The organism is Luteimonas sp. Soil_C_5 (assembly GCF_057656615.1).
The window spans coordinates 1-55,535 of the sequence record NZ_JBDGKA010000006.1 but is presented as its reverse complement, the minus strand read 5'-3'; the positions used below and the strand labels follow the sequence as shown (position 1 = coordinate 55,535).

Annotated in this window: 53 protein-coding genes and 1 pseudogene; 28 read left to right on the top strand and 26 right to left on the bottom strand. The window is 67.6% G+C overall.

The window, feature by feature from the left end; translation table 11 throughout:
• Positions 1-122: 122 nt before the first annotated feature.
• On the top strand, positions 123-2,135 hold the full coding sequence (gene betT / locus AC3A5K_RS15785) for a choline BCCT transporter BetT (protein WP_487618509.1): 2,013 nt from the start codon (positions 123-125) through the stop codon (positions 2,133-2,135).
• 515 nt (positions 2,136-2,650) lie between these two features.
• Here the strand turns inward: betT and AC3A5K_RS15780 are convergent.
• From AC3A5K_RS15780 to AC3A5K_RS15760, 5 genes are all read right to left on the bottom strand, one after another.
• Positions 2,651-3,127: a hypothetical protein gene (locus AC3A5K_RS15780; RefSeq protein ID WP_487618508.1), complete on the bottom strand. Its 477-nt coding sequence runs from the start codon at positions 3,125-3,127 to the stop codon at positions 2,651-2,653.
• 12 nt (positions 3,128-3,139) lie between these two features.
• Entirely contained in the window at positions 3,140-3,703 is a 564-nt protein-coding gene (locus AC3A5K_RS15775) for a DUF3016 domain-containing protein (protein ID WP_487618507.1), read from the bottom strand.
• A gap of 100 nt (positions 3,704-3,803) precedes the next feature.
• The gene (locus AC3A5K_RS15770) at positions 3,804-5,150 is read right to left on the bottom strand and encodes a hypothetical protein (protein WP_487618506.1); all 1,347 of its coding nucleotides are present in this window, start codon (positions 5,148-5,150) and stop codon (positions 3,804-3,806) included.
• 92 nt (positions 5,151-5,242) lie between these two features.
• Positions 5,243-6,154, bottom strand: coding sequence for an ABC transporter ATP-binding protein (locus tag AC3A5K_RS15765; RefSeq protein WP_487618505.1), 912 nt, complete (start codon positions 6,152-6,154; stop codon positions 5,243-5,245).
• A complete protein-coding gene (locus tag AC3A5K_RS15760) occupies positions 6,151-6,540 on the bottom strand; it encodes a GntR family transcriptional regulator (protein WP_487618504.1) in 390 nt (129 codons plus the stop codon). The genes AC3A5K_RS15765 and AC3A5K_RS15760 overlap by 4 nt, the downstream gene beginning before the upstream one ends.
• 114 nt (positions 6,541-6,654) lie before the next feature.
• Here AC3A5K_RS15760 and AC3A5K_RS15755 point away from each other — a divergent pair, with 114 nt between their 5' ends.
• The 3 genes from AC3A5K_RS15755 to AC3A5K_RS15745 all read left to right on the top strand — a co-directional run bounded on the left by AC3A5K_RS15755 (position 6,655) and on the right by AC3A5K_RS15745 (position 9,162).
• Positions 6,655-7,317, top strand: a complete 663-nt coding sequence (locus AC3A5K_RS15755) for a murein L,D-transpeptidase catalytic domain family protein (protein ID WP_487618503.1) — start codon at positions 6,655-6,657, stop codon at positions 7,315-7,317.
• A gap of 129 nt (positions 7,318-7,446) precedes the next feature.
• Complete coding sequence (locus AC3A5K_RS15750) at positions 7,447-8,409, top strand: L,D-transpeptidase family protein (RefSeq protein ID WP_487618635.1); 963 nt, start codon at positions 7,447-7,449, stop codon at positions 8,407-8,409.
• Positions 8,410-8,412: 3 nt separating this feature from the next.
• The gene (locus AC3A5K_RS15745; RefSeq protein ID WP_487618502.1) at positions 8,413-9,162 is read left to right on the top strand and encodes a M23 family metallopeptidase; all 750 of its coding nucleotides are present in this window, start codon (positions 8,413-8,415) and stop codon (positions 9,160-9,162) included.
• Between the two features lie 93 nt (positions 9,163-9,255).
• Here the strand turns inward: AC3A5K_RS15745 and AC3A5K_RS15740 are convergent, their stop codons facing one another.
• Positions 9,256-9,825, bottom strand: coding sequence for a fasciclin domain-containing protein (locus AC3A5K_RS15740; RefSeq protein ID WP_487618634.1), 570 nt, complete (start codon positions 9,823-9,825; stop codon positions 9,256-9,258).
• Positions 9,826-10,056: 231 nt separating this feature from the next.
• The gene (locus AC3A5K_RS15735; protein ID WP_487618501.1) at positions 10,057-10,695 is read right to left on the bottom strand and encodes an arylesterase; all 639 of its coding nucleotides are present in this window, start codon (positions 10,693-10,695) and stop codon (positions 10,057-10,059) included.
• 97 nt (positions 10,696-10,792) lie between these two features.
• Between AC3A5K_RS15735 and AC3A5K_RS15730 the strand changes: the two genes are divergently transcribed.
• Together AC3A5K_RS15730 and AC3A5K_RS15725 are read left to right on the top strand one after the other, a co-directional pair.
• Entirely contained in the window at positions 10,793-11,509 is a 717-nt protein-coding gene (locus AC3A5K_RS15730) for an ABC transporter ATP-binding protein (RefSeq protein ID WP_487618500.1), read from the top strand.
• On the top strand, positions 11,506-14,034 hold the full coding sequence (locus tag AC3A5K_RS15725) for an ABC transporter permease (RefSeq protein WP_487618499.1): 2,529 nt from the start codon (positions 11,506-11,508) through the stop codon (positions 14,032-14,034). Before AC3A5K_RS15730 ends, AC3A5K_RS15725 begins: the two co-directional genes overlap by 4 nt.
• Positions 14,035-14,229: 195 nt before the next feature.
• Here the strand turns inward: AC3A5K_RS15725 and AC3A5K_RS15720 are convergent, their stop codons facing one another.
• Positions 14,230-14,490 (bottom strand): hypothetical protein, encoded by a 261-nt coding sequence (locus AC3A5K_RS15720; protein WP_487618498.1) that lies wholly within the window; start codon positions 14,488-14,490, stop codon positions 14,230-14,232.
• 198 nt (positions 14,491-14,688) lie between these two features.
• Here AC3A5K_RS15720 and AC3A5K_RS15715 point away from each other — a divergent pair, with 198 nt between their 5' ends.
• The 3 genes from AC3A5K_RS15715 to AC3A5K_RS15705 are packed head-to-tail and all read left to right on the top strand — an operon-like array spanning position 14,689 to position 17,152.
• Positions 14,689-15,756, top strand: a complete 1,068-nt coding sequence (locus AC3A5K_RS15715; RefSeq protein WP_487618497.1) for a class I SAM-dependent methyltransferase — start codon at positions 14,689-14,691, stop codon at positions 15,754-15,756.
• Entirely contained in the window at positions 15,753-16,463 is a 711-nt protein-coding gene (locus tag AC3A5K_RS15710) for a pseudouridine synthase (protein WP_487618496.1), read from the top strand. Before AC3A5K_RS15715 ends, AC3A5K_RS15710 begins: the two co-directional genes overlap by 4 nt.
• Complete coding sequence (locus tag AC3A5K_RS15705) at positions 16,460-17,152, top strand: HAD family hydrolase (protein WP_487618495.1); 693 nt, start codon at positions 16,460-16,462, stop codon at positions 17,150-17,152. The genes AC3A5K_RS15710 and AC3A5K_RS15705 overlap by 4 nt, the downstream gene beginning before the upstream one ends.
• A gap of 86 nt (positions 17,153-17,238) precedes the next feature.
• Here the strand turns inward: AC3A5K_RS15705 and AC3A5K_RS15700 are convergent, their stop codons facing one another.
• The 3 genes from AC3A5K_RS15700 to AC3A5K_RS15690 form a co-directional block, all read right to left on the bottom strand.
• Positions 17,239-17,637 (bottom strand): lysozyme inhibitor LprI family protein, encoded by a 399-nt coding sequence (locus AC3A5K_RS15700; protein WP_487618494.1) that lies wholly within the window; start codon positions 17,635-17,637, stop codon positions 17,239-17,241.
• 77 nt (positions 17,638-17,714) lie between these two features.
• Positions 17,715-18,011, bottom strand: a complete 297-nt coding sequence (locus AC3A5K_RS15695; protein WP_487618493.1) for an ArsR/SmtB family transcription factor — start codon at positions 18,009-18,011, stop codon at positions 17,715-17,717.
• Positions 18,008-19,054: a cation diffusion facilitator family transporter gene (locus AC3A5K_RS15690; protein WP_487618492.1), complete on the bottom strand. Its 1,047-nt coding sequence runs from the start codon at positions 19,052-19,054 to the stop codon at positions 18,008-18,010. Before AC3A5K_RS15690 ends, AC3A5K_RS15695 begins: the two co-directional genes overlap by 4 nt.
• Before the next feature lie 314 nt (positions 19,055-19,368).
• On the opposite strand from AC3A5K_RS15690, the gene AC3A5K_RS15685 reads away from it, so the two are divergent.
• Positions 19,369-19,515: a hypothetical protein gene (locus tag AC3A5K_RS15685; protein WP_487618491.1), complete on the top strand. Its 147-nt coding sequence runs from the start codon at positions 19,369-19,371 to the stop codon at positions 19,513-19,515.
• Here AC3A5K_RS15685 and AC3A5K_RS15680 read toward each other — a convergent pair.
• Complete coding sequence (locus AC3A5K_RS15680; protein ID WP_487618490.1) at positions 19,505-20,050, bottom strand: DUF1415 domain-containing protein; 546 nt, start codon at positions 20,048-20,050, stop codon at positions 19,505-19,507. The genes AC3A5K_RS15685 and AC3A5K_RS15680 overlap by 11 nt on opposite strands.
• 8 nt (positions 20,051-20,058) lie before the next feature.
• Positions 20,059-20,541 carry a YajQ family cyclic di-GMP-binding protein gene (locus tag AC3A5K_RS15675; RefSeq protein WP_487618489.1) on the bottom strand — a complete coding sequence of 161 codons (483 nt, stop codon included), beginning with the start codon at positions 20,539-20,541 and terminating at the stop codon, positions 20,059-20,061.
• Between the two features lie 68 nt (positions 20,542-20,609).
• Between AC3A5K_RS15675 and AC3A5K_RS15670 the strand changes: the two are divergent.
• Positions 20,610-20,816 (top strand): annotated as a pseudogene (locus tag AC3A5K_RS15670) (NAD(P)-dependent alcohol dehydrogenase); the annotation flags it as partial.
• A 67-nt stretch (positions 20,817-20,883) separates the two neighbouring features.
• Here the strand turns inward: AC3A5K_RS15670 and AC3A5K_RS15665 are convergent.
• Positions 20,884-23,019, bottom strand: coding sequence for a M48 family metallopeptidase (locus AC3A5K_RS15665; protein WP_487618488.1), 2,136 nt, complete (start codon positions 23,017-23,019; stop codon positions 20,884-20,886).
• Between the two features lie 157 nt (positions 23,020-23,176).
• Here AC3A5K_RS15665 and AC3A5K_RS15660 point away from each other — a divergent pair, with 157 nt between their 5' ends.
• Positions 23,177-24,106 carry a DMT family transporter gene (locus tag AC3A5K_RS15660; RefSeq protein WP_487618487.1) on the top strand — a complete coding sequence of 310 codons (930 nt, stop codon included), beginning with the start codon at positions 23,177-23,179 and terminating at the stop codon, positions 24,104-24,106.
• A gap of 40 nt (positions 24,107-24,146) precedes the next feature.
• Positions 24,147-24,722 carry a DUF1453 domain-containing protein gene (locus AC3A5K_RS15655; protein ID WP_487618486.1) on the top strand — a complete coding sequence of 192 codons (576 nt, stop codon included), beginning with the start codon at positions 24,147-24,149 and terminating at the stop codon, positions 24,720-24,722.
• Between the two features lie 289 nt (positions 24,723-25,011).
• On the opposite strand, the gene AC3A5K_RS15650 is transcribed toward AC3A5K_RS15655, so the two are convergent.
• Complete coding sequence (locus tag AC3A5K_RS15650) at positions 25,012-25,656, bottom strand: OmpW/AlkL family protein (RefSeq protein ID WP_487618485.1); 645 nt, start codon at positions 25,654-25,656, stop codon at positions 25,012-25,014.
• A gap of 483 nt (positions 25,657-26,139) precedes the next feature.
• On the opposite strand from AC3A5K_RS15650, the gene aceF reads away from it, so the two are divergent.
• The 3 genes from aceF to lpdA are packed head-to-tail and all read left to right on the top strand — an operon-like array spanning position 26,140 to position 31,320.
• Positions 26,140-27,858, top strand: coding sequence for a dihydrolipoyllysine-residue acetyltransferase (gene aceF, locus AC3A5K_RS15645; protein WP_487618484.1), 1,719 nt, complete (start codon positions 26,140-26,142; stop codon positions 27,856-27,858).
• Positions 27,859-27,874: 16 nt separating this feature from the next.
• Positions 27,875-29,494 carry a GNAT family N-acetyltransferase gene (locus AC3A5K_RS15640; protein WP_487618483.1) on the top strand — a complete coding sequence of 540 codons (1,620 nt, stop codon included), beginning with the start codon at positions 27,875-27,877 and terminating at the stop codon, positions 29,492-29,494.
• Positions 29,494-31,320, top strand: a complete 1,827-nt coding sequence (gene lpdA / locus AC3A5K_RS15635; RefSeq protein ID WP_487618482.1) for a dihydrolipoyl dehydrogenase — start codon at positions 29,494-29,496, stop codon at positions 31,318-31,320. Before AC3A5K_RS15640 ends, lpdA begins: the two co-directional genes overlap by 1 nt.
• Positions 31,321-31,420: 100 nt before the next feature.
• On the opposite strand, the gene AC3A5K_RS15630 is transcribed toward lpdA, so the two are convergent.
• Together AC3A5K_RS15630 and AC3A5K_RS15625 are read right to left on the bottom strand one after the other, a co-directional pair.
• Positions 31,421-32,341 (bottom strand): TonB-dependent receptor, encoded by a 921-nt coding sequence (locus AC3A5K_RS15630; RefSeq protein ID WP_487618481.1) that lies wholly within the window; start codon positions 32,339-32,341, stop codon positions 31,421-31,423.
• A 41-nt stretch (positions 32,342-32,382) separates the two neighbouring features.
• Positions 32,383-32,574: a hypothetical protein gene (locus tag AC3A5K_RS15625; protein ID WP_487618480.1), complete on the bottom strand. Its 192-nt coding sequence runs from the start codon at positions 32,572-32,574 to the stop codon at positions 32,383-32,385.
• A 193-nt stretch (positions 32,575-32,767) separates the two neighbouring features.
• Here AC3A5K_RS15625 and AC3A5K_RS15620 point away from each other — a divergent pair, with 193 nt between their 5' ends.
• From AC3A5K_RS15620 to AC3A5K_RS15575, 10 genes are all read left to right on the top strand, one after another.
• On the top strand, positions 32,768-33,148 hold the full coding sequence (locus AC3A5K_RS15620) for a hypothetical protein (protein ID WP_487618479.1): 381 nt from the start codon (positions 32,768-32,770) through the stop codon (positions 33,146-33,148).
• A gap of 19 nt (positions 33,149-33,167) precedes the next feature.
• Positions 33,168-33,965, top strand: coding sequence for a F0F1 ATP synthase subunit A (atpB, locus tag AC3A5K_RS15615; RefSeq protein WP_487618478.1), 798 nt, complete (start codon positions 33,168-33,170; stop codon positions 33,963-33,965).
• 76 nt (positions 33,966-34,041) lie between these two features.
• Entirely contained in the window at positions 34,042-34,332 is a 291-nt protein-coding gene (atpE, locus tag AC3A5K_RS15610) for a F0F1 ATP synthase subunit C (protein WP_394001880.1), read from the top strand.
• Positions 34,333-34,444: 112 nt separating this feature from the next.
• Positions 34,445-34,915, top strand: coding sequence for a F0F1 ATP synthase subunit B (locus tag AC3A5K_RS15605; RefSeq protein WP_487618477.1), 471 nt, complete (start codon positions 34,445-34,447; stop codon positions 34,913-34,915).
• A gap of 5 nt (positions 34,916-34,920) precedes the next feature.
• Positions 34,921-35,448, top strand: a complete 528-nt coding sequence (locus tag AC3A5K_RS15600; protein ID WP_487618476.1) for a F0F1 ATP synthase subunit delta — start codon at positions 34,921-34,923, stop codon at positions 35,446-35,448.
• Between the two features lie 51 nt (positions 35,449-35,499).
• The gene (atpA, locus tag AC3A5K_RS15595) at positions 35,500-37,050 is read left to right on the top strand and encodes a F0F1 ATP synthase subunit alpha (RefSeq protein ID WP_487618475.1); all 1,551 of its coding nucleotides are present in this window, start codon (positions 35,500-35,502) and stop codon (positions 37,048-37,050) included.
• Positions 37,051-37,135: 85 nt separating this feature from the next.
• Positions 37,136-37,996 carry a F0F1 ATP synthase subunit gamma gene (gene atpG / locus AC3A5K_RS15590; RefSeq protein ID WP_487618474.1) on the top strand — a complete coding sequence of 287 codons (861 nt, stop codon included), beginning with the start codon at positions 37,136-37,138 and terminating at the stop codon, positions 37,994-37,996.
• Positions 37,997-38,142: 146 nt separating this feature from the next.
• Positions 38,143-39,564, top strand: coding sequence for a F0F1 ATP synthase subunit beta (gene atpD / locus AC3A5K_RS15585; protein WP_487618473.1), 1,422 nt, complete (start codon positions 38,143-38,145; stop codon positions 39,562-39,564).
• A 26-nt stretch (positions 39,565-39,590) separates the two neighbouring features.
• Positions 39,591-40,016 carry a F0F1 ATP synthase subunit epsilon gene (locus AC3A5K_RS15580; RefSeq protein ID WP_487618472.1) on the top strand — a complete coding sequence of 142 codons (426 nt, stop codon included), beginning with the start codon at positions 39,591-39,593 and terminating at the stop codon, positions 40,014-40,016.
• A 100-nt stretch (positions 40,017-40,116) separates the two neighbouring features.
• Positions 40,117-42,318 carry a hypothetical protein gene (locus AC3A5K_RS15575; RefSeq protein ID WP_487618471.1) on the top strand — a complete coding sequence of 734 codons (2,202 nt, stop codon included), beginning with the start codon at positions 40,117-40,119 and terminating at the stop codon, positions 42,316-42,318.
• A gap of 117 nt (positions 42,319-42,435) precedes the next feature.
• On the opposite strand, the gene AC3A5K_RS15570 is transcribed toward AC3A5K_RS15575, so the two are convergent.
• Positions 42,436-42,819, bottom strand: a complete 384-nt coding sequence (locus AC3A5K_RS15570; RefSeq protein ID WP_487618470.1) for a GtrA family protein — start codon at positions 42,817-42,819, stop codon at positions 42,436-42,438.
• A gap of 239 nt (positions 42,820-43,058) precedes the next feature.
• On the opposite strand from AC3A5K_RS15570, the gene glmU reads away from it, so the two are divergent.
• Positions 43,059-44,423, top strand: a complete 1,365-nt coding sequence (gene glmU, locus AC3A5K_RS15565) for a bifunctional UDP-N-acetylglucosamine diphosphorylase/glucosamine-1-phosphate N-acetyltransferase GlmU (protein ID WP_487618469.1) — start codon at positions 43,059-43,061, stop codon at positions 44,421-44,423.
• 3 nt (positions 44,424-44,426) lie between these two features.
• On the opposite strand, the gene AC3A5K_RS15560 is transcribed toward glmU, so the two are convergent.
• The 8 genes from AC3A5K_RS15560 to AC3A5K_RS15525 form a co-directional block, all read right to left on the bottom strand.
• Positions 44,427-45,323, bottom strand: a complete 897-nt coding sequence (locus AC3A5K_RS15560) for a hypothetical protein (protein ID WP_487618468.1) — start codon at positions 45,321-45,323, stop codon at positions 44,427-44,429.
• Between the two features lie 65 nt (positions 45,324-45,388).
• Complete coding sequence (locus AC3A5K_RS15555) at positions 45,389-46,702, bottom strand: sensor histidine kinase (protein ID WP_487618467.1); 1,314 nt, start codon at positions 46,700-46,702, stop codon at positions 45,389-45,391.
• Position 46,703: 1 nt separating this feature from the next.
• Complete coding sequence (locus tag AC3A5K_RS15550; protein WP_487618466.1) at positions 46,704-48,044, bottom strand: sigma-54-dependent transcriptional regulator; 1,341 nt, start codon at positions 48,042-48,044, stop codon at positions 46,704-46,706.
• Between the two features lie 95 nt (positions 48,045-48,139).
• On the bottom strand, positions 48,140-49,363 hold the full coding sequence (locus AC3A5K_RS15545) for an ABC transporter permease (protein WP_487618465.1): 1,224 nt from the start codon (positions 49,361-49,363) through the stop codon (positions 48,140-48,142).
• 85 nt (positions 49,364-49,448) lie between these two features.
• Positions 49,449-50,750 carry an ABC transporter permease gene (locus AC3A5K_RS15540; RefSeq protein WP_487618464.1) on the bottom strand — a complete coding sequence of 434 codons (1,302 nt, stop codon included), beginning with the start codon at positions 50,748-50,750 and terminating at the stop codon, positions 49,449-49,451.
• Between the two features lie 11 nt (positions 50,751-50,761).
• Entirely contained in the window at positions 50,762-51,484 is a 723-nt protein-coding gene (locus AC3A5K_RS15535; protein ID WP_487618463.1) for an ABC transporter ATP-binding protein, read from the bottom strand.
• A 46-nt stretch (positions 51,485-51,530) separates the two neighbouring features.
• A complete protein-coding gene (locus AC3A5K_RS15530; protein ID WP_487618462.1) occupies positions 51,531-51,731 on the bottom strand; it encodes a hypothetical protein in 201 nt (66 codons plus the stop codon).
• Between the two features lie 2 nt (positions 51,732-51,733).
• Positions 51,734-53,047, bottom strand: coding sequence for an efflux RND transporter periplasmic adaptor subunit (locus tag AC3A5K_RS15525; RefSeq protein ID WP_487618461.1), 1,314 nt, complete (start codon positions 53,045-53,047; stop codon positions 51,734-51,736).
• Between the two features lie 463 nt (positions 53,048-53,510).
• Between AC3A5K_RS15525 and glmS the strand changes: the two genes are divergently transcribed.
• Entirely contained in the window at positions 53,511-55,343 is a 1,833-nt protein-coding gene (gene glmS / locus AC3A5K_RS15520; protein WP_487618460.1) for a glutamine--fructose-6-phosphate transaminase (isomerizing), read from the top strand.
• Positions 55,344-55,535: the final 192 nt, after the last annotated feature.

The window sequence follows — 55,535 nt, the reverse complement described above, 5'->3', positions numbered from 1 at the left end:
GCCCGGGCCCCTGCGGCCCGGGTCTGCGTTGCATCGCCGGCCTGCGGGCGGCGTTCACCTGGGCACGGCGGCATCTGGAGCAGGCTCCCGATCGCCGCCTCGCCCCGAAATGAGGACTCTCCATGAACGATCCCACCGTGCGTCCGGACGTCGATCCGGTCGCACCGCCATCCCGTTGGTACTCGCACATTCTCGGTCCGGTGTTCTATCCCTCGGCGCTGCTCGTGCTCGCGCTCGTGCTGCTGTCGTTCGTCGCGCCGCAGGCCATGGAGACGCTGTTCGGTCATGCCAAGGACTGGGTGGCGGAGGACGCGGGCTGGTTCACCGTGCTGGCCGTCGCCGGCTTCCTGGTCTTCATCGTCGGCATCGCGATCAGCAGCTTCGGCAAGCTGAAACTCGGTCCCGACCACAGCCGTCCCGACTACAGCTACATGACCTGGTTCGCGATGCTGTTCGCGGCCGGCATGGGCATCGGCCTGATGTTCTTCGGCGTGGCCGAGCCGATCATGCATTACGCGGATCCGCCGGTCGGTGACGCCGAAACGGTCAACGCGGCCCGCCAGGCGATGCGCATCACGTTCTTCCACTGGGGCATCCATGCCTGGGCGATCTATGCCGTGGTCGCGCTGTCGCTGGCGTACTTCGCGTACCGCCATGGTCTGCCGCTGCGCATCCGCTCGTCGCTGTATCCGCTGATCGGCAAGCGTATCCACGGCCCGATCGGCCACACCGTCGACACGTTCGCGGTGATCGGCACGATCTTCGGTCTGGCGACCTCGCTGGGTTTCGGCGTGATCCAGATCAACGCCGGCCTGAATTATCTCTTCGGCCTCACTGTAGGCACGACCACGCAGGTCATTCTGATCGCGGTGATCACCTTGATCGCAACCGGATCTGTGTTCAGCGGCTTGGATCGGGGCGTACGCCGGCTGTCAGAACTCAACATGATCCTTGCAGTTGCCTTGTTGGCTTTCGTGCTGGTCATGGGCCCGACGGTGTACCTGCTGCAGGCTTTCGTGCAGAACACCGGGATGTACATCTCGAATGTGTTCTCGATGACATTCAATCTGTATGCCTACGATCAGCGCGCCAGCTGGCTGGGCGGCTGGACGCTGTTCTATTGGGGCTGGTGGATCGCGTGGTCCCCGTTCGTCGGCATGTTCATCGCGCGCATCTCGCGCGGCCGCACGATCCGCGAGTTCGTCGTGGGCGTGCTTCTGGTGCCGCTGGGCTTCACCTTCCTGTGGATGACGATCTACGGAAACAGCGCGCTTTACTCGGTAATGGTGGACGGATCGTCAGCGCTGGTGGAGGCGGTCGCAGCCGACAGTTCGGTCGCGCTGTTCCAGTTCCTCGAAGGCCTTCCGATGTCGAACATCACCTCTGGGGTGGCGACGCTTCTGGTGGTGTTCTTCTTCGTCACATCGGCCGATTCAGGCGCGCTTGTCATCGACATGCTGTCTTCGAAAGGCGAAGAGGAATCGCCGATGTGGCAGCGGATCTTCTGGGCGTTGCTCGTCGGCGTGATCGCGATCGCATTGCTGATCGCCGGTGGGTTGGGCGCGCTGCAGGCCGCCACCATCGCCAGCGCCCTGCCGTTCACCATCGTCATGATCCTGATGTGCTGGGGCATGGTGCGGGCGATGCGCCTGGAAGTGGTCAAGCGCACCAGCATGCGCGACGCACGCATCGCGCCGGTCGGCGTGGGCGGTGGCGGCGACTGGAAGGTCCGCCTGCGCGCACTGGCGCACAACCCGCCGCAGAAGGAAGTGCTCGCGTTCCTGTCGGCGCAGGTGCGACCGGCGCTGGAAGACGTGGCCGCTGAACTGCGCGAGCAGAATCTCGTGGTGCGCGTCGAGGATGGCGAAGACGGCCGTGTGTGGGTCGAGGTCGGTCACGGCGAGGAGATGGACTTCTTCTACTCGGTCCGTCCGATCCCGTACGAGCCGCCGAGCTTCACGTTCGAGGACCCGCGCCGCAAGCGTCGCGATGACGACCGTTTCTACCGTGCCGAAGTGCATCTGCGCGAAGGCGGGCAGGACTACGACGTCATGGGCTGGCGCAAGGACGAGTTGATCCACGACGTGCTCGACCAGTACCAGCGCCACATGCACTTCCTCAGCGTCGTGCGCTGATTGCCGATGGCCTCCGGTGCGATGCATCGGAGGCTGTGGCTGACGTGGTGGGATCACGCGTCGTTTGCCCGATCGAAAAGGCCACGTGTTCGCACGTGGCTTTTTTTTTTGCCCGCTGCGGGCCGGTGTCGCTGCTCTCCCGCCATCCGCCAGATGCATTGTCTGCTTCTGGTCTGTGGTGGGCAGTTCGCTCTGGCTCTGGCTCTGGCTGTGGCTGTGGCTGTGGCTCTCGCTCTCGCTCTCGCTCTGGCTCTGGCTCTGGCTTTGGCTTTCAGATTTTGACGTATCGAGCCGTAAAGCGAGCCGAGCATCGCAGGGCACCGGCGCGGCGCAGCCGTGCCGGATCGCGTCCGGCGAAAGGGCTTTTTGGTTCCTTTTTGGCCGGTCAAAAAGGAACTCGCACGCGTCAGCGTGCGAAAGCCGTGCAATTGATCCATCGCTCTGCTTAGCTTCGGCTCTAAATCCGAACACAGAATTTGAATCGGAATCCGCGAGGTGTTCGCTGTTGAGCGCGATCAGCGTTCTTGCGAAAGACAGGGCTTCCGCGCTGTCGCGCGGCTTACTTTTGTCTTGCCAAAAGTAAGCAAAAACGCCGTCGCCGGACGCGATCCGAGCCGGCTGCGCCGGCTCGGTGCCCTGCGCTTCTCGGTCGACGGGGCACGCAGCCCAAACTCGCTGCGCTCAGACATGGGCTGCTCTTTGGCCCCAACGCCCTGCGAATGCTCGGCTCGCTTTACGGCTCGATAGATCAAAGGCTGAAAGCCGAAGCCGAAGCCGAAGCCGAAGCCGAAGCCGAAGCCGAAGCCGAAGCCGAAGCCGAAGCCGAAGCCGAAGCCAGCGCCGAAGCGACAGTCAGACCGTAGCGCTGGCGACTGTCCGGCGCGCGGCATGCCGGCCGTACGACGCTTGCGTGAGGCGAAAACCGTCGTGGCCTTCCTGTCTCCGCTCCGGGCGCGCACAAAAAAGCCGCGCGACTGCGCGGCTCTGTTCAAATGGATGCAACGTCAGCGTTGCGCGATCGCAGGCCGCAGATCGCGTCGCAGCCAGTCGTCAATCAGCTGCTTCTCGTAACGCAGCGCATCGCTGTTCATCGCAGAGCCTGCGCGGTTGAGGAAGCCCATGTCGCGCAGCTCGCGCGGACCCTCGGCGATCACGGTGCCGCTGGGATCGCGCAGTACGAAGTCGAGATCGATCCGCGGCGGGTAATGATCCTTGATGATCCGCACGTGGTCGAAGCGCGGGCCACGCCACGGCTCGTACATACCCGCGCGGCGGATGTCGCGGATGGTCACGTCGAGCGTGCTGCCGGCCGGCAGTTCGCGTTCCGCACGCTGACGCACGTAACGGGCGATCTGCTCGACCCAGTCACCGCGACGCGCTTCCCAGCGATTGCCGCTGAGCCGGATATCGGAGAACGCTTCGGGATCGGTCCACTGCACTGCGACCGGACTGTCGCCAGTCAGGCTGCGTGGCAATTCCGGGTCGGTGACGTCGTTGCCGGCGAGCGCCGGCATCGCGAGGGCGCTCAGCGCCGCGGCGAGCAACAGGGGCAGGGATCGGCGATGCATTGCAGGTACTCCCGACTGCGGGCGGTGCGCGCAGGATGGATGGCTGGACTTGGATCATGCGCCGGGCGGACTTAACCAGCAATCAAGGTCCCGTGACGGTTCAGTCCAGCAGAAAAGCGTGCGGACGCGCGCGGACGCTGCGCAATGGCGATCGCACGGCGACGAGATAGGCCGCCGTCAGCACGGTCCAGACCAGCGGCCAGGCCAGCGTGTGCGTCGGTAGTGGGTTGCGGAGCAGGGTGAGCATCAGTGTGGCAATGGCCGCAACCAGCATCGGCGACATGATCAGGCCGGTGCGCCAGGAAGCGAGGTGCCTGCCGGCCAGGGCGGATGCGCACAGGAACGCGCTCGCGGCGCCGACGCCGGCCGACAGGCCCACCAGCATGGCGACATCCGACAGCGCGAGCGCCTCCACCCGCGCCAGCAGCAACAGGCCTGCCAGCGCGAACAGCATCAGCTGGGCGAGTCGCATCCCGATACTGCGCACCAGGCGTGCAGCTGCGGTTCCGGGATCGCCCAGCCCCGGCAGCAGGGCCAGTTCGGCCAGCTCGCCGGACACGCGGCGGCGTTGCCGCTCCAGTCGCATGGCCAGGGTCCAGCCGCCGCCGAGCAGTCCGACCGCGCCGCCGATCAGCAGCGCGTCACGCACCAGCGGCGCGTCGCCCCGGAACGGAATCATCAGCACCGCCAGCACGAGCAACACCATCAGGCCCCACTGCCGTAACACCGTGCGCTTCGCGACGTAGCCCATGGGACCTGCCAGCAGCGCGTCGATCGCAGCGCGGGGCGCATGCGGCCCGGCATGATCCGGGCGCGGCATCGCCACCAGCCAACCTTCATGGATGCGAGGCGCATCAGGCGCTGCGGCGACCTTCGGGTCGGTCCAGGCCACCATGCCGCCGGGCGCCTGCAGCATCACCGGGCGGCGCCAAGCCGGGATGTCAGCCGGGTCGGCACTTCTCACTACGCTGCGCCAGCACGTCACCAGCATCAGCAATCCGAAGGCTGCGGCGGCGACCAGAGCGAACGGTCCCATCGGCGGCAGGTAGGGCGCCAGCGCCGGCGCAGCCGCGGGCACCATCAGCAGGCCAATGGCCGCCGGCCAGGGCATCAGTGCGAACAGCAGCCCGCCGAGGACGCCGACCGCGGACGCACCGAATGCGGTGGCCGCCGGAACGCCCAGCGCGAGCAGGGCGAGGCCGGGCAGGAACACGCTCAGGACAGCCGCATACAACAGGGCGCGGCTGACGGCGGCAGCGATGCCGGGCGCCTGCAGGCTGGCGGCCTCCTTCTGCAGCAGCACCAGCCGCGAGAGCCAGCCGGCCCACACGGAAAAATTGGCGATGGCGACGAAGAATCCGAGGCCCTCGGCGCGCGAGCTCTCGGCCGGTACGAAGATGCCGAGAAGACAGGCACTGGCCAAGAGCGTGAGGTAGATCGCGAGCATCCAGCTCCGGTGGCGACGCGTCGTGGAGACGCGCGTCGCTGCAAGCGCTGCGTCGATTCCACCCCAACGTGGCGCGTGCATCGCTGCGGCACTCATGCCGACACCTCGATGAAGAGATCCTCCAGCGGCAGCGCTTCGGCGCGGACGCCGGGCACCTGCAGCAGGTCGGGCCAGGGCGTGTCTTCGCCGCGCAGTACCGTGATCGACAGGCCGCCGTAGGGATGCGGACGACGCGAGACTTCGCCGGGCACGTCTTCGCGCAGTTGCGCGGCAACCGACTCGGGCACGTGCAGGCGCAGGTTGCGTTCCTTGAGGCTGTCGAGCTCGCTGTGCAGCAGCAGCTGACCCTCGTGCAGGAAGGCGACGTGCGAGGCCACGCGTTCGAGGTCGGACACGATGTGGGTGGAGAACAGCACCGTGGTGCCGGACTCGCCGGCGCGTGAGGCGATCTCGCGCAGCAGTTCACGGCGGCCGACGGGATCGAGCGCCGATGCGGGTTCGTCGAGCACCAGCAGTTCCGGACGCGGCGCGAGGGCGCGCAGGATCGCGACGCGTTGTCGTTCACCGGGCGAGAGCTTCGCGAGCAGCCGGTTGCGCGGCAACTGCCAGCGTTCCAGCGTGGCGTCGACGTAGGCGGCATCCCAGCGCGGATAGAACCGGCCGATGAAATCCAGCATCTCGCCGACCTGCAGCCACGCCATCGCCTCGGGCTGCTGCGGCACATAGCCGAGGCGCTGCTTGACCGCATCGGTCAGGCGCAGCGCCGGCACGCCCCAGACGGTCGCGTGCCCGGCGTCGGGTTCGATCAGTCCGAGCATCGCGCGGATCAGCGTGCTCTTGCCGGCGCCGTTGCGACCGATCAGGCCGAGCACGGCGCCGGGTTCGATCGCCAGCGACACGCCGCGCAACACGCTGCGGTGGTCGTACTGCTTGATCAGACCATCTACGGCGAGCGGCGCCGTGGTGTCGAAGGCAGACAGAGAGCGTTCGAGCATCGCGTTCATTGCGGATCCTCCGTGAGTCGGGTCATGAGGCGGTCGAGCAACGCGTCGGCCGGCAGTTCGAGTTCGCGCGCCTGACGTGACAGCGCGTCGAGTGCGGGATCGATCAGCGCCCAGCGCGCGGCGAGATCAGGGGGCGCGGCGAGATCGGCGACGACCATGCCTTTGCCGCGCAGCCGCAGCAGCACGCCTTCGGCTTCGAGCTGGCTGTAGGCCTTGGACACCGTCATCGGATTGATCGCGTGCAGCCCGGCCACATCGCGCACCGAGGGCAGGGCTTCGCCGGGCCGCAGCACACCGCCCGCGACCAGCCGCCGGACCTGACCGGTGATCTGCCGGTACAGCGGCTCGGCGGCATTGGGCTGGATCGAGAGCAGGCTTGCGTCCATGTGTATCAATACAACAATACACTTGGTTTGGTGTCAAGCGCAGAAGGCGTGACGTCGTATGCGCCGACGGGCGAGACCACTGGCGTTGCACTTGCCAGCGCTAAGCTTTGGCACATGCGCACCTTTTTCCACCGGGCCCTGCTGAGTCTGTCGCTGCTGGCGGCGTCATCGATGTCGCACGCCGCCGATGCATCGCTCGACACGCTGGCTGCCGCAGCGCCGGCACTTGATCGCGAGGTGCTGTCGCTCGCCCTGGATGCGCGTGCCTGTGCGGCGCGCGATCACGACGTGGGACGCCGGCTCGCGGTCATCGACTACTCGCGTCCATCGACTGAGGTCCGCATGTGGATCTTCGATGTGCAGACCGGGCGCCTGCTGCATGCCGAGCATGTCGCGCACGGACGCGGCAGCGGTGACAACCTGCCCACGGTGTTCTCCGATGTCGAAGGCAGTTACCAGTCGAGCCTGGGCCTGTTCTCGACGGCCGAGACCTACACCGGACAGAACGGGTATTCGTTGCGCATGGATGGACTGGAGCCCGGCATCAACGGGCGTGCGCGCGAGCGGTTGATCGTTATGCACGGCGCTGATTACGTGGATCCGGAACAGGCGCGTCGGCAGGGACGGCTGGGACGCAGCTGGGGCTGTCCCGCGGTGCGCGATGAAGTGGCGCAGGCGGTGATTGACGATCTCAAGGACGGCCAGCTGCTGTTCGCCTACGCCGCCGATCCGGCGTGGCGACGCGATTCGAAATTGCTGCGCTGCCCGGCACGCTGAACACCGGGCGCGCGACTTCACGCGACAGGCGCGCGCGGGCCGGGAGCATGCGATGCCTCGAGCCCAAGGAACGACGCCATGCCCGCACACTGGATCCGCACCGCCCGCGCGCCTGTCTGCGCATTCGTCATGCTGCTGGTCGCAGCGCCCGCCTTCGCGCAGGACGCACCGGCACGTGACGATGCCCCGCAGACTGCGGAGTCATCGCAGGCGTTGACGGCGGCGTCGGTCAATGCGGCGGAGATGGACGCCGGCGATGCAGCGATGCTGCGCACGCAGGTGCTGCTGGATCGCGTGCATTTCTCGCCCGGCGAGATCGACGCGCGCGGCGGCACCAACACCACGCGCGCGATCGCGGCCTTCCAGCGGCACCGCGGCATTGCGGTCAGCGGTGAACTCGATGCGCCGACGTGGGACGCATTGACCGGAGACGGTGCGCCCGCGTTGCTCGAGCATACGCTGACGGCCGAAGACGTCGCCGGCCCCTTCGTGCCGGTGCCCGACGACATGATGGCGCAGTCGAAGCAGGACGCCCTCGGCTTCGAGAACGTGGTCGAAGCCCTCGGGGAGCGCTTCCATGCATCGCCCGCGCTGCTGCGCCGGCTCAATCCCGGCAGCGACTTCAGGGCGGGCACGCGCATCGTCGTGCCGAACGTCGCCGAGGCCGCGCCGCTGGCCGAGCCCGCGCGCGTGGTGGTGAGCAAGTCGGATTCGGTGGTGCGTCTGGTCGATGCCGGCGGCAAGGTCTACGCGCAGTTTCCGGCGTCGACCGGCACCGAGCGCGATCCGCTACCGATCGGCGAGTGGCGGATCGAAGGCGTCGCGACGGATCCCACCTTCCACTACAACCCGGACCTGTTCTGGGATGCCGATCCCTCGCACGCGAAGGCCGCGCTGCCGGCCGGTCCGAACAACCCGGTCGGCACGGTGTGGATCGACCTGTCGAAGCCGCATTACGGCATCCACGGCACGCCCGAGCCGCAGAACATCGGCAAGACCCAATCGCACGGCTGCATCCGCATGACCAACTGGAGCGCGCGCCGCGTCGCCGACGTGGTCAAGCCGGGCACGGTGGCGATTCTGGAGGAGTAAGCGATGAAGCGACCGGGAACCTGGATCGCATTGATTGCGGTCCTGCTGCTGGCCAATGTCGCGTGGTTCTTCTGGCAGGGCGGTCCGCTGATCGAACGCAGCCCAAGCCTGACCGGCGACGCGGTGGCCGCTGCGTCCGCGCCGGTTGATTCCGGTGCCGCACCCGGCGCTGACGCGATCGCGCCGGCTGCTGCGAATCCCGAGCCGCCCACCGTTGTCGGAAACCCAACGCCCATGCCGGCTGCGATGCAGTCACAGACGCCATCAGCCGCACCGGTGACGGACGCCGCCACGCCCGAGGGCCTGTTGCTGCCGGTGCAGGGCATCGCCATCACCGACATCCACGACACCTTCGGCGATGCCCGCGGCAGCGAGCGTCAGCACGAAGCGCTCGACATCATGGCGCCGGCCGGCACGCCGATCCTGGCCGTCGCCGACGGCACGATCGAGAAGCTGTTCGACAGCGATCGTGGCGGCCTGACGATCTACCAGTTCGAGCCCAGCGGGCAGTTCGCGTACTACTACGCGCATCTGCAGGCCTACGCGCCCGGACTGACCGAAGGCGCTGCAGTGAAGCGTGGTGACGTGCTGGGAACGGTGGGCAGCACCGGCAATGCGGATCCCGCGGCGCCGCATCTGCACTTCGCGATCTTCCGGCTGACGCCCGAACGGCAGTGGTGGACCGGCACGCCGGTCAATCCGTATCCGTTGATGCGCGCGGGGGACGGCACGGCGCCGAAGCCCGCACCCTGATCCCCCGGATTCGACACACAAAAGAGGCGGCCCGCGGGCCGCCTCCTGCCTGTACCGGACCGTCGAACCGGTCCGGGATACCTGCATACGCCGTTACGGCATCAGCACCGTATCGATCACGTGGATCACGCCGTTGCTCTGGCGCACGTCGGCCGTCGTGACGCGGGCCTCGTTGCCCTTGGCATCGGACAGCGTGACGGTCTGGCCGTCCAGCTTCGCGGTCAGCTCGGCGCCTTCCACGGTCTTGAGCTTGGCGGTGCCGCCACCTGCCTGGATCTGCTGCACCAGCGCCGCGGCATCGATGTTGCCGGGCACGACATGGTAGGTCAGCACCTTGGTCAGGTCGGACTTCATCTCCGGCTTCAGCAGACCGTCAACGGTGCCGGCCGGCAGCTTCTCGAACGCGGCGTTGGTCGGCGCGAACACCGTGAACGGACCCGGGCCCTTCAGCGTGTCGACCAGGCCCGCTGCCTGGACGGCGGCCACCAGCGTGGTGTGGTCCTCGGACGTCGCGGCATTGGTGACGATGTCGCGGTCGGGATACATCGGCGCGCCGCCGACCATCGGGGTCGCGCCTTGGGCGGTGGCGTCGGCTTCGGCGGCCATCGCCGGATCGCTCGGGGTCGCAGCGAGCGGCGCGGTGGCGGGGGATTCCGCGGGCATCGGCGTGGCGGCCGCGCTTTCGGCCGGTGCCTCCTTCTGGCAGGCGGTCAGCGCGATCGAGGTGAGCAGCATGACGGTGAGCAGGTTGCGCTTCATGGCGAATCCTTGGTTGTGTCCGGCCGCGATCGCGGCTGGCTCACCGGCACCTACGCGAATGGGTGCACCGCGGATGCATCACGCGGCGCTCACGCCGCAACGACCGCCAGGCGCCAGGCGCTGGCGGGTCGGGCTTCAATCCAGCAGCGGTCGCAACGCCGGCCAGACGTGATCGAGGATCTTCGGCTGGGCTTCGGCCGTCGGGTGCAGGTTGTCGTCCTGGAAGTTCGCGCGGTCATCGGCCACCGGCTCCAGCAGGAACGGCAGCAGCGGCACGTCGAAGGTGTCGGCCAGCAGACGGTAGTTCGCCTCGAAGCCAGCCGCGTAGTCCGTCCCCAGGTTCGGCGGCATGCGCATGCCGACCAGCAACACCCGCGCGCCGACGTGCTGCGAGGCGCCGATCATCCGCGCCAGATTGCGGCGGGCCTCGGCGAGCGGAAGCCCGCGCAGGCCGTCGTTCGCGCCCAGTGCGATGACCACCACCTCCGGGCGCTCGCGCACCACGGCCTGCACGATTCGCGACGCGCCGCCGGCGCTGGTCTCGCCGGAGATGCTGCCGTTGACGACGCGCCAGCCGGGCACGTCGCGTTGCAGCCGCTGCTCGAGCAGGCCCACCCAGCCCTGGGCTGCGGCCATGCCGTAACCGGCCGACAACGAATCGCCCATCACCAGCAAGGTCTTCGCCTCGGTGACCGGCCGGGCCGTCGTGGACGGCGTCTGCGCCTGTGCAACGAATGCACACAGCAGGAGGAGGCAACCGATGGCACATTGCATGGAGGCGCCGAAGGCCCCATACCGGACGCGCTTAATCATCATTTAAACCCTGTCTTCGAAGATGGCTGCCACTCGTGCAGGCGCATAAAGGAACATCATGGCCGATTCAAACCCAGCGCAGGCTGAAACCCGCAACGCCCTCCTCGTCGAGAATCTGGGCAAGCGCGTCGTGCTGCCGTCGGGTGAACTGACCATCCTGCAGGACGTCGGGTTCCGTATCGGGAACGGCGACACGGTGGCGATCGTCGGCGCATCGGGTTCGGGCAAGAGCACGCTGCTGTCGCTGCTGGCCGGTCTGGATACGCCGAGCACAGGCAGCGTGGTGCTCGACGGGGCATCGATCTCGACGCTCGACGAGGACGGCCGCGCGAAGGTGCGCGGCGAGAAGGTCGGCTTCGTGTTCCAGAGCTTCCAGCTGCTGCCGTCGCTGACCGCGCTGGAGAACGTGATGCTGCCGCTGGAACTGCGCGGCGATCGCGAGGTGGAAGGGCCGGCGCGCGAGGTGCTCGCGCGCGTCGGCCTGGGTGAGCGACTCGGCCATTACCCGCGCCAGCTCTCCGGCGGCGAGCAGCAGCGCGTGGCACTGGCGCGCGCGTTCGTGACCCGGCCGTCGCTGCTCTTCGCCGACGAGCCCACCGGCAACCTCGACACCGCGACCGGCCAATCGATCATCGAACTGCTGTTCGCGCTCAATGCCGACGCCGGCACCACCCTGGTGCTGGTCACCCATGACGATCATCTGGCGCAGCGCTGCAAGCGCCGCCTGCGCATCGACAGTGGCCGTCTGGTCGCCGACGAGGCGATGACCGCATGAGGACCGCCGCGCTCGCGTGGCGCCAGCTGCGCCGCGACTTCAAGGCCGGCGACATCCGCATCCTGTTCGCCGCGCTGGTGCTCGCGGTCGTCGCGGTGACGGCTGTGGGCTTCGTCACCGACCGCGCTGAGCGCGCGCTGGCGATCGAGGCGAACCGTCTGCTCGGCGGCGATGCGGTCGTGCGTGGCGACGCGCCGATCGAAGGCGCGATCCGCGATGCGTCCAAGGCCGCGGGTCTCGAAGCCGTCGACACGATCGAACTCGACAGCATGATCCGCGTCGGTGCGGGCGACACCGCGACGCTGCAGCTTGGCGACGTGCGTGCGCTCGGCGATGGATTTCCATTGCGCGGCAGTTTCCGCATCGCTGGCGCCGATGGCGTCGAACGCGATGCCGAGGCCGTGCCCGAGCCCGGCACGGCGTGGATGAGCCGCGCCGGTGCCGACACGCTGGGCGCATCGGTCGGCGACACCGTGTTTCTCGGCGATCGCAGCTTCCGCCTGACCGCGCTGGTGCTACAGGAACCGGATGCGTCGATCGACTATTTCAACGTCGCGCCGAAGGTGTTCCTGCACCTGTCCGACCTGGAAGCCACTGGCCTGATCCAGCCAGGGAGTCGCATCCGTTATCGCCTGGTGATCGCCGGTGACGCGAACGCCGTCGATGGTTTCGCCATGGCCGCGCGCGCGAATCTCGGCCGCGGCCAGCGCGTGGAAACCATCGGCAACGCGCGGCCGGAAGTGCGCTCCTCGCTCGATCGCGCCGGCCGCTTCCTCGGCCTCGCCGCACTGGTGTCGGTGATCCTCGCCGCGGTCGCCGTGGCGATGGCGGCGCGCCAGCATTCGGCGCGGCATCTGACCTCCGTCGCGGTGATGCGCTGCATGGGCGCGCAGCAACGCACGCTGGTCGGCATCCATGTGGGCGAACTGCTGTTGCTCGGCGTAATCGCCTGCACGCTGGGTGTGGTGATTGCCTTCGGTCTGCAGTGGGGCATCGGTCGCTGGCTGGAGTCGCTGCTGGGCCTGTCGATTCCGTCGGCGGGGCTGATGCCGGCATTGCAGGGTTATGGCGTCGGCCTCGTGGTGCTGATGGCCTTCGGTGCGCCGCCGGTGCTCGCACTCCGTCGCGTGCCGGCGTTGCGCGTGCTGCGGCGTGATCTCGGAGGTTTCGAGCCGAGTGCGTGGCTGGTCGGTGGCGCCGGGTTCGTCGGTCTCGCCGCGCTGCTGTGGTGGAAGGCTGGCTCGGCCACGCTGGGTGGGGCGATGCTCGCGGGTATCGCGGCGACGTTCGCCGTGCTCGCGCTGCTGGCCTGGGGCCTGATCCTGCTGGTGCGCGCGCTGCGCACGCGGCTGCGCGGCAGCCTGCGTTACGGCCTGGCCAACGTGAGCCGGCGCGCGGGCACCAGCGTCGCGCAGGTCACAGCGCTCGGCCTCGGCCTGATGGCGCTGCTGCTGCTGACCTTCGTGCGCACCGATCTGCTCGACCGCTGGCAGCTCGCGATCGGCCAGGACGCGCCGAACCGCTTCATCATCAACGTCCAGCCCGACCAGCTCGATCCGGTGCGTGCCTTCATCGCCGATCAGGGCGTCGATGCACCGGTGCTGTTCCCGATGATCCGCGCGCGTCTGGTCGAGCGGAACGGTGAGCCGGTGCGCGGCGAAGACTATGCCGGCCGCAGCGGCGACGAGGCGCAGGACCGCCAGGCGCAACGTCGCGCCGAGCGCGAGTTCAATCTCTCGATGCAGAGTGATCTACGCGACGACAACCGGGTCACTGCCGGCACGTTCTGGGGCGAGTCCGCGCCGGCGACGCCGGAGATCTCGGTCGAGGAGGGCTTCGCCAAGGACCTCGGCTGGCAACTCGGCGACCGTATCGTCTTCGACATCGCCGGCCAGCGCTTCGAAGCGCCGATCACGAGTTTCCGCAGCATCGAGTGGGAGAGCTTCCGGCCGAACTTCTTCGTCGTCGCGTCGCCGGGCGCGCTGGATGCGTATCCCGCCAGCCACATCACCGCGGTCCGCGTGCCGACCGACAAACCCCGCTTCACTGCCGACCTTGTGCAGCAGTTCCCGAACCTGTCGGTGGTCGACATCGATGCGGTGCTGACCCAGGTGCGCAGCACCGCCGACCAGGTCTCGACGGTGGTGCAGGTGGTGTTCTGGTTCTCGCTCGCCGCCGGCGTGCTGGTGCTGCTGGCGGCGGTGAGTGCCAGCCAGGATGAGCGCCTGCTCGAAGGCGGCGTGATGCGCGTGCTCGGTGGCAAGCGTGCACAGCTGCGCTTCGCGCAGGCGTCGGAGTTTGCGGCGATCGGTCTGCTGGCGGGACTGGTCGCGTCGATCGCGGCTTCGGTACTGGCCGGCGTGATTGCAGTGCAGGTATTCGATCTGCCGTGGACGCCGAACTGGGCGCTGGCCGCGGCCGGCGGCGGCATCGGCGTGCTGATGACGCTGCTCGCCGGACTGTGGGCAACGCGCAAGGTGCTGGATGCGCCACCGTCGGTGACGCTGCGCGCGTTGCAGGACTGATCAGAGGCGCGTGCGCGGTATCAGCCGCGTACGCGCCGAACCGGTCACGGCGTTGGAGCCGGCGGTCGCGCCGTCCGCACCGCGATTCCTGCGGTCCTGCTGCAGCGCCAGGCACTCAGCGTCGTCAGCTTTTGTCGTTACATCACGGCCCGCGGCGCACCACGCCGCAGGCCACCCGGGTTCGGATCCAGGCGCTCAGTCGACGCGCTGTTCGTCCGTGGCGTCGAACCGCCGGGCGTAATCGCGTTCGTTGCTGACGCGCATGACCTCCTCTGCGGCGAGATCGGGCGCGCCGTACAGCGCATAGACGACGGTATCGTCCTGCTTGCCGACCGCGTGCAGCTGGTAACGGGCCTGACCGCTGCCGGTTTCCGGTGGGTAATGCCGGGGCGGCTCCATGCCGTCGAGATCGACCTCGTTGTTGTCCACCACGCCGCCGACGAACAATGCACGCATCGGTATCACCTGATTGCTGGGAAGGGCCGCCCGATCCTGCGCAGGTCGATGTTCGCGAATCATCAATATCGCGTTGGAATTTGATTGCAGCCGCCGCCATCGCGGACGGGTCTGCGGCGCAGCAGGACCGCGGAAACGGGCTGCAGAAGCCGGCCGGGTAGAATTCCCGTCCCGATCTTCCACGCGTGCGTACCCGCCTTGTCGCAGTCCGATCCCGCCCTCGACGCCCTGTTCCTGCCGCTCGAACACCGCCAGATCCCCTGGCCCGACGACGGTGCGCTGTTCCTGCGCGCGCGCGCCGGTGTGCCCACCACCGGTGGTCGCTGGCCCGGTCTGGTCTGCGAGCAGAGCTTCAAGCCGCTGCACGACGTCCTGCAGCGTGCCGGCCTGGACGTACTGCCCGGTGAGGGCGAGGCCGAACTGCCGCGCAAGCCACTGGTGCTGGTGCTGCCACCGCGCCAGCGCGACGAGTCGCGCGCCGTGCTGGCGCGCGCGCTGCAGGCGGTGACGCCCGGCGGCTGGGTGTTGGCCAGCGTCTCCAACGACGAGGGCGCGAAGTCCGCGCAGGACGACCTGGCGCGCATCGCCGGCAACATCGGCGCGCTGTCGAAGCACAAGTGCCGCGTGTTCTGGGCGCAGGCCGGCGCCACCGTCGACGCCGCACTGGTCGCCGAATGGGCCGCGCTGGATCGCCCGCGCGATGTACTGGGTGGCCGCTTCCGCAGCCGCCCGGGCGTCTTCGCCTGGGACCGTGTCGATCCCGCGTCCGCGCTGCTGGCCTCGCACCTGCCGACGACTCTGGCCGGGCGCGGCGCCGACCTCGGCGCGGGCTACGGCTTCCTGTCGGCCGAACTGCTGCAGCGCTGTCCCGGCATCACCGCACTCGACGTGTACGAGGCCGAAGGCCGCGCGCTGACGCTGGCCCGCCATAACCTGGGCGCACTCGGCGCCGCGGCCACGCTCGCTTACCACTGGCACGACGTGACGACGGGTGTGCCGCAGGGTTACGACTTCATCGTCAGCAATCCGCCGTTCCATGCGCATGGCCGCGAAGGCCGACCCGACATCGGACGCGCCTTCATCGGCGCCGCTGCGGTCGCGTTGAAGCCGGGCGGCGCGTTGTGGCTGGTCGCCAACCGTCATCTGCCGTACGAGGACGTCCTGGATTCGCGTTTCAGCGAGGTCAACGAGGTTGCGACCAGCGGCGCGTTCAAGGTAATCCATGCGGTCCGCGCCCGTGCGACCCCGTCGAGGCACCGCGCATGAAGCTGGTGAAGCTGCTGGCGAATCTCGGCTACGGCAGCCGCAAGCAGGTGGGCTGGATGTTCCGCGAGGGCCGGGTCACCGATGACACCGGCGACGTGCTGTACGCCGACGACCGCATCGAGCATGACCGGATCCGCGTCGACGGCGAGCCGCTTGATCCGCCGCAGGGCCTGACCCTGCTGCTGCACAAGCCGTCCGGCTATACCTGCTCGACGAAGGACACCGGCCGCCTGGTCTACGACCTGCTGCCACCGCGCTTCCGGTTGCGTTCGCCCGTGCTGTCGACAGTGGGCCGGCTGGACCGCGACACCAGCGGTCTGCTGCTGTTCACCGATGACGGCCAGCTGCTGCACCGGATCATCTCGCCGAAGAGCGAGCGGGCGAAGGTCTACGAGGCCACGCTGGCGGAACCGCTGCGCGGCAACGAGGGCGTGCTGTTCGCCAGCGGCGCGATGCTGCTGGATTCGGAAACCACGCCGCTGAAGCCGGCAGTGCTCGAGGTGCTGTCACCGACGCAGGCGCGGCTGACGATCACCGAAGGCCGCTACCACCAGGTGCGGCGCATGTTTGCCGCGGTCGGCAACCACGTCGTCGCGCTGCATCGCAGCCGCGTCGGCGGGCTCGCGCTCGACGGATTGCCTGAAGGCGAATGGCGCGCGCTCGACGCGGGCGACATCGACACGCTGATGGGTGATGCGCGCCCGTGAATCGGGCGCTGGTGCTGCCGTTCCGTCCGGACGCGGTGATTTTCGACATGGACGGGCTGCTGCTCGACAGCGAACGCGCGATCCTGGACTGCATGCGCGAGGCCGCTGCCGCGCAAGGGGCGGACATCGAGCACGACTGGTGGCTGGGCATGACCGGTCGCGGAGACGCGGTCTGCCGCGACCTGCTGGTGGATCGCATCGGCGCCGCGGCCACCGACCGCTTGCTGGCGCGCGGACACACGCGGTATGTCGCCATGGCCGAGGCGGGCCTGCCGCATCGGCCGGGTGTCGTCGCGCTGCTCGATCTGCTGTCGAGGCACGACATGCCGCGCGCCGTTGCCACCTCCACGCAGTCGCCGCTGGCGCAACGCAAGCTGGCCGCGGCCGGCCTGCTGCACCGCTTCGCACATGTGTGCACCAGCAGCGATGTCGCGCACCCCAAGCCGGCGCCTGACGTTTATCTGCTGGCGGCCGAGCGTCTGGGCGTCGCGCCATCACGCTGTCTGGTGCTGGAGGATTCGCCGACCGGCGTGCGCGCCGCGCTCGCCGCGGGCATGACGGCGGTGCAGGTGCCCGATCTGCTGACACCGGACGACGCCGCGCGCGCGCTGGGGCATCGCATCGTCGGCTCGCTCGACGATGTGCAGGGGCTGCTGGCGCCTTGGTTGTCGAAGTCCGCGCTTGCCTGACGGACGCGCCTGCCGCGGGCCGCGACACGCTGTCCCGCGCGCCTGGATCGCCGACCTGGCGCGTCAGCCGCACTGCCGAGCGGTCGTCAGGACCTGAGCCGGGCAAGCTCGTCGGCGCGTTCGGTCGTCATCGCACGCCTGCAGTCGACCGACATGACCGTCGCCAGCGTGCCGCCTTCGGGATCCGCGCGGAACGCGCAGTTGGCATCCCGGTACTGCACCCACAACCGTTGCGCGGCGCGCAGGCGTGTCTGCTGCCCGTTCGATACGGAGGCAAGCGTCTGTCGATACTCGCTGTTGAGACGCGCGTCCTGCAGAACGATTTCCGCGTCGATGCAGTTGAGCATGTCGACGGTCACGCCTTCGGCCGCGTCCATGCAACGGGTGAAGGCAGCGGACCCGTCTTCGGCAGACGCGGGCGAGGCGTGCGCAACAGCAAGAGCCATCAGCACGGCGGGGAACAGGGTCCGCAACGGATTCGACATGGCAGGTGCTCGGCGGGGAAGGCTGGAGGGCAGTCTGGACAAGCTGCCGGCGATCAGCGTGAACGTGTTCGCGCCGGTCAGGCGTGTTCGCCGGCGTGGTCCAGCATGTCGCGCAGCATGTCGCGCACGTGCGCATCGTCGGCCTCGTACAGCACCTGACGCTGCTGGCGTTCGCCGCGCACCAGGCGCGCGCCGCGCAGCAGGCGCAGGTGATGACTGACCAGGGGCTGCGAAGCACCGGTGCGACGCGCGATGTCGCCGACCGCGACCGGCCCGTCGAGACAGGTCAGCAACACGCGCAGGCGCGTCGGGTCTCCGAGCAGCCGGAAGGTCTCGGCGAGAAGTGTCAGGCGCGCATCGTCGAGCCCGGTCAACGGGACGGCCCGGACGTCGACGGCGTGTCGTGGGCGGCATGTCCGTGGTGGGCATGCCCGGCATGATCGTGATCGTCGTGAGGATGGTCATCGTGCGTGTGTCCCGGCGCCGGCTCGCCACGTTCGAGCGCGCACTGCGCCTGCGACGCGTGGATGACCTCGACCGTCGAATGCCCGATGCCGAACCGGTCGGCCAGTGCGCGCTTGACCGCGGGCACGGCCACGGCGGGCGATGCATCGGCGTCCAACGCCAGTTCCAGCGTCGCCAGGACCTTGCCGGAGGTGATCGACCAGACGTGCACGTGTTCCACACCGGCCACGCCGGGCACATCGGTCAGCAGGTGCGTCCGCAGCACCTCGATGTCGACATCCGGCGGCGTGCCTTCCATCAGGATGTGGAACGAGCCGCGCAGCAGCGACCACGCGCTGCGCAGGATCAGCAGACAGACGAGCACCGAGAGGATCGGGTCGATCGGCATCCAGCCGGTGAAGTGGATGACCAGCGCCGCGACGATCGCCGCGACCGAGCCCAGCAGGTCGCCGAGCACGTGCAGCGTGGCGCCCTTGATGTTGACGTGCGACTGGTCGCCGCGGTGCAGGATCCAGAACACCAGGCAATTGACCAGCAGGCCCACGACCGCGACCGCCAGCATCGGCCCGGCCAGCACCTCGCCGGGACTGCGTAGGCGCTGGATCGCCTCCCACACGATCCACAGCACCAGCGCGAACAGGGTGATCGCGTTGACCAGCCCAGCCAGCACCTCGAAGCGCATGTAGCCGAAGGTGCGGCGCGCATCCGACGCCCGTCGCCCGATGCGGAAGCCCACCCATGCCAGCAGCAGCGCGGCGGCGTCGGTCAGCATGTGGCCGGCATCGGCGATCAGCGCCAGCGAGCCGGACAGCACGCCGCCGACCACCTCGACCAGCATGAAGCTGGCGGTCAGCACGAAGCCGGTCAGGACGACGCGTTCGTTCGTCGCAGACACCGACGGCGCGTGGCTGTGGCCGGGCGCGTGGTGATCGTGAGCGTGGGAGTGCGACATCGGGCATCCGGTCGATGCAAGGTGAGGTCGATATATAAACATATTTTTATGTTTCAGGCGGCGTGCGTCTGGCAGCCAGCTCCGCTGCCGCGTTGCGACGCAGTCGACAGGTCCGCTCCGTGGGTGCGCCAGGCTTCCGGACCGATGGCGACAGGACGCGTCGCAGGCGGAAGGGACACAGGGACGCATCGGACGCGCCGCGTGGCGGAGAGCGCAGGACAGCCTGTTCTTGCCCGGATCGCGTGTGCAGGCTGGCGCACGCCCCTGATCGCGTTCGCGCTCCTGGCACTGTCCGCTTGCATCCGGCAGTGTCGATGGATGTGGCCCACGAGCGCTCCGCGGCCATGCGCGCCTTCGACGAGCCCGGCGTGCAGGCATTGGCGGTCGCGGCGGCGTCGCGCGCCAGGTGTCGGATTCTTCTGCGCGCGCAGTGCGCGCCGCTGCCGTCCGTCAGTGTTTGACGAACAGCCGCGCCCAGCCGTCGTGGCCGAGGCGCTCCAGCGTGTCCAGGTTGCGGTCGATGATGCTGTCCGGCTCCGGATACGCATCCACGGCGCGCGCCACGCTGTCCTCGCGCAACAGATGCAGCGTGGGGTAGGGCGCCCGGTTGGTGTAGTTGCCGATCTCGTCGTGCCCGGTGCCGGCGAACTGGTAGTCGGGGTGGAAGCTGGCGACCTGCAGCACGCCGTCCAGTTCAAGCGCCTCGACCAGACCATCGGCGTCGTCGAGGAAATCGTTGTAGTCGAGGAAATCGCCGAGCACCTGCGGGTGCACGATCAGTGTCGTGTCGATCTCGGCAGCCGGCGTATCGCGCAGGCGCAGCAGTTCCTCGCCCAGCACCTCGAGCAGGGCTTCAGGCGTGGTCGCGTCGCTCAGGACGAAGCGCACCTGGTCCTTGACCACGACCGCCTTGGCGAACGGGCACAGGTTGAGCCCGATCACCGCACGCTCCAGCCACAGCCGGGTATCGGCGATCGGATCGTCGCTGCGCTGCATGACGATGCTCAGTCGCGGAAGTTGTCGAACTGCAGCGGCAGTTCGAAATCGGCGCCACGCAGCAGGGCCATCGCGGCCTGCAGGTCGTCACGCTTCTTGCCGTTCACGCGCAGCTTGTCGCCATTGATCTGGCTGTCGACCTTGAGCTTGGCGTCCTTGAGCGTGGTCTGGATCTTCTTGGCCAGCTCGCGCTCGATGCCCTGCTTCACGGTCACCGTCTGCCGCGCACCGGCCAGGTTCGTCTCGATGTCGCCGAACTCCAGGCACTTCACGTCGATCTTCCGCGCGGCCAGACGCTGCCGCAGGATCTCGGTCATCTGCTGGACCTGGAAGTCGCTCGGCGCCGTCTGCTTGATCGTCGACTCGTCGAGTTCATAGGAGGCCTCGACGCCCTTGAAGTCGAAACGCGTGGTCAGTTCGCGATTGGCCTGGTCGACGGCATTGGTCAGCTCGTGGGTATCGACTTCGGACACGATATCGAAGGAAGGCATGGGGCACCTGCAGGTGGGGCGAAGGCGCGCAGATTACCGCACCGGCCGGCCCCGGTCGCCGCCGCGCACTGATCATGCAGCGCCGTCGCCTGACCGGTTCGCTGATCGGCGGCATCCGCGAGACCCAGGAAATGCTCGACTTCTGCGCCGAGCACGGCATCGTCTCCGACATCGAGCGCATCGGCATCGCCGACATCAACACCGCCTACGAGCGCATGCTCAAGGGCGACGTGCGCTACAGCTTCGTCATCGACACGGCCACGCTGAAGGGCTGAGCCGGAAGGCACAGGATCCGCGCTTCCCCCCGCGTGGCATTGGGGGGAAGGCGCATTCCATGCATCGCTATGCCGGCGCAGCCGCCGGTGGGGATGCGGCGAAATTCACCAGCCGGATCGGCTGGATGCCGTGCAACTGCTCCTGCAGATCGGCCTGGGCGACGATGCCGGCCAACTGCTGCCGGTACAGGCGTTCCAGTAGTTCCGGCAGTGGCGCGGTCGCGCGCATATACGACAGCGGGCCGTCGTCGACGCCCGCCAGATGGCCGCATCCCGATCGCAGATGACGACCGACCGACTCCGAGGCATTCAGCGGAATCTCGTCCAGTGTGGCCATCAGGGCATCGATCCCCGCGCGATACCGCATCGCCGATCGCGTCAACCAGTCGCGGAGCTCCGGATCGTCGCCTTGTAGGCCGCGCGCGAGTGGCAGGCAGGCAGCAGGGATCAGATGCAGTGCCTGCAGGCGACGCGCCTGCGTGTGCAAAATCTGCAGCAGGCCGAGTCGCGCCGTCGCAGTCACTCGCTCGGCGTCCGGCATCACCGTCAGCGCGTGCGCGAGTCGCCGCGCGAACAGACCTGTGATGCGTTCGAGCAGGCGCGCGTCTGGCGTGTTGTCAGTATCGAAGGCGGCGAAATCGGTGCGCAAGGCGACCGCATCGGCGGGACTGCCGTCGGGCATCGGCATGTCGATGCCCAGATCCAGCAGCGCTACGCGCGGCGCTGCATCGATCTGGCGCGCGCGCTGGCGCTGCCGGCGCGCCCACAACGGCGCTGCGTCCGGCATGAGTCTGCGCAGCTCGTCGACGCACGCCTGCCACGACATCTCGGCGAACGGTACCCGCGCAGCATCGTCCGGAGCGAGGCAGACCGGCTCGGCGAGCATGCCCGCGGTGTGGCGCTTCCACGCCAGCGCTTCGGCTTCCGGCAACGCGTCGATGTCGACCACCGCTGCGGTATCGACGAGATTGCGCGCGTCGAACGCCAAGCCCATGCCGCGGTAATAGCGCTCGGTGACGCGGCGCGAGAGCGCAGCAAAATCGGCGAACAAGGCGCGAGCCGGGCGCGGCTCCAGGAACAGTCCGGTTGCGCCGAGTCGCTCGACGTTGGCGACACGTTCGGCATCCGCCGGATGCGTGGCCCAGTAGTGCGTGGTGTCGTCGGCGTGCAGCGCATCGGTCAGGTCATTCCAGTCCTGCGGGCTGAAGCGTTGCAAGTGCGACATCACCGCCTCGGGCAGATCCGCCGCCAGGCGACCTTGCTGCCAGACGTGCGCGCCCTGGGCGTTGGTGCGGTGGTAGGCCAGCATCAGCGCCCGCATCCGCAGCGCGGTCGAGGCGAAGCAGTCGCTGCCGGCGACGATGGCTTCGTAGCGGTCGGCATCGAATTCCATTTCCTGCGACAGGCGCCGGCTCATCCGGAAGCTGATCGCGAACAGGCCGCGCATCATCTGGCGCGTGAGCCACAGGCAGCCGGTGGCCAGCCACGCGGCAACCGCGAATGCGCCGTTGTCGATGTCGCTGCGCCAGTCATGCAGGCGATCGTCCCACTCGTCCCATTCGTAGCCGCGCGACCACAACCACTGGTTGACCCGGTTGATCACGTGGGAGCTGCGCATGCCGCCGCCCTGTGCGAAGTGGCCGAACTCGTGCGCCATCACGCCGACGAACTGGCGCGCCTCCATGCCGGCCACCAGCGGCAGGCCGATCGTCAGGCGTCGATGCCCACGCAGGAAGCCGCACAGCCCGGGTTCGAACTGCACCCAGGCATTGACCTCGTGGCTCAGCCGGATCGACGACGGCGGGCGCGTGCCGATGGCGCGGCACAGGGCGTGGATACCGGCGACGAAGGCCGGGTCGTCGGCCGCGGTGAGTTCGATCTCCTCGGTCGCCGCGTGCCGGGGCGCGAACAGCGGCTTGAGCAGGAACAGGATCAGGATGCCGCCGACGAAGCCGGGCAGCGTCCAGGCCACGAACCGGCCCCATGCGAACGCGGGCTGCACCTGGTGCACCCAGTCGGTGTAATAGCGGAATTCCAGCCAGCCCAGGCCCGCCACCACGCCCAGATACAGCACCGGCATCGCCAGGCACAGCGCGGTGACCAGCCACAGGCTCAGCAGATACAGCGGCTTGATCGGCGGGCGGGGAATCGAGCCGGCAGGCAGCGCCCGCAGCACGTCGGCGGGATGGGGCTCGGCGCTCATCATTGCTCTCCTTAGCGATGTCTGCGCATCAGAGCAGGCGCGCCGCCGGGCCGCAATCCCCTACGTGGCGGGATTCGCGTCGGGTCTGGCGCGGGCGGATCCGGCATGGCGAGGTCCATGCGAGGATGCGCATCCGCTCTCGCCACTACCGTCCGTCATGCCCGCTGCCCACACGCCGACCGATGCCCGCGCCGCCGCCCTGTGGATGCTGCTGGCGGTGCTCGCGTTCGCCGGCATGGATGCGGGGATGAAGTGGATCGCCGAGGACTACTCGGCGTTCCAGGTCGCGGCGTTCCGCAGTCTGTCGACACTGCCGCTGGTGCTGGTCTGGATCCTGCTGCGCGGGCGCGCCGGCACCCTGCTGCGGATCCACTGGCCGTTGCACCTGCTGCGCGGCGTGCTCGGCGTCGGCATGATCGCGGGCTTCGTCTACGGGCTGGCGCGGATGCCGCTGTCGACGGCCTACGCGATCGTGTTCGTGTCGCCGTTGATGGTGACCGCGCTGGCGGTACCGCTGCTCGGCGAGAAGGTGGGGCCCCGGCGCTGGACCGCGATCGCGGTCGGTGTGGTCGGCGTGCTGGTCGTACTGCGGCCGAGCGGCGAGGGCGTCGCCACGCTGGCGGGACTGGCGGTCGTCGGCGGCGCGCTGTGTTACGCGATCGCATCGATCGCCGTGCGCTCGCTGGCCCAGCGCGACAGTCCCGAGGCGCTGGTGTTCTGGTTCCTGCTGTTGATGGCGGTGTTCGCCGGCGCGCTGGCCTGGCAGGAGTGGCAGCCGTTGCAGCGCGATCACTGGTGGGTGCTCGCCCTGATCGGCGTCACCGGTGGCCTCGGCCAGGTCGCATTGACGCATGCCTTCCGCCTCGGCGAGGCCAGCCAGGTCGCACCGCTGGAGTACACCGCGCTGGTGTGGGTGGTGCTGCTGGATCTGTTCGTCTGGCAGGTCCTGCCGGACGGCATGACCTGGCTGGGCGCCGGCATCATCGTCGCCAGCGGGCTGTACATGTTCCGCCGCGAGAAGGTGCTGGCGGAGACCGGGCAGGTCGACGCCGACATCAAGCGCCTCGACGGCACACCCAGACCGTAGCGACGCCCTTTCATCCTGGTCGCGCGCCGGATCGCCGATCATGTCGGCACCGAAACGTCCGGATCCGCGCCACGTCATGCCTCTTCTGCTGCTCGCCGTGGTCCTGCTGGCCGTATTCGCGTTGCTCCTGCTGCTGTGGCCGCTCGCCCTGTGGAACCGCTATCGCGTGGGCACGTCGCGCCGGCGTCCGCCGCGCTGGCTCACACGCCTCAATGCCTGGCTGATCCCCGCCTCGGCGGTGCTGTTCCTCGCCGGCATGGGCATCGCCCAGCTGTTCGTGGCCCACGCGTTTCCGTATGCCGCGCTGGGCCTGCTGGCCGGCCTGGTGCTGGGCGGGCTCGGCTGGGTGCTCACGCGCGTCGAGCACCGGCCGGGCCAGATTTGGTACACACCCAACCGCTGGCTGGTGCTGGCGCTGACCCTGATCGTCGTCGCCCGGGTCTTCGCCGGGATCTGGCAGGCCTGGGAGCGGATGCACGGCGAATACGCAGTGCTGGCCGCCTGGGGGCCGCTGGGCGAACCGGCCGGCCTGTTCGCGGTCGCCGGACTCGTCGTCGGCTATCACGCGATGTACGCGGTGCTGCTGCAGTGGCGGCTGGGGCGCTGGTTGCGCTGAGGCTTGTCTCGGTACGTCACCGAGCCCTCGGTCGTGTGCCGATACGTCCCGCCGCCCGGCGTGGCTGGGTGACGTCAGCGGCCCGATGATGACGGGCGCCACCAAGATGCCGCCGCGTCTGTTCGTCGGCCACCGGCATCGTTCCGGCGCGTCCTACGAACGGGACATCTCCGACGGCGGGCACGAATCACCGCGTAGTCGGCCAACAGCGGCGTTCGACAAACTCACAGGCAAAAAAAGACCCGCCGAAGCGGGTCTTTCCTGGCGCACGACTCTGGAGAGAGAGAGGTCAGAAGCGCGCGCCGATGCCGACACCCACGGTCCACGGATCGAGCTTGAGCTCGGTGCCGGTGTTGACGCCGGCTTCGCGAACGTCCGCACGGCTGCGCAGGTAACGCGCATCGGCACGGGCGAACCAAGTCGGGGTGATGTTCACATCGAGGCCCACGGTACCGATCGCGCCCTTCGGCGTGGTCAGCGACACGTGGTTGCCGCCCGGGTTCAGATCTTCATTGCTGATGTTCGAGTGGTGGTAACCCAGGCCCAGGAACGGGCGGAAGGTGTTGTCCACGTCACCGAAGTGGTACTGGCCGCTCAGCGCGATCGGCTGCTGCTCGACGGTGCCGATCTTCGGGCCGCCCTGACGGACGCGGTGATCGAAGGAATCCAGCGCGCCCCACAGCTCGGCGCTGATGTTGTCGGTGAAGTTGTACGAGAACGACGCGGTCGGCGCGGGGCCGCCATCGACCTTGAAGCCGTCGTTGCGGCTGGTGTCGTTGGTCGGCTGCAGCAGCGTCACGCCGCCGACGACCGAGAAACGCTTGCCGGCCGCGGTGTCGCTCTGGCCGAACGAATCCTGCGCGAAGGCGGCGGGGGCCGCGGCAACGACGGCGAGTGTGGCCAGCGCCAGGGCATGGGTACGGAACTTCAGCATGGGGGTACTCCTTTCTTGTTTCCGATTCGTCTACCCGCTGCCAGATTGCGGCGGGCATCTTGTCGAGGACCGATGTCACCGGGGACCTCGACCTCCCTCTGTGGGAAGGCCGGGCCATGCTGACGATCCATTCCTGAATGCGCGATTGGCGGAAACTGAAGGAATGACAACCCTTCACCGTGCCTTCGGAAATCCCGTTGGCGCGTTCATCGCGATCGCGGCAGAACCGCCTTCGGGCGTGTGGATATGGCGTCGAGGCCACTTGAACGCCGGTCGAACGTCGCGGATACGACGCAGTGTTCCGGCGTGTCGGAACCTCCGGGTGGGGCCGATTCGCGTCGTCGGTGACAACGCCTCGAGCTGCTTTGGCGTCGCGCCGGGGATGACACCGGGCGCATGTCCGCATGCCATCTGTGACACGACAGTTGGCGGGACGGGAGGCTGGGGCCACAATAGCGAGTCACGACATGCCCGGAGGGCCGCATGGCCGACCTGAAAGAAGCACGCGTTCCCGACATTGGCGGGTATGACGATGTCCCGGTGATCGAGGTGCTGGTCGCCGTCGGCGATACCGTGGCGGTCGACCAGGGTCTGGTCACGCTGGAATCGGACAAGGCGACGATGGAAGTGCCGGCGCCGTTCGCGGGCGTCATCAAGGAACTGAAGGTCAAGGTGGGCGATACCCTGTCGGAAGGCGGCGTGGTCGCGGTCATCGAGGCCGAAGGCGCCAGCCCGGCGGACGATGCCAAGCCGGCCGCCCCGGCCAAGACCGAGGCACCGGCCCAGCCGGCTGCCGAAGCCGCCAAGCCTGCGAAGGCCGAGGCGCCCAAGCCCGCCAAAACGCAGGGCGGTGGCGCGCAGGAAGCCCGCGTGCCCGATATCGGTGGCTACGACGATGTCCCGGTGATCGAGGTGCTGGTCGCCGTCGGCGATACCGTCGCCAAGGACCAGGGCCTGGTCACGCTGGAATCGGACAAGGCGACGATGGAAGTGCCGGCGCCGTTCGCAGGCGTGGTCAAGGAACTGAAGGTCAAGGTGGGGGACACCCTGTCGGAAGGCGGCGTGGTCGCGATCATCGAAGCCGAAGGTGAAGCCGGATCGGAGGCTGAAGCCGCGCCCGCCGAGGCCCCCGCCAAGTCGAGCGAAGATCCCAAGGTCGAGCCGGTGGCCGCGCAGGCCAAGCCCGACAGGATTGCGGAAGCCTCGATCGAGCATCGCGCGGCCGGTAATGGTGCGCCGCCAGTCCGCTTCGAAGCCGACGCCGTGCTGCCCGACAAGGTGCCCTACGCCAGCCCGGCGGTGCGCCTGTTCGCGCGCGAACTCGGCGTCGATCTGCTGCAGCTCAAGGGCAGCGCCCGCGGCGGCCGCATCATCCGCGAGGACGTGCAGTCCTTCGTCAAGAGTGCGCTGCAGGGCGGCGGCGCGAAGGCCGCGTCCGGTGCGCCGGCAGCAGCGGGCGGCGGTCTCAATCTGCTGCCGTGGCCGAAGGTCGACTTCGCCAAGTTCGGCGAGATCGAGGTCCAGGAACTGGGCCGCATCCAGAAGATCTCGGCGGCCAACCTCGCACGCAACTGGGCGATGATCCCGCACGTCACGCAGCACGACGATGCCGACATCACCGATCTCGAAGCGCTGCGCGTGCAGCTCAACAAGGAGAACGAGAAGGCCGGCGTCAAGCTGACCATGCTCGCCTTCCTGATCAAGGCCTCGGTTGCGGTGCTCAAGCAGTACCCGCGCTTCAACAGCTCGCTCGACGCGTCCGGCGAGAACCTGACGCTGAAGAAGTACTTCCACATCGGCTTCGCCGCCGACACGCCGAACGGTCTGGTCGTTCCGGTGATCCGCGACGCCGACAAGAAGGGCGTCATGGAGATCTCGCAGGAGATGTCCGCGCTGGCGAAGAAGGCGCGCGACGGCAAGCTCGGCCCGGCCGACATGCAGGGCGGCTGCTTCTCGATCAGCTCGCTCGGCGGCATCGGCGGCACCAGCTTCACCCCGATCGTCAACGCACCGGAAGTCGCGATCCTCGGCGTGTCGAAGTCGGCGATGAAGCCGGTCTGGGACGGCAAGGCCTTCCAGCCGCGCCTGACCCTGCCGCTGTCGCTGTCCTACGACCACCGCGTCATCGACGGCGCCGCGGCCGCGCGCTTCACCGCGACGCTGGCGCAGCTGCTCGGCGACATGCGCCGGGTGCTGCTGTAAGCGGCCCGGGCCCGGCATGAGCGACACGTCCACGCGCGAGCGGGCGCGACTGACGTTGCGCCATGCCGGCATCGCCGACATCCCGGCGATCGTCGCGCTCAGCGATCGCATCTACGGCCACGAGAACGGCTACACCGCCGAGATGCTCAACGGCCAGATCGCCCAGTTCCCGCAGGGCGTGTTCGTCGCGTACTACGACGATGTGGCGGTCGGCTACTGCGCGACCTTCCGCATCGACGAGCGCGCGGCGATGGCGCCGCATCGCTGGCAGGAGATCTCCGGCGGCGGCTACGCGTCGCGACATCTGTCGACGGGCGACTGGCTCTACGGCATGGAGGTCTGCGTCGATCCGGCGCATCGCGGCCTGCGCATCGGCCGGCGCATGTACGAGCTGCGCAAGCGGCTGTGCCAGGACCTGGGCCTGAAGGGCATCGTGTTCGGCGGACGCCTGCCGGGCTTCTCGCGCCGCGCGCGCCGGTACCAGGGCGACGTGCGCGCCTACGTCGCCGACGTGGTCGCCGGACGGGTGCGCGATCGCGCGCTGAGTTTCCAGCTGCGCAACGGTTTCGAACTGATCGGCGTGCTGCCCGGCTACCTGCCGCAGGATCTCGAATCAGCCGGCTACGCCGCGCATCTGCTCTGGCGCAATCCCAAGATCGATGCGAACGCGCCGACGCGCGGCACGCAGCGCCCGCTGCCCGATTCGGTGCGCGTGGCGACCGTGCAGTACCAGCAGCGCCGCGTCGCGTCGTTCGAGGAATTCGCCACGCAGGTGGAGTACTTCGTCGACATCGCCGCCGACTATCGTGCCGATTTCGTCGTGTTCCCCGAGCTGTTCACGCTGCAGCTGCTGTCGGTCGAGAACAAGCCGCTGTCGCCGGTCGATTCGCTGCTGGCGCTGACCGGCTACACCGAGCGGTTCGCGCAGCTGCTGTGCGAACTGGCGGTGCGCCACAACATCAACATCATCGGCGGCTCGCATCCCACGCGGACCAGCGACGGTGAAGACGGCAAGGTGCGCAACATCTGCTACGTCGCCCTGCGCGACGGCTCGCTGCACACGCGCGACAAGCTGCATCCCACGCCCAACGAGCGCACCTGGTGGGGCATCGGCGGCGGCGACAGTGCGCAGGCGATCATGACCGACTGCGGGCCGATCGGCGTCATGATCTGCTACGACAGCGAGTTCCCCGAACTCGGCCGGCATCTGGTCGACCAGGGCGCGATGATCCTGTTCGTGCCGTTCTGTACCGACACCCGCGAAGGCTATCTGCGCGTGCGCTACTGCTCGCAGGCGCGCGCGGTCGAGAACCAGTGCTACGTCGTGCTGTCGGGCAATGTCGGCAACCTGCCGGGCGTCAACAACTTCGACATCCAGTACGCGCAGAGCTGCATTCTGACGCCCTGCGATTTCCCGTTCGCGCGCGACGGCGTCGCCGCCGACACCACGCCGAACGTCGAGCAGGTCGCGTTCGCCGATCTGCGCCTCAACGATCTCATCGTCGCCCGCAACGACGGCACCGTGCAGAACCTCAACGACCGCCGCCACGATCTCTACGCGCTGACCTGGGCCCGTCGCCCGGCGTCGCGCATGGCGGTGGCAGACCCCACGCAACAGACCCCGGAGAATTCCTGATGGCCAATACCCTCGAAGTCAAAGTGCCCGATATCGGCGGCTACGACGACGTCCCGGTGATCGAGGTGCTGGTCGCCGTCGGCGAGACCGTCGCCAAGGACCAGAGCCTGGTCACGCTGGAATCGGACAAGGCCACGATGGAAGTGCCGGCCTCGAGCGCGGGCGTCATCAAGGAACTGAAGGTCAAGGTCGGCGATACGCTGTCGGAAGGCAGCGTGGTCGCGGTGATCGAAGTCGAAGGCGAGAGCGATGCGCCTGCCGCCGACACGAAGGCGTCCGCGCCCGAAAAGAAGGACGGCGCGCCGGCGAAAAAGAGCGAAGCGCCCGGCAGCAATCCGCCGGTCGCGCGTTCGCCCGCTGCGCCGGCCGAACCCGAAGCGGTCAAGGCCGCGCCGTCGTCGGGCCGCCAGGCCGATGTCGAATGCCGCATCGTCGTGCTCGGCTCCGGCCCCGGTGGTTACACGGCCGCATTCCGCGCGGCGGATCTCGGTCTCGACACCGTGCTGATCGAGCGTTACGAGACGCTCGGCGGCGTCTGCCTCAACGTCGGCTGCATTCCGTCGAAGGCGCTGCTGCACGCGGCCGAGGTCATCGACCAGGCCAAGCACGCCAGCGACTACGGCGTCGATTTCGGCGCGCCGACGATCGCGCTCGACAAGCTGCGCGGCTACAAGGAAAAGGTCGTCGGCCAGCTGACCAAGGGCCTGACCGGCATGGCCAAGCAGCGCAAGGTGCGCGTGGTCACCGGCGAAGGCCTGTTCGTGTCGCCGAACGAGATCGAAGTCACCGGCAGCGACGGCAAGACCCAGCTCGTGCGTTTCGAGCAGTGCATCATCGCCGCCGGCTCGCAGGCCCTGAAGCTGCCGGGGTTCCCGTGGGACGACCCGCGCGTCATGGATTCGACCGACGCGCTGGAACTTGCGGAAACGCCGAAGAAGCTGCTCGTCGTCGGCGGCGGCATCATCGGTCTGGAGATGGCGACGGTCTATCACGCGCTCGGCTCGGAAGTGACCGTCGTGGAACTCGCCGACCAGCTGATGCCCGGCGCCGACAAGGATCTGGTCAAGCCGCTCGTCGATCGTCTGAAGAAGCAGGGCGTGTCCGCGCATCTCAAGACCAAGGTCGTCGAGGCGAAGGCCGCGAAGACCGGCATCGACGTCACGTTCGAAGGCGAAAGCATTCCGGACACGAAGACCTTCGACCGCGTGCTGGTCGCCGTGGGCCGGACGCCGAACGGCGGCAAGATCGCCGCCGACAAGGCCGGCGTGCGCGTGTCGGATCGCGGCTTCATCGCCGTCGATGCGCAGATGCGCACCAACGTGCCGCACATCTTCGCGATCGGCGATCTGGTCGGTCAGCCGATGCTGGCGCACAAGGCCACGCACGAAGGCAAGCTCGCGGCCGAAGTCGCGGCCGGCGAGAAGAAGGAATGGGTGGCGCGGGTGATTCCGTCGGTCGCCTACACCGATCCGGAAATCGCGTGGGTCGGCATCACCGAGACCGAAGCCAAGGCCAAGGGTCTGAAGGTCGGCGTGGGCAAGTTCCCGTGGGCGGCCAGCGGTCGCGCGATCGGCATCGGCCGCACCGAGGGTTTCACCAAGCTGATCTTCGACGAGGCCACGCACCGCATCGTCGGCGCCGGCATCGTCGGCGTGCATGCGGGTGATCTGATCGCCGAAGCCGGTCTGGCGATCGAAATGGGCGCCGAAGTCGCCGACATCGGCCACACCATCCATCCGCATCCCACGCTCAGCGAATCGGTGGCGATGGCGGCGGAAGTGTTCGACGGCACGATCACCGACCTGTACATCCCGAAGAAGAAGTAAGCGCGGGACAGCACGTCCGCGCCAACGAAAAAGCCCCGGCATGCCGGGGCTTTTTCATGTCCACGCGCCTAGGTCCAGGCGCGTGGATCGGTGCCACGAATCAGAAGCGGAACGTCACGCCGGCCATCGGGCCATGGACCTTCAGGTCGCCGGTGACTTCGCCCGAGTACGGGAACGGACCCGCATCGATACCCGACGGTGCACGTGCGGTGCCGCGGTACTGGTCCTTGAGCTTCAGACGGAACCAGTCGTAGCCGACATGGAGGCCGACGCGCTCGCTGACCATGTACTCGACCAGCAGGCCGCCGCGCTCGAAGTGACCTTCCTCGTCGAGGATGTTGCCCCAGGTCGTATCGAGGTACTGCGCTTCCAGGCCCACGGTCCAGCGCTCGGCCGGGGTCCAGGTCAGACGGGTGTGCAGGCCCGGCGAGAAGCCGTCGCGCTCCCAGCCCACGCTCTCGAACTCCGGATCCAGCAGATCGGTACCGGTCGAGGCGCCATTGGCCGTGGCTTCCAGCTTGGCGTAGGTCACGCCGAGGCCCAGGCCCCATTCGAAGCTGTCGTTCTTGACGACCGCGTACTCGTAATTGAGGTTCGCCAGGCGGAACGACAGACGGCCGTCGATGCTGGCGCCCGGGATTTCGATGGCGTCGCCGCCGGGGATGATCGTGCCGGTATCGAGCACGTTGCCGCCGTACTCCCAGGTCTCGTCACGACGGTAATCGTAGAAATTGCCGACCAGTGCCTGACGGTCGCTGATGCGGAAGCCGATCGCGCCACGCGGGCGCCATTCGCGGCCGGTGTCGAAGCTTTCGTTGAAGCCGAAGGTGGCGTCGTCGGTGCCGTCGGTGACGACGCCGTTGCCGGAGAAGCCGAGTTCGGCCTCGGGATTGAACGCGCTCAGGCGCAGGACGAAGCGGTCGTCGCGGCTCTGGGCATGCGCCGGCATGGCGACCACGGCGAGCATCAGGGCGGCGGGCAGGGCGGCGAGAGAAAGCGTGCGGAAACTGAAATGCGGCATCGGAGGGGGCGCCAGTGTGTGGGAACGGGCGCCAATGGTCTTCAAGTTACGGTCTTGTCGACGTGAAGCGATGGCAGGTCGAACAATCTCGGCGCGCCTGTGCCGGGGGATGTCGCGCGAAAGAGGGCGCCCGTTGTGCGCCGCGACATCAAAAAGAAGCCCTGGCGGCGGGCCAGGGCTTCGGTGGCGATCTGCGGACGGAACCGACGAGGAAAGCGCGGCAGATCGTGCACGACAGGTACGACCCGTCGAACGGGCAGGAGTTCCGCATGTCATGCGGGAAAATAATGAATAGGCCTTTGCAGATGCCGTCCTATTGCCGGGACTTCCGCCGGTTGTCGGTCAATGGAGGCCGCTGCTATACTTTTGCGGCTCGAAGAGGCCGTTTCGGCGCCTCGCGACCTTCCAACCACCCGGGATCCTGATGTGTTGACGTCCGTCGCTGTCGGTCGGCGGCTGGCACAGCGCGCAATCGCCTGGCAGGCGGTCGCGATCGCGGTGACGGCGCTGGCCTTTCTCACCAAGGGTGCGGACTGGTCTCTGGCCGCCGTCATCGGAGGTGCGGCGATTGCAGTCGGGGGTTGGCTGTCGAGCGTGATCGCGCTGGGTGGCGGGGTGAATCCTTCAGGCAGCGCGCTGGCGCGTCTGCTTGCGGGTGTGGCACTGAAGTGGGTCGTGGTGGTGGCGGTACTGCTGGTGGGTGTGGGCGCTGCGGGACTTCCGCCGGTGCCGACCCTCAGCGGTGTCGTTGTCGCACTTTTCGCGCAGTTGATCGCGATGGCCTCCGGCCACGCACTGAATCGTTAACAGGCAGGATTCCAGATCTATGGCGGCTGACGCGGAACTCACCCCAACCAGCTACATCCAGCATCACCTGCAGAACCTGACGGTCTCGACGGGTGAGGGCGGTTTCTGGACGCTGCACCTGGACACCTTCATTACCGCGCTGGCGATGGGCGGCCTGATGGTCTTCATGTTCTGGCTGGCCACGCGCAAGGCCACGGCCGGCGTGCCGGGCAAGTGGCAGGCGTTCGTCGAAATCTGTCTCGAGTTCGTCGACAAGCAGGCCCGTGACACCTACCACGGTTCCAGCAAGCTGGTGACGCCGATCGCGATCACCCTGTTCTTCTGGATCCTGCTGATGAATCTGCTGAAGATGATTCCGGCGGACTTCATCGCCAGGCCGCTCGAGCTGCTGGGCGTGGCCTACTGGAAGCCGGTGCCGACCGCCGACGTCAACGCGACGCTGGGCCTGTCGATCAGCGTGTTCTTCCTGACGGTCTTCTTCGCGCTGCGTGCCAAGGGCATCGGCGGCATGTCGAAGGAGTTCCTGTTCGCGCCGTTCGGCAAGTGGATGGTGCCGTTCAACCTGATCCTCAACATCGTCGAGTGGCTGAGCAAGCCGATCTCGCTGGCGATGCGACTGTTCGGCAACATGTTCGGCGGCGAGATCGTCTTCCTGCTGATCTGGGTGCTCGGCGGCGCCGGCATCCTCGGCATGCTGGGCGGCGGCGTGCTGGGCCTGGGCTGGATGCTGTTCCACCTGCTGGTCATTCCGCTGCAGGCTTTCATTTTCATGATGCTGTCGATCGTCTACCTCAGCCTGGCCGAGGACGACCACTGACCGGCGGCATCGCGTCACCCGGTTTCGTTCCACCCCTTCCGTCTCACCCTTCAAGCAATCCGTTCCGGAGAAAACAATGGAAATCGCACTGACCTCGTTCGCCCAGATCCAGGCTTCGACCGTTCTGGCCATCGGCATCATGATCGGCCTGGCCGCGCTGGGCGCAGGTCTGGGTCTGGCCATCATGGCCGGCAAGTTCCTCGAGTCGGCCGCGCGCCAGCCGGAACTGATCCCGGTGCTGCAGGTCCGCATGTTCATCACCGCCGGCCTGATCGACGCCGCGTTCATCATCTCGGTTGCGGTCGGCCTGCTGTTCGCGTTCGCGTCGCCGTTCATCGGCCCGGTCGCTGCGCAGATCGGCGGCTGATCAACGCCCGCCGTTCCGAGGGTGCGGTCGATGCCTCGCGCATGACCGCATCGCCGGATGACAGGGGGCATGTCCGCATGCCCGACCCTTCACGACAGGCAGTCCCAAGACCATGAGCCTCAATCTCACCCTGCTAGCCCAGGCCCTGGCCTTCGCCGCGCTGATCTGGATCATCGCGACCAAGATCTGGCCGCCGCTGCTCAACGCCATCGAAGAGCGCCAGAAGAAGATCGCCGAAGGTCTGGCCGCCGCCGACAACAGCCAGCGTGCGCTGGCGCAGGCGCAGGAAACCGCCAACGAAGAGCTCAAGGCCGCGCGTGCGAAGGCCAACGAGATCATCGAGCAGGCGCATGCCCGCGGAAACCAGCTGGTCGAGGCCGCCAAGGCCGAGGCCGTGACCGAAGGCCTGCGCCAGAAGGCGTTGTTCGATGCCGAACTCCAGGCCTCCGCCACGCGTGCCCGCGAGGATCTGCGTCGTCAGGTCTCGATGCTGGCCGTGACCGGTGCCGAGCGTCTGCTCAAGCGCGAAATCGACGCCAACGCCCACAAGGCGCTGCTCGACGAACTCGCTGCGGAGATCTGAGCCCGATGAGCCAGGCCATGACGATCGCCCGCCCGTACGCCCGTGCCGCATTCGCGATCGCTCGCGACGAAGGCCAGTTCGCGGCCTGGTCCGACGCGCTGGCATTCGCCGCGCGCGTCGCGGCCGATCCGCAGGCGTCCGCGCTGCTCGGACATCCCGCGCTGTCGCATGACGACGCGGTCGCGCTGGTCGCACCCGAAGGCGCCGGCGAAAAGCTTGCCGCGTTCTTCGCGTTGCTGGCCGGCAACGGCCGCCTGTCGGCGCTGCCCGAAATCGCGGGCCAGTTCGATGCGCTGCGCGCCGATGCCGAGCACGTCGTGCTGGCCACGGTGACGTCGGCGGCCGTGCTGCCCGAGACGGAGGTCGAGCAGATCCGCGCGGCGCTCAAGCGCCGCTTCGGTCGCGAGGTGCAGATCGAGACCGCGGTCGACGAACGCCTGATCGGCGGTGCGGTGATCTCGGCCGGCGACGTGGTGATCGACGGCTCGCTCAAGGGCAAGCTCGCCCGCCTGCAGTCCGCGCTGGCGCACTGACACGATTTCTATTGCAACGTCGGCGGCAACGCCGGCACAAGGGAACCCCCGATGGCTACCACGCAACTCAATCCCTCCGAGATCAGCGAGCTGATCAAGTCCCGCATCGAGAAGGTCAAGCTGTCCGCCGAGTCGCGCAACGAAGGCACCGTGACTTCGGTCGCCGACGGCATCGTGCGTCTGCACGGTCTGGCCGACGTGATGCAGGGCGAAATGATCGAACTGCCGAACAACACGTTCGCACTCGCCCTCAACCTCGAGCGCGACTCGGTCGGCGCTGTGGTGCTGGGTGACTACGAGCACCTGCGCGAAGGCGACGTGGCCAAGACCACCGGCCGCATTCTCGAAGTGCCGGTCGGTCCGGAAATGCTGGGCCGCGTCGTCAATGCACTCGGCGAGCCGATCGACGGCAAGGGTCCGATCGACGCCAAGCTCAGCGCGCCGGTCGAGCGCGTCGCCCCGGGCGTGATCTGGCGCAAGTCGGTCGACCAGCCGGTGCAGACCGGCTACAAGTCGGTCGACTCGATGATCCCGATCGGCCGCGGCCAGCGCGAACTGCTCATCGGCGACCGCCAGACCGGCAAGACCGCGATGGCGATCGACGCCGTGATCAACCAGAAGACCACGGGCATCAAGTGCGTGTACGTGGCGATCGGCCAGAAGGCCTCGACCGTTGCCAACATTGTGCGCAAGCTCGAAGAGAACGGCGCGCTCGCGCACACCGTCGTCGTCGCCGCCACCGCGTCCGAATCGGCCGCGATGCAGTACATCAGCGCCTATTCGGGCTGCACGATGGGCGAGTACTTCATGGACCGCGGCGAAGACGCGCTGATCGTGTACGACGATCTGTCCAAGCAGGCCGTCGCCTACCGTCAGATCTCGCTGCTGCTCAAGCGTCCGCCGGGCCGCGAAGCCTATCCGGGCGACGTGTTCTATCTGCACTCCCGTCTGCTCGAGCGCGCCGCGCGCGTGTCCGAGGAATACGTCGAGAAGTTCACCAACGGCGCCGTGACCGGCAAGACCGGTTCGCTGACCGCGCTGCCGATCATCGAAACGCAGGCCGGCGACGTCTCGGCGTTCGTGCCGACCAACGTGATCTCGATCACCGACGGCCAGATCTTCCTGGAAACCGACCTGTTCAACGCCGGCATCCGCCCGGCCGTGAACGCCGGTATCTCGGTGTCGCGCGTCGGTGGGTCGGCGCAGACCAAGATCATCAAGAAGCTCTCGGGCGGCATCCGCATCTCGCTCGCCCAGTACCGTGAGCTGGCGGCGTTCGCGCAGTTCGCTTCGGATCTCGACGAAGCCACCCGCAAGCAGCTCGAGCGCGGTCAGCGCGTCACCGAGCTGATGAAGCAGAAGCAGTACAAGCCGATGTCGATCTCGCACCAGGCGCTGACGATCTACGCCGTCAACGAGGGTTACCTCGACGACGTGCCGGTCGCCAAGCTGCTCGCGTTCGAAGAAGGCCTGCACGCGCACTTCGACAACACCGACGGTGCGCTGGTCGAGAAGATCAACACCACCGGCGCCTGGAACGACGACATCGAAGCGGCGTTCAAGAAGGGCATCGGCGAGTTCAAGCAGACCGGTAGCTGGTAATACGCCCGGGCGGACACCCTCCGCCCGTCGCGACACACCCGGGACAGCCAGGCGGATCACGATCCGCCGCAAGCAGGAAGAAGAGATGGCCGGCGGCAGAGAAATCAAGACCAAGATCAAGAGCGTGCAGAACACCCGCAAGGTGACGCGTGCGCTGGAGATGGTTTCCGCGTCGAAGATCCGCAAGGCGCAGGAGCGCATGAAGGCCTCGCGGCCCTATGCAAACGCGATGAAGCAGCTGATCGGACACCTGGCCCAGGCCAGCTCCGAGTTCCAGCATCCGTATCTGGTAGAGCGCGAGGTCAAGCGGGTCGGTTACATCGTCTGCTCGTCGGACCGGGGTCTGGCCGGCGGCCTGAACAACAACATGTTCCGCAAGCTGCTGGGCGAGATCCGCCAGTGGCAGGACAAGGGCGTGCAGGTCGACGTGGTCACGATCGGCCAGAAGGCGACGGTGTTCTTCCGCCGCTTGAAGGTGGACATGGTCGCCAGCGTCACGCACATCGGCGACACGCCGGAAGTCGAACAGCTCGTCGGCATCATCAAGGTGATGCTCGACGGCTACACCGACGGCCGCGTCGACCGGGTCTTCCTGGCCTACAACCACTTCGTCAACACGATGACCCAGAAGGCCAGCTTCGATCAGCTGCTGCCGCTGCCGGCCGCCGAGACGCAGGTGGTCAAGCACGACTGGGATTACATCTACGAGCCGGACCCCGAATCGGTGCTCGGCCACGTGCTGACGCGTTACATCGAGTCGCTGGTCTACCAGGCGGTGATGGAGAACGTGGCCTCCGAACATGCCGCGCGCATGGTCGCGATGAAGTCCGCGAGCGACAACGCCACCAAGATGATCGACACGCTGAACCTGGTCTACAACAAGGCCCGGCAGGCGGCGATCACCCAGGAAATTTCCGAGATCGTGGGCGGCGCAGCGGCGGTCTGATAAGCGGTGATTCGGGATTGGTAATTGGTGATTCGGAAGGGCAGCGAGCCGCGCTTTCACGAATCACGAATGACGAATCACCAGTCACGAACTCCATCCGGATGGCATCAGCCATCAGAGCAGAACAAGTTAACCGGAGCGACAACATGAGTCAGGGCAAGATCGTTCAGATCATCGGCGCGGTCGTCGACGTCGAATTTCCGCGCAACGAGGTGCCGCGGGTCTACGACGCACTGACGGTCGAAGGCACGGCCGTCACGCTGGAAGTGCAGCAGCAGCTCGGCGACGGCATCGTGCGCGCAATCGCGCTCGGCTCGACCGACGGCCTGAAGCGCAACCTGGTGGCGCAGAACACCGGCCGCGGCATCTCGGTGCCGGTCGGCGTCGGTACGCTGGGCCGCATCATGGACGTGCTCGGCCGTCCGATCGACGAAGCGGGCGATGTCAATGCCACGACCACGTGGGAAATCCATCGCGACGCGCCGAAGTTCGACGAGCAGGCCTCGGGCACCGAACTGCTGGAAACCGGCATCAAGGTCATCGACCTGATGTGTCCCTTCGCCAAGGGCGGCAAGGTCGGCCTGTTCGGCGGCGCCGGCGTCGGCAAGACCGTCAACATGATGGAACTCATCAACAACATCGCCAAGGCGCACAGCGGCCTGTCGGTGTTCGCCGGCGTCGGTGAGCGTACCCGCGAAGGCAACGACTTCTATCACGAGATGATCGAGTCGGGCGTCGTCAACAAGGACAAGCCCGAGGAGTCCAAGGTGGCGATGGTCTACGGCCAGATGAACGAGCCGCCGGGCAACCGCCTGCGCGTCGCGCTGACCGGTCTGACGATGGCCGAGTACTTCCGCGACGAAAAGGACGAACACGGCAACGGCCGCGACGTGCTGTTCTTCGTCGACAACATCTACCGCTACACGCTGGCCGGTACCGAGGTCTCGGCGCTGCTCGGCCGCATGCCGTCGGCCGTGGGCTACCAGCCGACGCTCGCCGAGGAAATGGGCGTGCTGCAGGAGCGCATCACCTCGACCAAGACCGGTTCGATCACCTCGATCCAGGCCGTCTACGTGCCTGCGGACGACCTGACCGATCCGTCGCCGGCGACCACGTTCGCGCATCTGGACTCGACCGTGACCCTGTCGCGTTCGATCGCCTCGCTGGGCATCTATCCGGCGGTCGACCCGCTGGATTCGACCAGCCGCCAGATGGACCCGCTGGTCATCGGTGACGAACACTACGGCACCGCCCAGCGCGTCCAGCAGACCCTGCAGAAGTACAAGGAACTGAAGGACATCATCGCGATCCTGGGCATGGACGAGCTGTCGGAAGAAGACAAGCAGGCCGTGTCGCGCGCGCGCAAGATCGAGCGTTTCTTCAGCCAGCCGTTCCACGTGGCCGAAGTCTTCACCGGCGCGCCGGGCAAGTACGTCTCGCTGAAGGACACGATCCGCGGCTTCAAGGGCATCGTCGACGGCGAATACGACCACCTGCCGGAGCAGGCGTTCTACATGGTCGGCACCATCGACGAAGCCGTCGAGAAGGCCAAGAAGCTCGCGGCCTGATCGCGACAGCACCGAGGAGTTAGTCGATGGCATCCACCATTCGCTGTGACATCGTCAGCGCAGAAGCCGAGATCTTCCACGGCGAGGCGACCATGGTCGTGGCCACCGGCGAGCTCGGCGAGCTCGGCATCGCGCCGCGCCACGCCCCGCTGATCACGCGGCTCAAGCCGGGCAAGGTCGTCGTCACCCAGGCCAACGGCGAGGTGCTCGACTTCGCCATCGGCGGCGGCATCCTCGAGGTGCAGCCGCAGGTCGTGACGATCCTGGCCGACACCGCGATCCGTGCCGACGACATCGACGAGGCCGCGGTGAAGGCGGCCAAGGACGAGGCCGAGCGTCTGCTGGCCGGTCGCGGCGAAGCGATCGATATCGCCGAGGCGCAGCAGAAGCTGGCCGAGGCCGTGGTGCAGCTGCAGGCGCTGGAGCGCCTGCGCAAGAACCTCAAGCACTGATTGCAAGGTTCGAGTGTTCGGCCCGTGGGTTCGGGCATGATTTTCGGAAGCGCCGGCCTTGTGCCGGCGTTTTCGGTTCGGGACAGGACGCGAGGGCGACATGGGTAAGCCAGGATTGGCGATCGGGGAGGCGTCGCGATGGTCACGCCCTGAAGGGCGCTGGGCACTGGCCTGGGCGCTGTTGTGCCTGCCTTGGCTGCTGGGCTTCAAGGTCATTCCGTTCGACGCCGTGCAGCAGTTTTTTCCGGCCGTCAGCTTTTCCGCAGAGCAGGTGCTGCAAGGGCAGTCGCCGTGGTGGAACCCGTATCTATATGGCGGCTATCCGCAGATCGCCGATCCGCAGATGATGACGCTGCAGCCCAGCATGGTGCTGCCGATGCTGCTGGCGCCACAGTCGCTACACCTGTTCACGGTCGTGGTGCTGTTGCACGTACTGGCAGGCGGTTTCGGCGCGCTGCGCCTGGCCAAGCTGCAGGGCATGTCGCCCCAGGCGCAGCTGATGTTCGCGCTCGTCCTGATGTTCGGCGGCGTGGCGGCGGCACGGCTGCAGCACACGCCGATGATCGTCAGTTACAGCCTGCTGCCCTGGTTGTGGCTGGGTCTGCTGCAGCTGTGTCGTCGGGGGCACGCGCGCGATGTGCTGCTCGCAGGCATCGCGGGTGGCCTCATTGCACTGCAACTGACCCAGGTCACCTATTTCATCATCCTGGCCTGTGCGGTCTATTCGATCTGGGCACTGCTGACAGCAGGGGCCCGGCGCGCAGGGATTGCGTGGCGCCTGATTGCGGTCGCGGGTATCGCCGGCGCGCTGAGCGCACCCCAATGGCTCTCTACCCTGGCGTGGCTGGATGAGACCAACCGCAGCGGGCTGCTGCTGGAGGATGCACAGCCCGGCGCGCTGCACTGGCAGTCGTTGGCGACCCTGCTGTCCGGCAACGTGTTCGCACAGGCGCGTGGGGACAGCTGGGCATTCGGTGACATCACCACCGACTATCTCTATGTCGGTGCCGTGCCGCTGATGCTGTGGTTGATGTGGGGCGGCGAGGTGCTGCGGCGCCGACCGCACCCCACGCGCACTGCACTCGCGGTCGTGGTGATCTCGATTCTGGTCGCGCTGGGGAGCGCGACGCCGCTGTTTCCTTGGCTCTTTGGCTGGCTGCCGGGGTTCGACCTGTTCCGTCGTCCGTCGGACGCCCTGTTCCTGTTCGTTCCCGCGGCTGCGTGGCTGGGCGCGCAGGCACTCGATGTCGGCCTGGAGCGTGCGCCATTGCGACCGCATGTCCCGTCGATAGGCACGATTACGCTTCTGCTGGTCGCCACAGTCTGGCTCATCATCCGACAAGGCCGGTTCGATGGCTTCGCCTGGTTGGCGATCAGCCTTGGCATCGGCGTGGTCGCGGTGCAGCTGCTGCGCCGGCATGCGGTGCCTGGGCGCTGGCTTGCCGCCCTCATGCTGTTCGATCTGCTGCTGTTCAATGTCAGCACCGCCTTCAATGCGGGCAGCGCGACCAAGTCCGTACTGACCGCCGATCGCGCCGGTCCCGCCCAGTCCGTCTACGCACTGCTCGCGCCCGAGACGCGCGACGGATTGCCGGAGCGCGCGGTCGTGTTCGGCATCCCCGCGGTGACCAACGGCGCCGCCGTGCATGCGCTGCCACTGGCCAATGGATACAACCCGCTGCTGGCGCGCGACTACGCGGACATGGTCGGCATGCCGAGCGATCCGTTCATCCAACTGCCGGACAAGCCGCCTACATCCTGGGCACCGGATTTCGATGCGCCGCTGTATGGCCTGCTGGGCGTGCGCTGGCTGCTGGCCCAGCAGCCGTTTCCCGGTGCGCAGGTGCAAGGGGAGTCGTTGCATGTCATCCGGCGCGACGACGTGCTACCGCGCGTGTTGAATCCTCGCGCCATCGCGCGGCACCCCGGACGTTTTCCGCCGGCTGCCGCGTTCAACCAGACCGATTTCCGCACGACGTTGTGGCTGCCCGAGCAGACCCATGCCGGCTGCAGCGACACCGATGCTGGCGAGGCGCGCGTGATGGAGATGATGTATCGGCCCGGTCGTGTGCGTCTGCGGGTGGAGGCGGACGCCCCGGCATGGGTGGTCGTCAACGAGTTGACCGCCAGCGGTTGGGCGGCGACGCGCGATGGACAGCCGATCGCGCTGCTGCGCGGAAATGGTCTGTTCCAGGCCTTGTGCGTGCCTGCCGGGACTCACGTCGTCGAGCTTCGCTACAGCCCTTTGCAGCTGTGGCGCGAGGGGCTGGCACAACGACTGCGAGCTGCGGACGGCGTCTAGGACGCGGTGATCGGGCTCAAACTGGAAGGCGCCGACGGGGCGTGACCGGTCAGCGCCGATAGGCGCAAAAGCATCAGGCCAAGCGGGCTCTATCGCGGGACATACCGGGCCCCGACGCTAGCGCCGGTACACCCAGTACCGGGACAAGACGAAACCGGCGACGCCCAGCGCGATCTCCACCAGCGGCTTCGCCAGCCATGCCCAGTGCCGGCCCAGGTAGTCGTCGATATGGCCGATCGCCCAGGTGCTGAGGACGGTGGTCAGGATCCACATCACGCCGAAGCGGCGGAGCTGCGCGGCCCCCAGCACGTGCTTTTCGCCCGTGAACGTGAAACGGCCGTTCAACCAGAAGCCGAGCAGCGCACCACACACGCGTCCCGCGACGTTCGCATGCCGGATGGGAATGCCGGACTGGCTCAGCACCACCATGACCGTCCAGTCGAGCAGCCATTGCAGGCCGCCGACGATCAGGTAAGTGCCGCTTTCCCGCTTGAGGCCCATTTCAGTCGTTCCGGATGCGTGGCATCGAGGCGGTGTCGTATAGCGCAGGCGCGTGCCGGCGTCGAGCGGGTGTTGATGTCCGCCGTTTCGTAGCCCGCTTCAGCAACGCTGCTGACAGGTCGGGTCACAGTGCGGCACGGCGTGCAAACGTATCGAGACGGACAAGGCCGTGTTCCGTCGACGCCTCGTGTCGGAGCCGTCCATTATCATCCACCCCCCAGCCCAACTGCCGACCCGCCATGACCGCTCCGCTGCACGTCGTGATCCTTGCCGCTGGCGAGGGCAAGCGCATGAAGTCCTCGCTGCCGAAAGTGCTGCAGCGGATCGCGGGGCGGCCGATGCTGTGGCACGTCGTCGAGGCCGCGCGGGCGCTGTCGCCGGCGGGCATCCACATCGTCCATGGCCATGGTGGCGACCAGGTGCTGTCGGCGTTCGCCGATGCCGGCGATCTCGCCTGGGCCGAGCAGACCGAACGCCTCGGGACCGGGCATGCCGTGCGTCAGGCGATGCCCGGCGTACCCGATGGCGCCCAGGTGCTGGTGCTCTACGGCGACGTGCCGCTGATGCGTGCGGAGACATTGCGCCGTCTGGTCTCGGTCGAAGGCCGGCTGGCGGTGCTGGCGGCGCAGCTCGAGGATCCGACCGGCTACGGGCGCATCGTGCGCGATCCCGAGGGTCATGTCGGCGCGATCGTCGAACACAAGGACGCCAGCGACGAGCAGCGGCGCATCGCCATCGTCAACACCGGCATCCTCGCCGCTGAAGCGACCGCATTGAAGGGCTGGCTGGAGCGCCTCTCGTCCGACAATGCGCAGGGCGAGTACTACCTGACCGACATCTTCGCGATGGCCGCCGACGAGTACAGCGCCGCGCAGATCGTGATGGTCGACGATCCGCTGGAAGCCGAGGGCGCCAACGATCCCTGGCAGCTCGCCCAGATCGAACGCGCCTGGCAGCTGCGCGCGGTGCGTGCGCTGTGCGTCGACGGTGCGCGGTTCGCCGATCCGGCGCGGATCGACATCCGCGGCGACGTGCAGGTCGGCACGGATGTCGAGATCGATGTCGATGTCGTGTTCGAAGGACATGTGGAACTGGGCGACGGCGTGCGCGTCGGCCCGTTCTGCAGGTTGCGCAATGTGCGCCTGGGCGCCGGCACCGAGGTGCGCGCGCACTGTGACCTCGAGGGCGCGGTGACCGAGGGCGCGGTGACGATCGGGCCGTTCGCGCGCCTGCGTCCGGGCACCGTGCTCGCCGATGGCGTGCACATCGGCAACTTCGTCGAAACCAAGAACACCACGATCGGCGTCGGCAGCAAGGCCAACCACCTCACGTATCTCGGCGATGCCGAGGTCGGCGCCGGCAGCAACATCGGCGCCGGCACGATCACATGCAACTACGACGGGGTGAACAAGTCGAAGACGGTGATCGGCGACCGCGCCTTCATCGGCTCGAACGCCGCGCTGGTCGCGCCGGTGCGGATCGGCCACGACGCGATGACGGCGGCAGGCTCGGTGATCACTGCCGAAGTGCCGGACGGCAAACTGGCGGTCGCGCGTGCGCGTCAGACCATCGTCGACGGGTGGCAGCGGCCGAAGAAGCGCTGAGATTCATTCCACGCGCTGGTAGCGATCCGCCGCCGGCGACCAGCGGTAGAGATCGCCGCCGCGACCACCGCGATCGCGCAGGCGCAGGTCCTGATACCCGCGATGTGCGCGCGGTTCGACGATGAGTACGCCGGCCCATTCTTCGATGTCGTGCTCGCGGGTACCGTCGTCGTTCCAGCTGCCTGCGATGTCGCGATACATCGAAATCGCCGCGCCGAACACCTGCTTCAAGGTGTCGCCGCGCAACTCGAACAGATACAGCGCCGAATAGAATGCGCCGCCGCCGGCGTAGCCTTCCGACCAGCCGCCACGCAGGCCCAGCGCGGGTGCTCCATTCGAAAGGCGATAGGCGGCGAGGTCGAGGCGTTCCCAACGTTCGGGGATTGCGGCTGCGCCGGCCTCTTCCATCCGCAGTGGTTGCTCGCCACCCCAGGACAGCAGCGGCCATGCGATACCGTCGTCGAGGCGCAGACGCGCGATCAGCCGCGCATCGCCTGCATCACTGACACGCAACACACCGAGTACCTGCGCGGTATCCCCGGTCTCGCAACTCGGCTCCGCGGGCGCGCTGCGCGGGGCATCGTCGCGATAGCAGGCGAGTGCGACCACATGACCGGGATGCTCCGCCCAGCGTCGCGCGCCGAGCAGCACGATGCGGTCGTCTGCGACATCGGGTACCAGCAGCCGACGCAGCGTCCCGGCACCGAGGCCGGCGAGCTCTCGGGTGCCGAGATGATCGGGCGCCGGGCGATCTTCCATCTGTTCGACCCAGACGGCCTTTGCCTCCGGACTCTTCAGCAGGCCGGGCACCGCGTCGAGACTCTTCGCGCGTTGCGCGAATGCGGGTGCAGTCGCCAGACACAGCAGAAGCAGCGCGAGCGTGCGGAGTCGGAATCGCATCGGGAATCGTCGCGGAACGGGCCTTCGATTCTGCCCGAACGTGGCGCCTGAGACCGGGATGCGGATCAGTCCGGCAACACCAGCGACACGCAGAGTCCACCGCCCTCGCGGTTGAGCAGGGCGATGCGGCCGCCGTGCGCTTCGGCGATCTCGCGCGCGAGCGCCAGGCCGAGTCCCGTGCCGTTGCGCTTGGTCGAATAGAACGGCAACAGCGCGTTCGCGAGCACCGCCTCGTTCATGCCGGGACCGCGGTCGAGCACGTCGATCCGCCAGCCATCCGCGGCACGTCGCAGTCCGATCGCGACCGCATCGGGATCGCCATCGGCCTCGTGCGCATTGCGCAGCAGGTTCAACAGCGCCTGTTCGACCTGGGCGGCATCGAAGGACGCGGTGAACGCATCGTCGATCGGACCCGCATCCACGAACGTCACCTGTGAACGCAGCTGGTCGAGAAACGCACGCCAGCGGATCGGTTCGCGACGCGGCGACGGCAGCTTGGCGAAATGCGCGTAGCCGCGGATGAAGCCTTCCAGATGCCGCGCGCGTTCCTCGATCGTACGCAGCGCATCCGGCAAACGTTCGGTCTGGCCGCGACGCAGCAGTTCTGCACCCGAGTGCGCGAGCGAGGCGATCGGCGCGAGCGAGTTGTTGAGTTCGTGGCTGATGACGCGGATGACCTTCTTCCAGGTCTGCACTTCCTGGCGACGCAGTTCGGTCGTCATCTGCCGCAGCAGCAGCAGTTCGTGGCGGCGGCCGTTCAAGCGGAAATGCCGGCGCGAGAGGTGATGGATCTCTTCGGTCTCGCCGTCGCCGATGGTGAACAGTCCATCGCCGCCGCGGGCGAATGCATCGGCGAGCGCGGGCGGCGCATCGGCGAGCAGGGCGGAGAACACCTGGCCTTCCAACTTGCGACCACCACCAAGCGCACGGCGTGCGGCGAGGTTGGCATGCACCACGCGGTCGCCGGGATCGAGCAGCAACATCGCGACCGGCGTGTTCTGCACCATCGTGTCGAGCAGCAGTTCGCGCTGGACCAGCGACAGGCGCTGCGCGCGCAGGGTCTCGCCGAGTTCGTTGTGCGCGGCGACGAGGTCGCCCAGCGCACCGCGGCCCTGCCACGTCACGCCGAAGCCGTAGTCGCTGTCGCGGTAGCTCGCGACGGTACCGGCGAGCGCGCGGAACAATGCATGCGAAGGTGCGAATGCACGCTGCAGCGACCAGGCCAGCGACGGCAGCGCGCACAGCGTGGCGGCGGCGACTGCGACCCACGGCGACAACCAGCGCAGCAGCAACACCGCGCATCCCGCGCCCAGCGCGACATGCACCAGCGCGATCGCGATGACCACAGCCGTCAACGGCAGTCGCTGTTGCGAGCGCATGTCAGTCGCGACGGATGCCGAGGCGGTCGAGGCGCCGGTACAGCGCCTGCCGCGACAGCCCGAGTTCGCTGGCGGCCTGCGCCAGCACACCGCCACTGCGCGCGAGTGCGGCTTCGATCTCGGCGCGGTCCGGTTCGTAAGCGTCGACGTCGACTGCCGCCACCGCTGCGGCCGGCAGCGCGAGATCGGGCGCGTCGATGTGCGCCTCGCGCGCCAGCAGTTCGGCGCGCTGGATCACATTGCGCAGTTCGCGCACGTTGCCCGGCCACCCGTGTTGCAGCAGGGCGCGTTCGGCGCCGGCCGACAGCGGCTTGCGACCGTCGAGGAAGTGTCGGGCCAGGGGCAGGATGTCGCGCGGACGCTGCGCCAGTGGCGGTAGCCGCAGCTCGATGCCGTTGAGGCGGTAGTACAGATCTTCGCGGAACCGGCCGTCGGCGATCATCGCCGGCAGGTCGGCATTGGTCGCGCTGAGCACGCGCACCGACACGCTGCGCTCGCGATTACTGCCGAGCCGTTCGAAACGTCCGGTCTCGAGCACGCGCAGGAGCTTGACCTGTCCCGCGGGCGGCAGTGTGCCGACTTCGTCGAGGAACAGCGTGCCGCCATCGGCCGCTTCGAACTTGCCCTCGCGCGCCCGCGTCGCACCGGTGTAGGCGCCGGCCTCGGCGCCGAACAGTTCCGCTTCGACAAGATCATTGGGCAGCGCGCCGCAGTTGACCGCGACGAATGGGCCGCTGCGCACATTCGAATTCGCGTGCAGGATCTCGGCGTACTTTTCCTTGCCGCTGCCGTTGGGGCCGGTGATCAGCACCGGCAGCATCGAGGCGCTGATCTGCAGGGCCAGTGACAGCGTGGTCTCGCTGGCCGGGTCGTCCCAGACCAGCCCGCGCAGGTCGCGACCCTGCGCAAGTGCGTCGCGTCGGCGACGATCGTCGCGCGTGCGTGCATCCAGTGCCCGACGCGTCGCGGACAGTTCCAGCAGGGTGTTCACGGTGGCCAGCAGCTTCCCGTCGTCCCAGGGCTTGCCGAGGTAATCGGCTGCGCCCGAGCGGATCAGTTCGACCGCCGATTCCAGACGCGTCCACGCGGTCAGCAGCACCACCGGCAGGTCGGGATCGAAGCGCCGGATCGCATGGAACAGGGCGATGCCCTCGTCGCCGGACGTGGTGTCGGCGTGGAAGTTCATGTCCTGCACGACCAGATCGATGCCGCCCGCCTGCAGGCGGGCAATGCCGGCCTCCGGCGTCGCCGCGTGTTCGCTGGCGATGTCGTGCAACGAGAACAGCACCTCCAGCGCGGTGGCGACGGCGGCGTTGTCGTCGATGACGAGAATCGTGGGCATCAGGCGTTGGACATCCGGTAGGAACGTGTGGGATCGACAGGCATGGTCGTCGCCGGCTGCACTGGACGCAACCGGCGACAGAACGGCGAGCGCAATCAGATGCTGCGCGTCGCCACGGCCGGCGGCACCGAGGCCGCACGCCTGGCCGGCCAGTACACGGCGATCTGCCCGAGCAGCCACAAGGCCACGGCGCCGATCGGCAGGTACATCAGCGGCAGACGGCCCAGTTCGTAGCGCGACATCAGCAGCTGGTTGAGGCCGTAGGCCAGCAGCATGCCGAGCACGATGCCGATCGTGGCGAGCAGAAAGTTCTCGACCTGGAAGTAGCGCAGGATCTGCCCGCGCGTCGCACCGAGCGCGCGGCGGATGCCGATCTGCTTGTTGCGCTGCTGCACCCAGAAGCTGGCCAGGCCGACGATGCCGAGCGCGGTGACGACGAGCAGCGCGATGCACACCATGACCAGCAGCATCGCCATCGCGCGGTCCTCGCGGTAGTACTTCTCGCGCAGTTCGCTGAGCAGGTTGCTGTTGACGGTGACGCGATTGGGATCGATCTGCTTCAGCGCGGCTTCCGCGGCCGCCAGCACCTCACGTCGCTGCGACGGATCGGTGCGCAGCAGATAATTGAGATTGGGCGATGCAACGCGCACCGGCATCAGCATCGTCGCGTTGCCCGGCCCCGAACCGTCGTTGGGCCGTGCCAGCGTCTCCACCACGCCCACGATCGGCATCGGCGCGTTGCCCCAGCTGTAGATGTGCTCACCGACGGCGTCCTGCCCTGGAAACAGAGACGTTGCCATCGCCTGGTTGATGATCACTGCCGGCACCTTCGCGTCGTCGCCTCCGGCGTCGAATGTGGCCATGTCCACGTACTCGTCGGCGTTGAACTTGCGCCCCGCCACCAGACGCAGCCCCATGGTGTCGAACAGATCCTCGCTGCCCATGTAGGGCGACGAGACGAGGGTGTTGTCCACCTGGTCGGCCTTGAGCCGCACGCCGCTGGTCGAGCTGCTGTTGCCGTAGGGAATCTGCGTGGCGCTGGCCACGTGCCTCACCCCGGGAATCGCACGCAGCGCGGCCAGGTCCCGCGCTACGAACGCGTCGAGGTCGGCGTCGCCATCGGTGTTCACGGTCGGCATCTGGAGATGCACGATCTCGTCCTCGGCTGCGCCGCTGGGCCGGGACATGTGGTCGATACGACGATCGATGAGATAGATCGCATTGCAGATGATCGCGCAGGCCAGCGCGATCTCGACAACGATCAGCGTTGCCGCGGTCTTGTGCCGGCGCAGCGTCGAGAGGATGGGGCGGATGTCCATGGAGTCTCCGGTGTCTGCCGTCATGTCCGCGCAGGCGGGGTGACGGTGACGGGGTGTGGGATTCAGATCGGTTCGACGACGCGGGTCACTGCGACTTGAGCTGGATTGCCGGCGTGACCTGCATGGCGCGCCAGGCAGGCAGCAGGCCGGCGAGCAGGCTGGCGGTGACCGACAGGCCGAACGTCAGCAGCAGCATCGAGGCATCGAGCCTGACAAGTTCCGCGTAGGTACTCGGGTTCTGGCGCACGGCCCACAGGCCGAGCAGTGCCAGCCCCAGCCCGCAGATGCCGCCCGCCACACCGATCGCACCCGCCTCGACCAGAACCTGCGCGAAGATCGCCCGGCGGGATGCGCCCAGCGCCCGGCGAACACCGATCTCCGACGCGCGCCGCAGGCTCTTCGCCAGCAACAGACCGACGGTATTGACCAGGCAGACCAGCAGGAACCCCAGTGCCAGCCACACCTGCAGGCGCACGTCGCTCGGCACGACCTGGGCATGGTCCAGATGCGCGCGCACGTCGCGCAGACGCACGTTGACCGGGCGCTCGAAGCGACCCGCCGTGCGCTGCTGCTCGGAGTAGGACTCCAGGTAATCGCGGTAGGCGGCTGCATCGCCGGGCGATTCCAGTTCCACCCAGTACTGCAGCCACGAGCAAGGTGCATTGAGCGCATTGGAATCGATGCCGTTCGAATCACCCCAGCAACTCATGCTGCCCATGCGCGCGAGCTTGGTGTCTATCGCCGCCGAGAAGGGCACGAACACCGATTCCAGCGACTCGAAACCATCGAGGTTCAGGTCCCAGAACCGCGGCGTCGGCCGCCATGGGGCGAGCACGCCGATCACGCGGAATGCGCTGCCGCTCATGCGCAAGGTTTTACCGGTGCTGTCGCCACCGCCGAACACGGTCTGGTTGGTCTCCTCGGAGATCACCACCACGCGCGCGCCTGCGGCGTCGTCTTCCTTCGTCCAGCCGCGTCCGTAGGCCATCGGCGCGTCGAACATGTCGAAGAACTCCGACGAGCTGTAGCGCGCATCGGTGAAGAACGGGGCACGCGCGCCGTCCGGCTCGATCGCGACGAAGCCGCCGGTCATGAATGCCTGGCGCTTGCCGCGTGCCTCGCGCAGCAGGGTCTCCGAATCGAAGCGCGTCATGTTGCGGCTCGGCTCGCTGTCGGCGACGTAGCCGTGCATGCTTTCGGGGTCGAGTTGCACGTTGAACAGGCGATCGCTCTTCTCGGGAATCGGATCGCCCGACAGCACATGGAACACCGTCAGCGTGGTCATGCTGGCGCCGATGCCCAGCGCGATCGCCACCACCATCAGCGCGGTGAGCACCTTGCTGTTGCGGAAGCTGCGCAGCGCGAGCTGCAGGTAGTAACCGAACATGCCGGGTCTCCTCAGGCGTCTGCGGGAACGCGCGACGCGGCCGCCGGCGAAGGCGCGGCGTGCAGCGCCTGCAGATCGGTCGCCATGCCGTCGACGATGTGCACGTTGCGGTGCGCGCGCGCCGCCAGTTCCGGATCGTGCGTGACCATCACGATCGTGGTGCCGCGTGCGTTGATGTCCTCGAGCAACTCGAGCACGCTGCGCGCCATCTGCGAATCGAGGTTGCCCGTGGGTTCGTCGGCGAGCAGCAGGCGCGGGCTGCCGGCGAGCGCGCGGGCGATCGCCACGCGCTGCTGCTGGCCACCCGACAGTTCGGCCGGGTAGTGCTTCATGCGCGAGCCCAGGCCGACCAGCGACAGCGATTCTTCGATGCGAAGCTTGCGATCGGCAGCCGCCATGCCGCGATAGCGCAGCGGTACGTCGACGTTGTCGAACAGATTGAGATCGGGGATCAGGTTGAAGCCCTGGAAGATGAAGCCGATCTTTTCGTTGCGCAGCTTCGAGCGCGCATCGTCATTGAGTCCGCGTACCTCGACACCGTCGATCCGGTACTCGCCACCGGTGAAGGTTTCCAGCAGGCCGGCGATATTGAGGAAGGTCGTCTTGCCCGAACCCGACGGTCCGGTGACGGCGACGAACTCGCCCTCGGCGACGTGCAGGTCGAGCGAGCGCAAGGCATGGGTTTCGACGAGTTCGGTGCGGTAGACCTTGGCGACCTGGCGCATGTCGAGCATGGGAATGTGTCCTGTGACGTGAACTGGAAAGAAGGAGGCGTGGCGATCAGCGGACGCGGAACAGGGTCGGCAGGCCGCGGTCGACGGTGCGCCGGCGGGCGCGTGCGAACGCGGGCATGCGCGCGCCGGATGACATGTTGGTGGGAATGCCGGCCTCGAATGCGGACGACAGCCGGCGCGGCACGGCGCTGGCGAGTTCGTCGGCGGTCCAGGCGACGGGAAACGGGCAATCGATGCGTGTGTGCATGATCAGAGTCCGGAGATGCGGATGCGGTCCGCGTTGTCGAAGAGATCGGTGCCGGCGACGACGACGCGTTCGCCCGGCTGCAGGCCCTCGACGATCTCCACCGCCGACAGGCTGCTGGCGCCGGCCGTGATCGGCCTGCGCACCGCCGTGTTGCCATCCATCACGTACGCCGCGCTACCGCCTTCCTGATCGAGGAAGGGCCCGCGCGCGACCATCAGCACGTCCTTGCGGGTGTCGAGCAGGATGCGCGCGGTCAGGCGCTGGCTCTGGCGCAGACCCGGCGGCTGGCTGTTTTCGTCGAAGCGCAGGCGCGCGACGACTTCACCATTGACGACCTCGGGCGAGACCGCCGAGACCTTCGCCGGATACGTCGTGCCGACGCTGCGCAGTTCGGCCGGCATGCCGATTTCGAGATCGCGCGCGAAGTTTTCCGGCACCTTGATCTCGACCTCGAACACCGACAGATCGACGACCGACAGCACCGGTGCGTTCGCGGCGACGTTGCTGCTCTGCACCGCCTGCACCTGGCCGACGATGCCGTCGAAGGGGGCGCGCAAGGTCAGCGCGTCGACCTGGCGGCGCACCTCCATCACCACACTGCGCTGGCGCTCGGCGACGAGTTGCTTGTTGCGCGTGTCCAGCCCCGCGCCGCGACCCTGCAGGCCGAGATCCTCGGTCGCCGACGCCACGCCGATTTCGGTCTTCTGCAGCGTGTCCTGCGCGCGTGCGAGATCGACCTGGGCGACCGCGCCGCCTTCGTAGGCGCGCTGATAGCGCTGCAGATCGCGCTCCGCCGCGGTACGGTCGATCTGCGCCTGGTCGAGCACCTTGCGCGCTTCGGCGCGGCGCAACTGCGCATCGAGCCCGGCGCGGCTGGCCTCGGCCTCGTAGCCGGCGAGGGTCGCTTCTTCCTGCGCCAGCTTGCTGCGCAGCTCCGGGCTGTCGATCTCGGCGAGCGCCTGGCCTTGCTCGACGCGATCGCCAGCGACGACTTTCAGGGTGAGCATGCCGCCGGAGATCGCGTACAGGGTGGGACTGTTGGCGGCGATGACCCGGCCCTCGGCCGCGATGTCGCGGACCAGATCGCCGCGGGTGACTTCGGCGAAGCGCAGACGCTGCGCGTCGACGGACTGGGCGCCGGACGCCCAGCCGCTGAGCAACCAGGCGACGGCGCCGATCAGCAGCACGCCCGCGATACCCCCGATCAGCCAGGGACGGCGGCGCGAAGTACCGGTTCGCGCATGGACCGTGTCCTGGCCGGCAGTGTCGCGGATGCCGGCAGGGCGAGGGGAGGGCGTGGAAGCAGGAGAGGACATGCGGACGATCCGTTGCGGTTACATCGGATAAGAGCAGGTTCCGTGCCAATCACAAGTTTATGATTTTTAAGGATAAAAATTGAGAATCCCGGCGTCCGCGCGGTGTCCGGACGTCCGCGCCGGACGCCTGTACGGTTCAAGATGCGGAGCGGGACGCCTCGAGAGGACGCATCTGAAGTGTCCAGCGCCTGGCCTCGCATGACGGGTGGGCACACATAAGGTGGTGTTTAGCCGGTAGCCCCTGCGCTTTCGGCGTCCGTGGTGGCGCATCCTCAATTGGACAGTGAACGATGTCGCGCCATCGGCGTCGCTCGGGCTGCGGGCTCCGTGTCCATCTGGCACAGAAGGGGCAAGTCGGCTGCCCCGGACCGGTCGCCCGGGCGCTGAACATGTGGCGCGTGCGCTGCGGTCCGTCCCGGTGGCACCGCTAGAATGGGCGCTTCAATAGAGAGGAGTTGGCCGGATGTGTGGAATCGTCGGTGCGATCGCGAGTCGTGATGTGGTGCCCGTCCTCGTCGAGGGCCTCAAGCGGCTGGAGTATCGCGGCTACGATTCGGCCGGCATCGCCGTGGTCACCGGGGGGGCGGTCCGCCGAGTACGCCGCACCGGTCGTGTCGCCGAAATGGAATCGGCCGCACGCGCCGATGGCCTGCAGTCCGGGCTCGGCATCGGCCACACCCGCTGGGCCACCCATGGCGGCGTGACCGAAACCAACGCCCACCCGCACATCAGCCACGACAGCCTCGCGCTGGTGCACAACGGCATCATCGAAAACCACGAGGCGCAGCGCGAACGGCTCATCGAACTCGGCTACGTGTTCGAGTCGCAGACCGACACCGAGGTCATCGCGCACCTGATCCACCATCACCAGTCGCAGGGTCTGGATCTGCTGGCCGCGCTGCAGGCGTCGATCAAGACGCTTGAAGGCGCCTACGCGCTGGCCGTGATCGACAAGGGCGACCCGGACCGCATGGTCGTCGCGCGCATGGGTTGCCCCTTGCTGGTGGGCCTGGGCGAGGGCGAGAACTTCGTCGCCTCCGATGTCTCGGCGATTCTGCAGGCGACGCGTCGCGTGATCTTCCTCGAGGAGGGCGACACGGCGGTGTTGACCCGCGAAGACGTGCAGGTCTTCGACGGCGCAGGTGCGGCGATCGTGCGCGACGAACATTTGTCGGATGTCTCGCTGGCGTCGCTGGAGCTCGGCCCTTATCGCCACTTCATGCAGAAGGAGATCCACGAGCAGCCCCGTGCGCTGGCCGACACCATCGAGGCGATCATCGATGCGGCCGCGTTCGAGCCCACGCTGTTCGGCAAGGACGCCGGCGACGTCCTGCGCGAAGTCGAAGGCGTGCAGATCCTCGCCTGCGGCACCAGCTTCTATGCGGGGTCCGTCGCGCGCTACTGGATCGAAGCGATCAGCGGCCTGCCGTGCTCGGTCGAGATCGCCAGTGAGTACCGCTATCGCACCGCGGTCGCCAACCCGAAGCATCTGATCGTCACGATCTCGCAGTCGGGCGAAACACTCGACACGATGGAAGCGCTCAAGTACGCCAAGTCGCTCGGGCATACGCGCACGCTGTCGATCTGCAACGTGCCCGAAAGCGCGATCCCCCGGGCGAGCAGCCTGGTGTTCTACACCCGCGCCGGGGCCGAGATCGGTGTGGCGTCGACAAAGGCGTTCACCACGCAGCTCGTCGGCCTGTTCGCGCTCGCGGTCACGCTGGCCAAGCTCAATGGCCGTCTGGGTGCAGAGCAGGAAGCCGCCTACATCGAGGACCTGCGCCAGTTGCCGGGCAGCGTGCAGCACGCGCTCAACCTGGAACCGCAGATCACCTCCTGGGCGGAGAAGTTCACGCCCAAGCACCATGCTCTGTTCCTGGGGCGCGGCGTGCACTACCCGATCGCGCTGGAAGGGGCGCTCAAGCTCAAGGAGATCTCCTATATCCACGCAGAGGCGTATCCGGCGGGCGAGCTCAAGCACGGACCGCTGGCGCTGGTGGATGCGGAGATGCCCGTGGTCGTGATCGCGCCGAAGGACGCACTACTTGAGAAGGTGAAGTCGAACATGCAGGAAGTGCGGGCGCGTGGCGGCGAGCTGTTCGTCTTCACCGATGCCGACAGCAACTTCAGTGCCTCCGAAGGCGTGCATGTGATCCGCACACCGAGGCATGTCGGCGTGCTGAGCCCGATCGTGCACACCATTCCCGTGCAGCTGCTGGCATATCACACGGCCCTGTCGCGGGGGACCGATGTCGACAAGCCCCGCAATCTGGCCAAGTCGGTTACTGTCGAGTAGAGCCCCTGCGCCTTTTATGATGAACGCGGGGCGCTGTTTAACGGACTCGTACAGAAATTCGTGTCAGCCTCTTTGCAAACCCATTTCATCTATGCATAATTCGCCCCCCGCTTGACGGGCTGCTCTTCGGGGCGGCGGGCCAAGCGGGACGAGAACGACAGCAGCCTTCACGCGGTGTTGACAGACTCGAAA

Excerpts from the sequence above, each read along its gene's own strand:
- AC3A5K_RS15545 (WP_487618465.1), bottom strand. The coding sequence starts at position 49,363 with ATGGACATCCGCCCCATCCTCTCGACGCTGCGCCGGCACAAGACCGCG.
- AC3A5K_RS15550 (WP_487618466.1), bottom strand. The coding sequence starts at position 48,044 with ATGCCCACGATTCTCGTCATCGACGACAACGCCGCCGTCGCCACCGCG.
- AC3A5K_RS15560 (WP_487618468.1), bottom strand. The coding sequence starts at position 45,323 with ATGCGATTCCGACTCCGCACGCTCGCGCTGCTTCTGCTGTGTCTGGCG.
- AC3A5K_RS15665 (WP_487618488.1), bottom strand. The coding sequence starts at position 23,019 with ATGAGCGCCGAGCCCCATCCCGCCGACGTGCTGCGGGCGCTGCCTGCC.
- betT (WP_487618509.1), top strand. The coding sequence starts at position 123 with ATGAACGATCCCACCGTGCGTCCGGACGTCGATCCGGTCGCACCGCCA.
- AC3A5K_RS15760 (WP_487618504.1), bottom strand. The coding sequence starts at position 6,540 with ATGGACGCAAGCCTGCTCTCGATCCAGCCCAATGCCGCCGAGCCGCTG.
- AC3A5K_RS15775 (WP_487618507.1), bottom strand. The coding sequence starts at position 3,703 with ATGCATCGCCGATCCCTGCCCCTGTTGCTCGCCGCGGCGCTGAGCGCC.
- AC3A5K_RS15630 (WP_487618481.1), bottom strand. The coding sequence starts at position 32,341 with ATGCCGCATTTCAGTTTCCGCACGCTTTCTCTCGCCGCCCTGCCCGCC.
- AC3A5K_RS15655 (WP_487618486.1), top strand. The coding sequence starts at position 24,147 with ATGTCGGCACCGAAACGTCCGGATCCGCGCCACGTCATGCCTCTTCTG.
- atpA (WP_487618475.1), top strand. The coding sequence starts at position 35,500 with ATGGCTACCACGCAACTCAATCCCTCCGAGATCAGCGAGCTGATCAAG.
- atpG (WP_487618474.1), top strand. The coding sequence starts at position 37,136 with ATGGCCGGCGGCAGAGAAATCAAGACCAAGATCAAGAGCGTGCAGAAC.
- AC3A5K_RS15605 (WP_487618477.1), top strand. The coding sequence starts at position 34,445 with ATGAGCCTCAATCTCACCCTGCTAGCCCAGGCCCTGGCCTTCGCCGCG.
- AC3A5K_RS15745 (WP_487618502.1), top strand. The coding sequence starts at position 8,413 with ATGAAGCGACCGGGAACCTGGATCGCATTGATTGCGGTCCTGCTGCTG.
- AC3A5K_RS15580 (WP_487618472.1), top strand. The coding sequence starts at position 39,591 with ATGGCATCCACCATTCGCTGTGACATCGTCAGCGCAGAAGCCGAGATC.
- AC3A5K_RS15540 (WP_487618464.1), bottom strand. The coding sequence starts at position 50,750 with ATGTTCGGTTACTACCTGCAGCTCGCGCTGCGCAGCTTCCGCAACAGC.
- atpB (WP_487618478.1), top strand. The coding sequence starts at position 33,168 with ATGGCGGCTGACGCGGAACTCACCCCAACCAGCTACATCCAGCATCAC.
- AC3A5K_RS15730 (WP_487618500.1), top strand. The coding sequence starts at position 10,793 with ATGGCCGATTCAAACCCAGCGCAGGCTGAAACCCGCAACGCCCTCCTC.
- atpE (WP_394001880.1), top strand. The coding sequence starts at position 34,042 with ATGGAAATCGCACTGACCTCGTTCGCCCAGATCCAGGCTTCGACCGTT.
- AC3A5K_RS15535 (WP_487618463.1), bottom strand. The coding sequence starts at position 51,484 with ATGCTCGACATGCGCCAGGTCGCCAAGGTCTACCGCACCGAACTCGTC.
- AC3A5K_RS15750 (WP_487618635.1), top strand. The coding sequence starts at position 7,447 with ATGCTGCTGGTCGCAGCGCCCGCCTTCGCGCAGGACGCACCGGCACGT.
- AC3A5K_RS15555 (WP_487618467.1), bottom strand. The coding sequence starts at position 46,702 with ATGCGCTCGCAACAGCGACTGCCGTTGACGGCTGTGGTCATCGCGATC.
- glmU (WP_487618469.1), top strand. The coding sequence starts at position 43,059 with ATGACCGCTCCGCTGCACGTCGTGATCCTTGCCGCTGGCGAGGGCAAG.
- atpD (WP_487618473.1), top strand. The coding sequence starts at position 38,143 with ATGAGTCAGGGCAAGATCGTTCAGATCATCGGCGCGGTCGTCGACGTC.
- AC3A5K_RS15710 (WP_487618496.1), top strand. The coding sequence starts at position 15,753 with ATGAAGCTGGTGAAGCTGCTGGCGAATCTCGGCTACGGCAGCCGCAAG.
- aceF (WP_487618484.1), top strand. The coding sequence starts at position 26,140 with ATGGCCGACCTGAAAGAAGCACGCGTTCCCGACATTGGCGGGTATGAC.
- AC3A5K_RS15690 (WP_487618492.1), bottom strand. The coding sequence starts at position 19,054 with ATGTCGCACTCCCACGCTCACGATCACCACGCGCCCGGCCACAGCCAC.
- AC3A5K_RS15725 (WP_487618499.1), top strand. The coding sequence starts at position 11,506 with ATGAGGACCGCCGCGCTCGCGTGGCGCCAGCTGCGCCGCGACTTCAAG.
- AC3A5K_RS15675 (WP_487618489.1), bottom strand. The coding sequence starts at position 20,541 with ATGCCTTCCTTCGATATCGTGTCCGAAGTCGATACCCACGAGCTGACC.
- AC3A5K_RS15525 (WP_487618461.1), bottom strand. The coding sequence starts at position 53,047 with ATGTCCTCTCCTGCTTCCACGCCCTCCCCTCGCCCTGCCGGCATCCGC.
- AC3A5K_RS15530 (WP_487618462.1), bottom strand. The coding sequence starts at position 51,731 with ATGCACACACGCATCGATTGCCCGTTTCCCGTCGCCTGGACCGCCGAC.
- AC3A5K_RS15770 (WP_487618506.1), bottom strand. The coding sequence starts at position 5,150 with ATGCTCGCGATCTACCTCACGCTCTTGGCCAGTGCCTGTCTTCTCGGC.
- AC3A5K_RS15650 (WP_487618485.1), bottom strand. The coding sequence starts at position 25,656 with ATGCTGAAGTTCCGTACCCATGCCCTGGCGCTGGCCACACTCGCCGTC.
- AC3A5K_RS15640 (WP_487618483.1), top strand. The coding sequence starts at position 27,875 with ATGAGCGACACGTCCACGCGCGAGCGGGCGCGACTGACGTTGCGCCAT.
- AC3A5K_RS15680 (WP_487618490.1), bottom strand. The coding sequence starts at position 20,050 with ATGCAGCGCAGCGACGATCCGATCGCCGATACCCGGCTGTGGCTGGAG.
- AC3A5K_RS15685 (WP_487618491.1), top strand. The coding sequence starts at position 19,369 with ATGGATGTGGCCCACGAGCGCTCCGCGGCCATGCGCGCCTTCGACGAG.
- AC3A5K_RS15600 (WP_487618476.1), top strand. The coding sequence starts at position 34,921 with ATGAGCCAGGCCATGACGATCGCCCGCCCGTACGCCCGTGCCGCATTC.
- AC3A5K_RS15700 (WP_487618494.1), bottom strand. The coding sequence starts at position 17,637 with ATGTCGAATCCGTTGCGGACCCTGTTCCCCGCCGTGCTGATGGCTCTT.
- AC3A5K_RS15660 (WP_487618487.1), top strand. The coding sequence starts at position 23,177 with ATGCCCGCTGCCCACACGCCGACCGATGCCCGCGCCGCCGCCCTGTGG.
- lpdA (WP_487618482.1), top strand. The coding sequence starts at position 29,494 with ATGGCCAATACCCTCGAAGTCAAAGTGCCCGATATCGGCGGCTACGAC.
- AC3A5K_RS15575 (WP_487618471.1), top strand. The coding sequence starts at position 40,117 with ATGGGTAAGCCAGGATTGGCGATCGGGGAGGCGTCGCGATGGTCACGC.
- AC3A5K_RS15570 (WP_487618470.1), bottom strand. The coding sequence starts at position 42,819 with ATGGGCCTCAAGCGGGAAAGCGGCACTTACCTGATCGTCGGCGGCCTG.
- AC3A5K_RS15765 (WP_487618505.1), bottom strand. The coding sequence starts at position 6,154 with ATGAACGCGATGCTCGAACGCTCTCTGTCTGCCTTCGACACCACGGCG.
- AC3A5K_RS15755 (WP_487618503.1), top strand. The coding sequence starts at position 6,655 with ATGCGCACCTTTTTCCACCGGGCCCTGCTGAGTCTGTCGCTGCTGGCG.
- AC3A5K_RS15740 (WP_487618634.1), bottom strand. The coding sequence starts at position 9,825 with ATGCCCGCGGAATCCCCCGCCACCGCGCCGCTCGCTGCGACCCCGAGC.
- AC3A5K_RS15720 (WP_487618498.1), bottom strand. The coding sequence starts at position 14,490 with ATGCGTGCATTGTTCGTCGGCGGCGTGGTGGACAACAACGAGGTCGAT.
- AC3A5K_RS15735 (WP_487618501.1), bottom strand. The coding sequence starts at position 10,695 with ATGCAATGTGCCATCGGTTGCCTCCTCCTGCTGTGTGCATTCGTTGCA.
- glmS (WP_487618460.1), top strand. The coding sequence starts at position 53,511 with ATGTGTGGAATCGTCGGTGCGATCGCGAGTCGTGATGTGGTGCCCGTC.